Source organism: Variovorax boronicumulans (assembly GCF_019352895.1).
GTDB lineage: Bacteria > Pseudomonadota > Gammaproteobacteria > Burkholderiales > Burkholderiaceae_C > Variovorax > Variovorax boronicumulans_A.
Genome location: NZ_JAAAFX010000014.1, coordinates 546,062 through 603,732, shown reverse-complemented (window position 1 = coordinate 603,732; position 57,671 = coordinate 546,062). Strand labels below are relative to the sequence as shown.

The 57,671-nt window shown below is 68.6% G+C and carries 38 protein-coding genes and 2 pseudogenes (2 of these 40 running past the window's edge); 25 read left to right on the top strand and 15 right to left on the bottom strand.

Features of this window, described 5'->3' with window-relative positions; all coding sequences use genetic code 11:
- A protein-coding gene (locus K0H49_RS29155; RefSeq protein WP_219220192.1) for an ABC transporter substrate-binding protein crosses the window boundary here: on the top strand, nt 1-1,037 show its 3' portion. The gene continues 169 nt to the left of window position 1, outside the view; the window shows 1,037 of its 1,206 coding nt (coding positions 170-1,206); the start codon falls outside the window, past its left edge; it ends in the stop codon at nt 1,035-1,037.
- Nucleotides 1,038-1,092: 55 nt separating this feature from the next.
- Nucleotides 1,093-1,356, top strand: coding sequence for a DUF1272 domain-containing protein (locus K0H49_RS29150; RefSeq protein WP_219220190.1), 264 nt, complete (start codon nt 1,093-1,095; stop codon nt 1,354-1,356).
- On the opposite strand, the gene K0H49_RS29145 is transcribed toward K0H49_RS29150, so the two are convergent.
- Nucleotides 1,340-2,194, bottom strand: coding sequence for an SDR family oxidoreductase (locus tag K0H49_RS29145; protein WP_219220188.1), 855 nt, complete (start codon nt 2,192-2,194; stop codon nt 1,340-1,342). The two genes, K0H49_RS29150 and K0H49_RS29145, sit on opposite strands and share 17 nt — an antisense overlap.
- A 93-nt stretch (nt 2,195-2,287) precedes the next feature.
- Between K0H49_RS29145 and K0H49_RS29140 the strand changes: the two genes are divergently transcribed.
- From K0H49_RS29140 to K0H49_RS29115, 6 genes and pseudogenes are all read left to right on the top strand, one after another.
- The gene (locus K0H49_RS29140) at nt 2,288-3,211 is read left to right on the top strand and encodes a LysR family transcriptional regulator (RefSeq protein ID WP_219220184.1); all 924 of its coding nucleotides are present in this window, start codon (nt 2,288-2,290) and stop codon (nt 3,209-3,211) included.
- A gap of 67 nt (nt 3,212-3,278) precedes the next feature.
- On the top strand, nt 3,279-3,602 hold the full coding sequence (locus tag K0H49_RS29135) for an ArsR/SmtB family transcription factor (protein WP_219220182.1): 324 nt from the start codon (nt 3,279-3,281) through the stop codon (nt 3,600-3,602).
- Nucleotides 3,596-4,879, top strand: a complete 1,284-nt coding sequence (locus K0H49_RS29130) for an arsenic transporter (RefSeq protein WP_219220180.1) — start codon at nt 3,596-3,598, stop codon at nt 4,877-4,879. Before K0H49_RS29135 ends, K0H49_RS29130 begins: the two co-directional genes overlap by 7 nt.
- A 41-nt stretch (nt 4,880-4,920) precedes the next feature.
- Entirely contained in the window at nt 4,921-5,352 is a 432-nt protein-coding gene (gene arsC / locus K0H49_RS29125) for an arsenate reductase (glutaredoxin) (RefSeq protein ID WP_219220178.1), read from the top strand.
- Nucleotides 5,336-5,791, top strand: a pseudogene (locus tag K0H49_RS29120) (NAD(P)H-dependent oxidoreductase); the annotation flags it as partial. The gene arsC and the pseudogene K0H49_RS29120, both read left to right, overlap by 17 nt.
- Nucleotides 5,792-6,053: 262 nt before the next feature.
- Nucleotides 6,054-6,302, top strand: a pseudogene (locus K0H49_RS29115) (arsenical resistance protein ArsH); the annotation flags it as partial.
- Between the two features lie 9 nt (nt 6,303-6,311).
- Here K0H49_RS29115 and K0H49_RS29110 read toward each other — a convergent pair.
- Complete coding sequence (locus K0H49_RS29110; protein WP_219220176.1) at nt 6,312-7,400, bottom strand: PA0069 family radical SAM protein; 1,089 nt, start codon at nt 7,398-7,400, stop codon at nt 6,312-6,314.
- A 155-nt stretch (nt 7,401-7,555) separates the two neighbouring features.
- On the opposite strand from K0H49_RS29110, the gene K0H49_RS29105 reads away from it, so the two are divergent.
- The 9 genes from K0H49_RS29105 (at nt 7,556) to K0H49_RS29065 (ending at nt 27,097) form a co-directional block, all read left to right on the top strand.
- On the top strand, nt 7,556-8,542 hold the full coding sequence (locus K0H49_RS29105; RefSeq protein ID WP_219220174.1) for a DUF3829 domain-containing protein: 987 nt from the start codon (nt 7,556-7,558) through the stop codon (nt 8,540-8,542).
- A gap of 218 nt (nt 8,543-8,760) precedes the next feature.
- The gene (glgB, locus tag K0H49_RS29100) at nt 8,761-10,647 is read left to right on the top strand and encodes a 1,4-alpha-glucan branching protein GlgB (protein ID WP_219220418.1); all 1,887 of its coding nucleotides are present in this window, start codon (nt 8,761-8,763) and stop codon (nt 10,645-10,647) included.
- Between the two features lie 94 nt (nt 10,648-10,741).
- A complete protein-coding gene (locus tag K0H49_RS29095) occupies nt 10,742-12,787 on the top strand; it encodes an alpha-1,4-glucan--maltose-1-phosphate maltosyltransferase (RefSeq protein WP_219220416.1) in 2,046 nt (681 codons plus the stop codon).
- Between the two features lie 31 nt (nt 12,788-12,818).
- Nucleotides 12,819-16,163: a maltose alpha-D-glucosyltransferase gene (gene treS / locus K0H49_RS29090; RefSeq protein ID WP_257625276.1), complete on the top strand. Its 3,345-nt coding sequence runs from the start codon at nt 12,819-12,821 to the stop codon at nt 16,161-16,163.
- Between the two features lie 37 nt (nt 16,164-16,200).
- Entirely contained in the window at nt 16,201-16,923 is a 723-nt protein-coding gene (locus K0H49_RS29085) for a mechanosensitive ion channel family protein (protein ID WP_219220173.1), read from the top strand.
- A 58-nt stretch (nt 16,924-16,981) separates the two neighbouring features.
- Complete coding sequence (glgX, locus tag K0H49_RS29080; protein WP_219220171.1) at nt 16,982-19,120, top strand: glycogen debranching protein GlgX; 2,139 nt, start codon at nt 16,982-16,984, stop codon at nt 19,118-19,120.
- The gene (gene treZ / locus K0H49_RS29075; RefSeq protein WP_219220169.1) at nt 19,117-20,946 is read left to right on the top strand and encodes a malto-oligosyltrehalose trehalohydrolase; all 1,830 of its coding nucleotides are present in this window, start codon (nt 19,117-19,119) and stop codon (nt 20,944-20,946) included. The genes glgX and treZ overlap by 4 nt, the downstream gene beginning before the upstream one ends.
- Complete coding sequence (locus tag K0H49_RS29070) at nt 20,939-26,080, top strand: malto-oligosyltrehalose synthase (protein ID WP_219220167.1); 5,142 nt, start codon at nt 20,939-20,941, stop codon at nt 26,078-26,080. The genes treZ and K0H49_RS29070 overlap by 8 nt, the downstream gene beginning before the upstream one ends.
- Nucleotides 26,081-26,218: 138 nt before the next feature.
- Nucleotides 26,219-27,097, top strand: a complete 879-nt coding sequence (locus K0H49_RS29065; RefSeq protein WP_219220165.1) for an MBL fold metallo-hydrolase — start codon at nt 26,219-26,221, stop codon at nt 27,095-27,097.
- A 23-nt stretch (nt 27,098-27,120) separates the two neighbouring features.
- On the opposite strand, the gene K0H49_RS29060 is transcribed toward K0H49_RS29065, so the two are convergent.
- Both K0H49_RS29060 and K0H49_RS29055 read right to left on the bottom strand, forming a co-directional pair.
- On the bottom strand, nt 27,121-28,326 hold the full coding sequence (locus K0H49_RS29060) for a GAF domain-containing sensor histidine kinase (RefSeq protein ID WP_219220163.1): 1,206 nt from the start codon (nt 28,324-28,326) through the stop codon (nt 27,121-27,123).
- Between the two features lie 8 nt (nt 28,327-28,334).
- Nucleotides 28,335-28,790 (bottom strand): CBS domain-containing protein, encoded by a 456-nt coding sequence (locus tag K0H49_RS29055; protein ID WP_219220161.1) that lies wholly within the window; start codon nt 28,788-28,790, stop codon nt 28,335-28,337.
- A 167-nt stretch (nt 28,791-28,957) separates the two neighbouring features.
- Between K0H49_RS29055 and K0H49_RS29050 the strand changes: the two genes are divergently transcribed.
- Nucleotides 28,958-30,268 carry an O-acetylhomoserine aminocarboxypropyltransferase gene (locus tag K0H49_RS29050; protein ID WP_219220159.1) on the top strand — a complete coding sequence of 437 codons (1,311 nt, stop codon included), beginning with the start codon at nt 28,958-28,960 and terminating at the stop codon, nt 30,266-30,268.
- A gap of 1 nt (nt 30,269) precedes the next feature.
- The gene (locus K0H49_RS29045) at nt 30,270-31,076 is read left to right on the top strand and encodes an alpha/beta fold hydrolase (RefSeq protein ID WP_219220157.1); all 807 of its coding nucleotides are present in this window, start codon (nt 30,270-30,272) and stop codon (nt 31,074-31,076) included.
- A 15-nt stretch (nt 31,077-31,091) separates the two neighbouring features.
- Here K0H49_RS29045 and K0H49_RS29040 read toward each other — a convergent pair whose 3' ends face one another.
- Both K0H49_RS29040 and K0H49_RS29035 read right to left on the bottom strand, forming a co-directional pair.
- Nucleotides 31,092-32,078 carry a Bug family tripartite tricarboxylate transporter substrate binding protein gene (locus K0H49_RS29040; protein WP_219220155.1) on the bottom strand — a complete coding sequence of 329 codons (987 nt, stop codon included), beginning with the start codon at nt 32,076-32,078 and terminating at the stop codon, nt 31,092-31,094.
- A gap of 24 nt (nt 32,079-32,102) precedes the next feature.
- On the bottom strand, nt 32,103-33,521 hold the full coding sequence (locus K0H49_RS29035; RefSeq protein WP_219220154.1) for a M20 family metallopeptidase: 1,419 nt from the start codon (nt 33,519-33,521) through the stop codon (nt 32,103-32,105).
- A 110-nt stretch (nt 33,522-33,631) separates the two neighbouring features.
- Here K0H49_RS29035 and K0H49_RS29030 point away from each other — a divergent pair, with 110 nt between their 5' ends.
- Entirely contained in the window at nt 33,632-34,564 is a 933-nt protein-coding gene (locus K0H49_RS29030) for a LysR family transcriptional regulator (protein ID WP_219220152.1), read from the top strand.
- Nucleotides 34,565-34,567: 3 nt separating this feature from the next.
- On the opposite strand, the gene K0H49_RS29025 is transcribed toward K0H49_RS29030, so the two are convergent.
- Together K0H49_RS29025 and K0H49_RS29020 are read right to left on the bottom strand one after the other, a co-directional pair.
- The gene (locus tag K0H49_RS29025) at nt 34,568-35,230 is read right to left on the bottom strand and encodes an NAD-dependent epimerase/dehydratase family protein (RefSeq protein WP_219220150.1); all 663 of its coding nucleotides are present in this window, start codon (nt 35,228-35,230) and stop codon (nt 34,568-34,570) included.
- 13 nt (nt 35,231-35,243) lie between these two features.
- Complete coding sequence (locus K0H49_RS29020) at nt 35,244-35,633, bottom strand: thioredoxin family protein (protein ID WP_219220148.1); 390 nt, start codon at nt 35,631-35,633, stop codon at nt 35,244-35,246.
- Between the two features lie 109 nt (nt 35,634-35,742).
- Here K0H49_RS29020 and K0H49_RS29015 point away from each other — a divergent pair, with 109 nt between their 5' ends.
- Nucleotides 35,743-36,081 (top strand): Mpo1-like protein, encoded by a 339-nt coding sequence (locus tag K0H49_RS29015; protein ID WP_219220147.1) that lies wholly within the window; start codon nt 35,743-35,745, stop codon nt 36,079-36,081.
- Here the strand turns inward: K0H49_RS29015 and K0H49_RS29010 are convergent.
- Nucleotides 36,071-37,288, bottom strand: coding sequence for a YihY family inner membrane protein (locus tag K0H49_RS29010; protein WP_219220411.1), 1,218 nt, complete (start codon nt 37,286-37,288; stop codon nt 36,071-36,073). The two genes, K0H49_RS29015 and K0H49_RS29010, sit on opposite strands and share 11 nt — an antisense overlap.
- 104 nt (nt 37,289-37,392) lie before the next feature.
- Here K0H49_RS29010 and K0H49_RS29005 point away from each other — a divergent pair, with 104 nt between their 5' ends.
- From K0H49_RS29005 to K0H49_RS28995, 3 genes are read left to right on the top strand one after another with little or no spacing between them, the layout of a single operon-like run.
- On the top strand, nt 37,393-37,824 hold the full coding sequence (locus K0H49_RS29005; protein WP_219220145.1) for a DUF2069 domain-containing protein: 432 nt from the start codon (nt 37,393-37,395) through the stop codon (nt 37,822-37,824).
- Nucleotides 37,821-39,242, top strand: coding sequence for an FAD-binding oxidoreductase (locus tag K0H49_RS29000; RefSeq protein ID WP_219220143.1), 1,422 nt, complete (start codon nt 37,821-37,823; stop codon nt 39,240-39,242). Before K0H49_RS29005 ends, K0H49_RS29000 begins: the two co-directional genes overlap by 4 nt.
- 36 nt (nt 39,243-39,278) lie before the next feature.
- Complete coding sequence (locus K0H49_RS28995) at nt 39,279-40,253, top strand: thymidylate synthase (RefSeq protein WP_219220139.1); 975 nt, start codon at nt 39,279-39,281, stop codon at nt 40,251-40,253.
- Between the two features lie 36 nt (nt 40,254-40,289).
- On the opposite strand, the gene K0H49_RS28990 is transcribed toward K0H49_RS28995, so the two are convergent.
- Nucleotides 40,290-41,282, bottom strand: a complete 993-nt coding sequence (locus K0H49_RS28990; RefSeq protein ID WP_219220137.1) for an AraC family transcriptional regulator — start codon at nt 41,280-41,282, stop codon at nt 40,290-40,292.
- 262 nt (nt 41,283-41,544) lie between these two features.
- Entirely contained in the window at nt 41,545-42,576 is a 1,032-nt protein-coding gene (locus K0H49_RS28985; protein WP_219220135.1) for an AraC family transcriptional regulator, read from the bottom strand.
- Between the two features lie 612 nt (nt 42,577-43,188).
- Between K0H49_RS28985 and K0H49_RS28980 the strand changes: the two genes are divergently transcribed.
- Nucleotides 43,189-43,728, top strand: a complete 540-nt coding sequence (locus K0H49_RS28980; protein ID WP_219220134.1) for a hypothetical protein — start codon at nt 43,189-43,191, stop codon at nt 43,726-43,728.
- A gap of 125 nt (nt 43,729-43,853) precedes the next feature.
- Here K0H49_RS28980 and K0H49_RS28975 read toward each other — a convergent pair whose 3' ends face one another.
- The 4 genes from K0H49_RS28975 to K0H49_RS28960 all read right to left on the bottom strand — a co-directional run.
- Nucleotides 43,854-44,099 carry a hypothetical protein gene (locus tag K0H49_RS28975; protein WP_219220132.1) on the bottom strand — a complete coding sequence of 82 codons (246 nt, stop codon included), beginning with the start codon at nt 44,097-44,099 and terminating at the stop codon, nt 43,854-43,856.
- A gap of 167 nt (nt 44,100-44,266) precedes the next feature.
- Nucleotides 44,267-45,043, bottom strand: coding sequence for a winged helix-turn-helix domain-containing protein (locus tag K0H49_RS31010; RefSeq protein WP_219220130.1), 777 nt, complete (start codon nt 45,041-45,043; stop codon nt 44,267-44,269).
- A complete protein-coding gene (locus K0H49_RS28965) occupies nt 45,040-45,933 on the bottom strand; it encodes an OmpA family protein (protein WP_219220127.1) in 894 nt (297 codons plus the stop codon). The genes K0H49_RS31010 and K0H49_RS28965 overlap by 4 nt, the downstream gene beginning before the upstream one ends.
- 32 nt (nt 45,934-45,965) lie before the next feature.
- Nucleotides 45,966-57,671: the 3' portion of a hypothetical protein gene (locus tag K0H49_RS28960; RefSeq protein WP_257625275.1), read on the bottom strand. The gene runs 2,991 nt beyond the window's last position; the window shows 11,706 of its 14,697 coding nt (coding positions 2,992-14,697); its start codon lies off the right edge, out of view; it ends in the stop codon at nt 45,966-45,968.

Here is a 57,671-nt window from a genome sequence, read left to right as displayed (position 1 = left end):
CCGACATGGGCGGTGCGATCGACGGCAAGCGGATCGAGCTGCTGACGATGGACCACCAGAACAAGCCCGACATCGCCGCGGCCAAGGCGCGCGAATGGTTCGACGTCAACAAGCTCGACATGCTGATCGGCGGCGTGAACTCCGGCGCGGCGATCGCGATGGCCGGCGTGGCCGCGGACAAGAAGAAGCCCTATTTCGTCGTCGGCTCGGGCGCCTCCAGCCTGACCAACGAGTTCTGCTCGCCCTACACCGTCCAGTACGCCTACGACACCGTGGCCATGGCGCGCGGCACGGCCAATGCCGTGGTCAAGGGCGGCGGCAAGTCCTGGTTCTTCGTGGCGGCCGACTACGCCTTCGGCGCCTCGCTGCAGAACGACGCCACCAAGGTGATCCTCGACAACGGCGGCACGGTCGTGGGCTCGGTCAAGCATCCGCTGGGCGCGAGCGACTTCTCGTCCTTCATGCTGCAGGCGCAGAGCTCCAAGGCTCAAGTGCTGGCATTGGCCAATGCGGGCGGCGACACGGTCAACGCGCTGAAGTCGGCCGCGGAATTCGGCATCAGCAGGAACATGAAGCTCGCCGGCATGATCATCACGATCAACGACGTGCATGCGCTGGGCCTGAAGACCGCGCAGAACATGTACCTCACCGACAGCTGGTACTGGAACCAGAGCGCGGAATCGCGGGAGTGGGCTCGGCGCTTCTTCGACAAGCAGAAGCGCATGCCCTCGTCCTTCCAGGCCGGCAACTATTCGGCCACGCTGCAGTACCTGAAGACCGTCAAGGCCGCGGGCACCGACGAAGGCGACAAGGTCATGGCGCAGCTGCGCAAGGCGAAGTTCGACGACATGTTCGTCAAGGGCGGCTGGCTGCGCGGCGACGGCCTGATGGTGCACGACATGCACCTGCTGCAGGTCAAGACCCCCGCCGAATCGAAGGAACCCTGGGACTACTACAAGGTCGTCGAATCGATCAAGGGCGAGGTGCCATGGACCACCAAGGCCGAATCGCGCTGCGCACGCTGGAAGGCCAGCTGAGGCGCCGTGCCGTCTCGTTTAAGCTCGAAGCACCGCTTTCCGAGGTCTTCTTTCCATGCTCCAAATGCGCCCAGGTTGCGAATGCTGCGACCGCGACCTGCCCGCCGAATCGGCGGACGCCCGGATCTGTTCCTTCGAGTGCACCTTCTGCAGCGACTGCGCGGAACGCCACCTCGCCGGCGCCTGCCCCAACTGTGGCGGCGAACTGATCCGCCGTCCGCGCCGGCCGGCGGCCAAGCTGGCGAAGTCGCCGGCCTCGACCGAGCGGGTGTTCAAGCCGGCCGGCTGCGCGCCCGCGGTGATCACGCCGTCGGCGTGAAGGTGGTGCGCATCAGCGCGATGTAGTCGTCTTCCGAGCTCTCGCGCCGCGCGCGCACCAAGGGCGCGATGTCCTCGGTCGCCACGTAGCGCAGCCGGTCCGTGCCGTCGCTGGTGGCTTCGTAGATCACGCCGGCCACGTCTTCCGAGGTGGCCAGCCGGGCCGAGCGCAGGCCCGCGAACACTTTCTGCGCCCCCGCGACGAAACCGTCGTAGTCGGCCGGCGCGGCCAGCGCCTGCGAGGCCTCGGCCGCAGCGCGGGCGCCGAAGCCGGTGCTGACCACGCCGCCGGGTTCGACGATCTTCACCACGATGTTCTGCGACTGGAGTTCGTAGGACAGCGATTCCGAGAAGCCTTCGAGCGCGAACTTGCTGGCCGTGTAGAGCGAGATCATCGGCAGCCCGAACACGCCGGCCCCCGAGCTCACGTTGACGATCACGCCCAAACGCTGGGCGCGGAAGTGCGGCAGCAGCGCGCGGGTCACGTCCATCACGCCGAACACGTTCACGTCGAACTGCGTCTGGATGCTTTCCCTGGAGGCAGATTCGAACAGGCCGAACAGGCCGAAGCCCGCGTTGTTCACCAGCGCATCGATGCGGCCGAAGCGCGCGATGCCGGCCGCGATGGCTTCGTCGATGCTGGCGCGGTCCTGCACATCGAGCCGCGTGACCCACACGTTGTCGAGCGCCGCGAGTTCGGCGCCGGCGGCCGGCGTGCGCATGGTGGCGACGACGTTCCAGCCGTGCTGCGCGAAGAGACGGGTGGCCGACTGGCCGAAGCCGGTCGAGGCGCCGGTGATCAGGACGGTCTTGCGGCCGTCGGCGGAAGCGGATGTCATGTGATTTCCTTTCGAAGAGCAGCGAAGATAGGCCGCGCCGATCGATGAAACAATCGGCCCAATGACGCATGAAGTCATGCAGGAAATCGCACAATGCAGAAAACCGGATTGGCCGAACTCAACGCCGTGGTCGCGGTATCGACGCACCGCAGCTTCCGCCGTGCCGCGGCCGAACTCGGCCTGTCGCCCTCGGCGCTGAGCCATGCGATCGCGGCGCTGGAGCAGCGCATGGGCGTGCGCCTGTTCAACCGCACCACGCGCAGCGTGGCGCTCTCCGCCGCGGGCGAGCAGTTCCTGGCGCGCGTGCAGCCGGCGCTGCGCGAGATCTCGGCCGCCATGGCCGCGGCCAACGAACTGCGCGACACGCCCGCGGGCACGCTGCGCCTCAACGCCTCGGAGGCGGCGGCCTCGATGATCCTGGCGCCCGTGGTGCTGGAGTTCCTGCGCCGCCACCCGGCCATGGAGGTGGACATCGTGACCGAAGGCCGGCTGGTCGATATCGTGGGCCAGGGCTTCGACGCCGGCATCCGCATCGCCGAGAGCGTGCCCGAGGACATGATCGCCGTGCCCTGCACGCCGCCCGTGCGCTTCGCCGTGGTCGGCGCGCCCGCCTACTTCGCGACGCGCAGCAAGCCGCGCACGCCCCAGGACCTGGCCGGGCACGTGTGCGTGCGCACGCGTTTCCCCAGCGGCCCGCTCTACAAGTGGGACTTCGAGAAGCGCGGCCAGCGCGTGTCGGTCGACGTGGCCGGGCCGTTGACGCTCGACGACCATCACCTGATGGTCGAGGCCGCGCTGGGCGGGGCAGGCCTGGTCTGGACCAGCGAGTACGCGGTCGCGCCGCATGTCGCGGCCGGCCGCCTGCTGCGGGTGCTGGACGACTGGTCGCCCCCGATCCCCGGCCTGTGCGTCTACTACCCCGGCCACCGCCACGTACCGGCGGGCCTGCGGGCCTTCCTCGAGGTGGTGCGCGAGGTCGCACCCACGCTGTTCGACCGCGACGGCATGCGGCGCTGAACAGCGTCATGGCCCGACAAACCAGCCGGCCTTGTCACCAATTCCATAATTCAACTATCATTGAATCATGGAAGCCAATGAAGTCGTCCGCGCCCTCGCCGCCCTCGCCCAACCCGTGCGCCTGCAGGTCTTTCGCTGCCTGGTGGTCGCCGGCCCCGAGGGCCTGACCCCCGGTGCGCTGGTCGAGGCCATCGGCGTGCCCGCCACCAGCCTCTCCTTCCACCTCAAGGAGCTGACGCACGCGGGCCTGGTGTCGCAGGAGCGCCAGGGCCGCAACCTGATCTACCGCGCCGCCTTCGACCGGATGAACGCGCTGCTCGGCTACCTGACCGAGAACTGCTGCCAGGGCGCGCCCTGCCTCGCCGACGGCAGCGCCGCCTGCGCATGCTGACGGCACTGGCGATCTTCGCCTTCACGCTGGTGTTGGTGATCTGGCAGCCGCGCGGGCTAGGCATTGGCTGGAGCGCCTCGCTGGGCGCCGGGCTCGCGCTGCTGTCCGGCGCGGTGCATTGGGCCGACGTGGCGACCGTGTGGGGCATCGTGTGGAACGCCACCGGCGCCTTCATCGCGGTGATCGTGATCAGCCTGCTGCTCGACGAGGCCGGCTTCTTCGAATGGGCCGCGCTGCATGTGGCGCGCTGGGGCGGCGGGCGCGGCGCACGGCTGTTCGCCCTGATGGTGCTGCTGGGCGCGGTGGTGTCGGCGCTGTTCGCCAACGACGGCGCGGCGCTGATCCTCACGCCGATCGTGATGGCCATGCTGGCCGCGCTGGGCTTCGGGCCGGCCGCGACCCTGGCCTTCGTGATGGCGGCCGGCTTCATCGCCGACACCGCGAGCCTGCCGCTGGTCGTCTCCAACCTGGTCAACATCGTCTCGGCCGACTTCTTCGGCATCGGCTTCCACCGCTACGCCGCGGTGATGGTGCCAGTCAATCTCGCGGCCGTGCTCGCCAGTCTGGGCATGCTGATGCTGTACTTCCACCGCGACATTCCCGCGCGCTATGCGGTGGCGCGGCTGCGGGCGCCGGCCGAGGCGGTCCGCGACCCCGCGACCTTTCGCGCGGGCTGGGTCGTGCTGACCCTGCTGCTGGTCGGCTTCTTCGCGCTCGAGCCGCTGGGCGTGCCGGTGAGCGCGGTGGCCGCGGCGGCGGCGGCGGTGCTTCTGGCCGTCGCCGCGCGCAGCCCGGTGATCGACACGCGCCGGGTGCTGCGCGGCGCGCCCTGGCAGATCGTGGTCTTCTCGCTGGGCATGTACCTGGTGGTCTACGGGCTGCGCAACGCCGGCCTGACGGGCCAGCTCGCCGCGCTGCTGAACGTGTTCGCGCAGGGCGGCGTCTGGGGCGCGGCGCTGGGCACCGGCCTGCTCACGGCCCTGCTGTCCTCGGTGATGAACAACATGCCCACTGTGCTGATCGGTGCGCTGTCCATCGAGGCCTCGAACGCCAGCGGCGTGGTCAGGGAAGCCATGGTCTATGCCAACGTGATCGGCTGCGACCTGGGCCCGAAGATCACGCCGATCGGCAGCCTGGCGACGCTGCTCTGGCTGCACGTGCTGGCGAAGAAGGGCACCACCATCGCTTGGGGCCAGTACTTCCGCATCGGCATCGTGCTGACCCTGCCGGTGCTGCTCGTCACGCTGGCCGCGCTGGCGCTGCGGCTCGGCGGCTGAAACATCCACTTTTTACGCTTCAACCACTCCTGTCACGCACCATGAGCGACATCACGATCTATCACAACCCGTCCTGCGGCACCTCGCGCAACGTGCTCGCGCTGATCCGCAATTCCGGCGAGGAACCCACGGTCATCGCGTACCTGAAGAACCCGCCCGACCGCGCCACGCTCGAAGGCCTGATCGCGGCCATGGGCATCACGGCACGCGAGCTGCTGCGCCAGAAGGAGAAGCCTTTTGCCGAACTCGGCCTGGCCGACCCGACCTGGACCGACGCGCAGATCGTCGGCTTCATGCTGGAGCACCCGATCCTGATCCAGCGCCCGATCGTGGTGACGCCGAAGGCCACCCGCCTCTGCCGCCCGTCCGAAGCGGTGCTCGACATCCTGCCGCAGCCCCAGAAAGGCGCGTTCTCCAAGGAAGACGGCGAGGCCGTGGTCGACGCGAAGGGCCAGCGTGTCGCCAAGCCTTGAGTTCCTGCAGCGGCCCGATCCGCAGCGCTTGCCGCCGCCGGCGCGCGCCACGCATGCGCCGCGCATCCTGCTGCTCTACGGTTCGCTGCGCGAGCGTTCGTACAGCCGGCTCGTGACCGAGGAGGCGGCGTGCCTGCTGCAGGCCATGGGGGCCGAGACGCGCACCTACGACCCGCACGGCCTGCCGCTGCCCGACGGCGCGCCCGAGGACCATCCCAAGGTGCGGGAACTGCGCGAGCTGGTGCAGTGGAGCGAGGGCATGGTCTGGTGCTCGCCCGAACGGCACGGCGCGATGACCGGGCTGATGAAGGCGCAGATCGACTGGATCCCGCTGTCCATCGGCGCGGTGCGGCCCACGCAGGGCAAGACGCTCGCGGTGATGCAGGTGTCGGGCGGCTCGCAGTCCTTCAACGCCGTGAACCAGCTGCGGGTGCCAGGGCCTGTGAATGCTATTTCCGGGGTCGCGAAGGCCTGCCACGGCGGGCCAATCAAGGCGCGTGACGCTGCGCGTGCTGAAGCACGCGCAAGGAGCGCAACGCCGAGTGGCCCGTCGTGGCAGGCCTTCCCGGAGGGTTGGCTGAATCAGGGGCCGTCTGCGGCGTTGCCCGCGCTTGCAAGGCTTCAGCCTTGCTGCGCACGGGCGCCTTGCATCCGGCCCCTGATTCAACCAACGCGATCCCCGGAAATAGCATTCACAGGCCCTGGGGCGCTGGATGCGCATGATCACCATCCCCAACCAGTCCTCGGTGCCCAAGGCCCATCTGGAATTCGAGGCCGACGGTCGCATGAAGCCCTCGCCCTACCACGACCGCGTGGTCGACGTGATGGAGGAGCTGCTCAAGTTCACGCTGCTCACGCGCGACTGCGCGGACTACCTGGTTGATCGCTACAGCGAACGGCGCGAGAGCGCGGCGGCGCTGACGCAGCGGGTCAATCTGCGCAGCATCTGATCCTTTTCTTCAGAACAGGCTGCCCTGCCCCGCCGCGCCCGGCGGCCGGAAGGCGCCCAGGTCCAGCGGGATGCGCTGGCGGTTGAAGCCGATGCGATTCGTCGCTTTCTCGAAGCGCTGGCGGATCAGGTCGGCCCACAGGCCGCTGCCCTTCATGCGGGTGGCGAAGTCGGCGTCGTAGTCCTTGCCGCCGCGCATCTCGCGGATGCGCGCCATCACGCGCGCCGCGCGGTCGGGGTAGTGCAGTTCGAGCCACTGCTTGAACAGCGGCGCCACCTCCCAGGGCAGCCGCACCACAGTGTAGAAGGCGCAGCGCGCGCCCGCCTCCCAGGCGGCCTCGAGCACCTTCTCCATGTCGTCGGTGATGAAGGGGATCTGCGGCGCCACGCTCACGCCCACGGGCACGCCGGCCTCGGCCAGGGTGCGGATGGTGCGCAGCCGCCGCTGCGGCGAGGCGGCGCGCGGCTCCAGCTTGCGGGCCAGCTCGCCGTCGAGCGTGGTGACGGTTACGTAGACCGCGGCCAGGTGCTGGGCCGCCATCGGCGCGATCAGGTCGAGGTCGTGCTCGACCGCACTGGACTTGGTGACCAGGCCGAAGGGATGGCGGGTTTCCCGCAGCACCTCGATCACCGCGCGGGTCAGGCGGAGCTCGCGCTCGATCGGCTGGTAGCAGTCGGTCGCGGTGCCGATCGCGATCTGGCTGGGCCGGTAGTTCTTGCGACCCAGCTCGGCGCGCAGCACCTCGGCCACATTGCGCTTGGCGATCAGCTTGGTCTCGAAGTCCAGGCCGGGCGAGAGGTTGAGGTAGCTGTGGGTGGGCCGGGCGAAGCAGTAGATGCAGCCGTGCTCGCAGCCGCGGTAGGGGTTGAGCGAGCGGTCGAAGGGGATGTCGGGCGAATCGTTTTCGCTCAGCACCGACTTCACGTCCTCGAAGCGCACCTCGGTCTGCAACGGCAGCAGTGCATCGGCCGCGGTTTCGTCGAGCGTGCCCCAGCCGTCGTCGTAGGCGTCGCGCACGTCGCGCTCGAAGCGATGGGCCAGTCGAGTGGCCGCGCCGCGGCCCTTGAGGGCGTGCAGGGGGATGAAGGCGTCGGACATGATGAATACTGTATTTTCATACAGTATCGCCATTCGAAGCGTCCAGGTAAAGCCCGCGTCACCTCGCTTTACATCTGCGGTCCTGTCCTGCAAGGCGGGGCCCGGTGATGCATTAAGTTACCAAGCCTTCTCCCTACCTCTTTGGACATACAACAATGCACAGCAAGACAAAGACCCGCACGCACAGCCAGAAGCTCTGGATCGCCGCCGCCGCCACCTGCGCGGTGCTCGCGCTGAGCGCTTGCGGCAAGGCCGGCGACGCCGCCTCGAGCGTGAGTGCGGCGGCCTCGGCGGTCGGGGACAAGGTCAAGTCGGCGGCCAGCAACGTGGACACCGGCCAGGCGACCAGCGCCAAGCTCAACGGCTACACCCAGGGCTACAACAAGCTCATCGGCACCTTCGGCCTGCCCGAAACCCACGAGCGCTACCTCAAGCTCAACATCCCCAAGCGCAAGGCCACCGACAACCTGTCGATCAGCGCGGGCTGGGTCGACATCTCGCTCGAGCAACTGAAGAAGGCACGCGCGCTCCCCGCCTCCGAGCTCGGCGCGCTCGACCAGAGCGCCGACGCCCTGATCACGGAACTCGGCACGCTCGTGACCCAGCTCAAGGCGCTGGAGGTCTACTACAGCGCCAAGGCCTACCAGGAAGACGACCTGGCCAAGGGCAAGGCCCAGGATGCCGACGTGCGCGCCGCCTTCGACAAGAGCACGGCCAGCATGAAGCGCTTCAGTGCCGTGCTGGGCACCGAAGAGAAGAAGCGCAGCGCGGCCATGCTGGCCAAGCTCAAGGCCTCGGGCGACATGCTGGGCTACAACACCAAGCTGGGCCTGCAGCAGGCCGAGGAGGTGGTGTCGCTGTTCGACAGCGAATCCGACATCCGCGACCCGGCCAAGTACCAGGCGGCCGATGCGATCGTGTCCTCGCTCGACAAGACGCTGGCCGAACAGCGCGAGCTCTACGCCGCGGCCAAGGACAAGGAACCCCGCCCCGATTCGGCGCACGAGAGCACCGGCTCGTCGCTGGTGTCATTCATCGGGACCTACCGCACGATGAAGCAGGCCAAGACCGCCAAGTCCTTCAACGACATGGTCAAGAAGTACAACGACGCGGTGACCAGCGCCAACCGCCTGCGCGGCTGATCCCGCCCCTTCGCTCGTCCGCGCCGCCGGGCGCGCGACGGGATTCTTGCAGGCGCAGTTAACAATGGCATGAAAGGTGCAACATAGCTCCTGTCCGACAAGGCAAAGGGCGCTCGGCGGCCCAATCCGGGTCGGGCATACGGTTCAATGAACGTTGTCGCAAGGGCGCCGCCGGAATTCGCCGGACCCGCCCGCGCAGGAGGATTCCACCCGTGCACATCCCATCCCCACGCCTGAGTGATCAGGACGTCTGGCTTTTCCGTGAGGGCACGCATGCCGAGATGCACCGTGCCATGGGCTGCCAGATGCAGCCCGAGGGCGGCGCGACCTTCGCGGTCTGGGCGCCGAACGCGCGCGCCGTCTCGGTGGTGGCCGACTGGAACGGATGGAACGACACCGCGCTGCGGCTCGAAGCACGGCCCGACGGCAGCGGCATCTGGGAGGGCTTCTCGCCCGATGCCACGCGCGGCGCGGTCTACAAATACCGGGTGTTCGACCGCCACGGCCACTCGGTCGACAAGGCCGATCCCTTCGCCTTCTACGCAGAGCACCCGCCGGCCACCGGCTCGCGCGTCTGGTCGATCGACGACTACACATGGAACGACGCCGACTGGATGCAGCAGCGCGGCCCGAAGAACGCGCTCGATGCGCCGATGTCGGTCTACGAACTGCACCCCGGCTCCTGGCAGCGCGAGGGCGGCGAAATGCTGGGCTGGCGCGAACTCGCCGAGCGCCTGGCGGCCTACGTGGTCGACATGGGCTTCACGCACGTCGAGCTCATGCCCGTGACCGAGCACCCCTTCTACGGTTCGTGGGGCTACCAGACCACCGGCTACTTCGCGCCGACGGCGCGCTACGGCACGCCGCAGGATTTCATGGCCTTCGTCGACCACCTGCACAGCCGGGGTATCGGCGTGCTGCTCGACTGGGTGCCTTCGCACTTCCCGACCGATGCGCACGGCTTGTCGGTGTTCGACGGCACGCACCTGTTCGAGCATGAAGACCCGCGCCAGGGCTTCCATCCGGAATGGAACTCGAGCATCTTCAACTACGGCCGCAACGAGGTGCGCAGCTTCCTCATCTCGTCGGCCCTGTTCTGGCTCGAGCGCTACCACCTCGACGGCCTGCGCGTCGACGCCGTGGCCTCGATGCTCTACCTCGACTACGCGCGCCAGCCCGGCGAATGGATCCCCAACCGGAACGGCGGCCGCGAGAACCTCGAGGCGGTCGAGTTCCTGCGCGACCTGAACCGCGCCGTGTACCGCGCACACCCCGACACGGTCTCGGTGGCCGAGGAGTCGACCGCCTGGCCGATGGTCTCGCGGCCCACGGAGATGGGCGGCCTGGGCTTCGGCATGAAGTGGAACATGGGCTGGATGCACGACACCCTGGCCTACTTCGCCAAGGACCCGGTGCACCGCCGGCACCACCACCACCAGCTGACCTTCTCGCTGGTCTATGCCTTCAACGAGAACTTCGTGCTGCCGCTCTCGCACGACGAGGTGGTGCACGGCAAGGGCTCGCTGATCAACAAGATGCCCGGCGACAGCTGGCAGCAGTTCGCCAACCTGCGCGCGCTGTTCGGCCTGATGTGGGCCCACCCGGGCAAGAAGCTGCTCTTCATGGGCGGCGAGTTCGGCCAGCGCCGCGAGTGGACGCACGACGGCGAGCTCGAATGGTGGGTCACGGGCACCGAAGGCCATGGCGGCCTGCAGCATTTCGTGCGCGAACTCAACCGCGTCTACAAGGCCGAGCCCGCGCTGTACGAGGTCGATTTCTCGCCTGATGGCTTCGAATGGATCGAGGCCGACGACGCCCAACGCAGCGTGTTCGCCTTCCTGCGCAAGGCAAAGGACGGCGCGCCGGTGCTGGTGCTGTGCAACCTCACGCCGCTGCCGCGCACCAACTACACGGTCGGCGTGCCGCTGGCCGGCGAATGGCAAGAGCTGCTCAACAGCGATGCCCGCGACTACGGCGGCGCGGGCTGGGGCAACCTGGGCGGCGCCCAGACCTCGCCCCTGCCCGCGCACGGCCGCCGCCAGTCGCTCAACCTCACGCTGCCGCCCCTGTCCACCCTGATCCTCAAGCACGTGCCCCATGCCTAAGAGTTCCCAGCCCCCCAAGACGCCGAAGTCCCTCCACCCCGCGGCACCGGCCGCGCCCACCGCGGCCGACACCGCCATCCCGGCCGCGCCGCCGATGCCGCAGACCCAGGTCGCGGCCCTGCTGTCGCTGCCGCACGGGATGCCCAAGGAGGGCCGCGTGCGCGCCGTGGTCGACGCGGTGTTGCCGGCCGTCGACGGCGGCCGCTTCGCGGTCAAGCGCATCGCGGGCGAGGCCTTCGAGGTCACGGCGCACTGCTTCACCGACGGCCACGACGTGCTGCGCGTGCTGCTGCAATGGTGGCGCGAAGGCGAGACCACGGTGCACGAGACGCCGATGACGCTGAGCAACAACGACGTGTGGCACGCCGCCTTCGTGCCGCCGGTGCCGGGGCGCTACGTCTACACCGTGCTGGCCTGGGTCGACGGCTTCGCATCGTGGCACCACGAACTCACGCGACGCGTGGACGAGGCCGACATTCGCATCGCGGCGCAGGTCGGTGCGCTGGAGATCGCCGCGGCGGGCGCACGCGCGACCGGCGAAGACGCGCAGGCGCTGGCCCGCGCCGCTGCCGAACTGGCCAAGGCCGCGACCGACCGCGCCATCGATGGCCCGCGCCTCAAGGCGCTGGCGCTCGACCCCGCGCTCGAGACGCTGGCCGGCAAGTACCCCGACCGCCGCTTCGAAGCGCGCTACGGCGCCGAGCTGTCGCTGGTGGTCGACCGCGAGCGGGCCCGCTTCAGCAGCTGGTACGAACTGTTCCCGCGCTCGGCCGGCACCGAACTCGGCCAGCACGGCACCTTCGCCGATGTCGAGGCCCGCCTGCCCGCCATTGCGCGCATGGGCTTCGACGTGCTGTACTTCCCGCCCATCCACCCCATCGGCCGGATCGACCGCAAGGGCAAGAACAACGCGCTCGTGACCGAGCCCGACGACGTCGGCAGTCCCTGGGCCATCGGCTCGGAGGAAGGCGGCCACAAGCACATACTGCCCGCGCTCGGTACGCCCGAGGACTTCCGCCACCTGGTGGCCGAGGCCGGCAGGCACGGCCTGGAGATCGCGCTCGACATCGCCTTCCAGTGCGCGCCCGACCATCCCTACGTCAAGCAGCATCCGGGCTGGTTCCGCTGGCGGCCCGACGGCACGGTGCAGTACGCGGAAAATCCGCCGAAGAAGTACCAGGACATCTATCCCTTCAACTTCGAGTGCGACGACTGGCAGGGGCTGTGGACCGAGCTCAAGAGCGTGATCGACCACTGGATCGGCGAAGGCGTCTCGATCTTCCGCGTCGACAACCCGCACACCAAGGCCTTCCCGTTCTGGGAATGGGCGATCTCGGAGATCAAGCGCGAGCACCCCGAGGTGCTGTTCCTGGCCGAGGCCTTCACCCGGCCCAAGGTGATGCACCGGCTGGCCAAGCTGGGCTTCTCGCAGTCCTACACCTACTTCACCTGGCGCAACAGCAAGGAAGAACTCACGGCCTACTTCACCGAGCTGTCGAGCTCGCCGGGCCACGAATATTTCAGGCCCAACGCCTGGCCCAACACGCCCGACATCCTGCACGAGCAATTGCAGAGCGGCGAGGCGCCGATGTTCCGGCTGCGGCTCACATTGGCCGCGACGCTGGCCGCCAACTACGGCATCTACGGCCCGGCCTACGAGCTGCTCGAGCACCTGCCGCGCAACCCCGGCAGCGAGGAGTACCTCGACTCCGAGAAGTACCAGCTGCGCCACTGGCGCACCGAGATGCCGCACAGCCTGGCGCCCTTCATCGCGCGGCTCAACCGCATCCGGCGCGACAACCCGGCGCTGCAGACCAACGCCACGCTGCGTTTCCTGCCGGTGGAGAACAACCAGCTGCTGGCCTATGCCAAGTCCTCGGACGACGGCAGCAACGTGGTGGTCACGGTGGTCAACCTCGATCCGCACCAGACGCAGTCGGGCTGGATCGGCCTCACGCCCGAATCCATCGGCGTGCCGGCCGGCCAGTCCTTTCAGGTGCACGACCTGCTGAGCGACCAGCGTTTCCTCTGGCAGGGCGAGTGGCACTACGTGCAGCTCGACCCCCAGCACACGCCGGCCCACGTGCTGCGCGTGCGCCGTCGCACCCGCGACGAGAACGATTTCGAGTACTTCCTTTGACCCTCCCGAAGAAGAAGCAGAAAGACGCGCCATGGCACTGAACGCACCCTCGCCCACCCTGCCCGCCCTCACGCTGGAAACCCCGGAGATCGACACCAGCGACGATCCGCAGTGGTACCGCGATGCGGTCATCTACCAGCTCAACGTCAAGGCCTTCTTCGACAGCAACAACGACGGCATGGGCGACTTCAAGGGCGTGACCGCGAAGCTCGACTACGTCAAGGAGCTGGGCGTCAACACCATCTGGCTGATGCCCTTCTACCCCTCGCCGCTGCGCGACGACGGCTACGACATCTCCGAATACGAGAACGTGCATCCGCAGTACGGCACGCTGGCCGACTTCAAGGAGATGCTCGACGCGGCCCATGCGCGCGGCCTGCGCGTGATCACCGAGCTGGTGATCAACCACACCTCCAGCGAGCACCCGTGGTTCAAGGCCGCCCGGCTCGCGCCACCCGGCTCGCCCGAGCGCAACTTCTACGTGTGGAGCGACACCGACCAGATCTACCAGGGCACGCGGATCATCTTCACCGACACCGAGACCTCGAACTGGACCTGGGACCCGGTGGCCAAGCAGTACTTCTGGCACCGCTTCTTCAGCCACCAGCCCGACCTCAACTTCGACAACCCGGCGGTGATGGAGGCCATCCTCAAGACGATGCGCTTCTGGCTGGACATGGGCGTCGACGGCTTCCGTCTCGATGCCATTCCCTACCTGGTCGAGCGCGACGGCACCAGCAACGAGAACCTGCCCGAGACGCACGCGGTGATCAAGCAGCTGCGCGCCGCGATCGACGCCGAATACACCAACCGCTTCCTGCTGGCCGAGGCCAACATGTGGCCCGAGGACGTGCGCGAGTACTTCGGCAATGGCGACGAGTGCCACATGGCCTACCACTTCCCGCTGATGCCGCGCATGTACATGGCGATCGCGCAGGAAGACCGCGACCCGATCATCGAGATCCTGCAGCAGACGCCCGACATCCCCGACGGCTGCCAGTGGGCCATCTTCCTGCGCAACCACGACGAGCTCACGCTCGAGATGGTGACCAGCAAGGAGCGCGACTACATGTACCGGATGTACGCCGCAGATCCGCGCGCGCGCATCAACCTGGGCATCCGGCGCCGGCTCGCGCCGCTGATGGAAAACGACAACGACCGCATCAAGCTGATGAACAGCATGCTGCTGTCGATGCCGGGCTCGCCCATCATCTACTACGGCGACGAGATCGGCATGGGCGACAACGTGTTCGTGGGCGACCGCAACGGCGTGCGCACGCCGATGCAGTGGAGTCCCGACCGCAACGCCGGCTTCTCGCGCGCCGACCCGCAGAGCCTGTACCTGCAGCCCATCATGGACGCGATGTACGGCTACGAGGCGCTCAACGTCGAGACGCAGTCGCGCGAAGCCAGCTCGCTGCTCAACTGGACCAAGCGCATGCTCGCCGTGCGCAAGACCAGCCGCGCCTTCGGCCGCGGCCAGCGGCGCTTCCTCAAGCCCGGCAACCGCAAGATCCTGGCCTACCTCAGCGAGCACGAGGACGACATCATCCTCACCGTGTTCAACCTGTCGCGCACAGCCCAGCCGGTGGAACTCGACCTGTCGATGTTCAAGGGCCGGGTGCCGGTCGAGATGCTGGGCAAGACCCCCTTCCCGCCGATCGGCGAGCTGCCCTACCTGCTCACGCTGCCTTCGCACGGCTTCTACTGGTTCCGGCTCTCGGCCGAGGCGCCGATGCCCAGCTGGCACCAGGAAGGCACGCCGCTGCAGGACCGCGCGGTGCTGGTGCTGTTCGACGGCTGGACCAGCTTCTTCCGCGACCGCGTGATGCCCTGGCGCATCGGCATGGCCGAACGCATGCGGCTGCAGCTCGAGACCGAGACGCTGCCGCGCCATGTCGAGACACAGCGCTGGTACGCCTCCAAGGGCACGAGCATCCTGCGGGCCCGGCTGCGCGACCAGGCGGTGTGGGAAGTCGACGGCCGCAGTTGGATGCTGCCGCTGCTCGAGCTCGACGGTCCGGTCGAGGCCGCCACCTATTTCATGCCGCTGGCCCTGGCCTGGGAAGACAGCGAGGAAGAACGCCTCAAGGCCCTGATGGCCTGCCCGGTTGCCAAGGTGCGCCAGCAGGCCAACGTGGGCGTGATGGCCGACGCCTTCTTCGACGAGAGCTTCTGCCGTTCGCTGGTCGAGGCCATGGGCCGCGGCACCGAGCTGGCGACCGCCGGCGGCCGGCTGCGCTTCAGCCACACCGCGGCCTTCGCGAGCCTGGCCGGTGACGACGTGGCGTCGTTGCCCGTCACCGCACCGACCGCGCAGAGCAGCAACACCGTGGTCACGCTGGGCGAGAGCCTGTTCCTCAAGGGCTACCGCCGGCTGCGCGCGGGCATCAATCCCGAGCTCGAGATGGGCCGCTTCCTGACCGAGGTCGCGAAGTACCCGAACTGCGTGCCGGTGGCCGGCGCACTGGAGTACATGGCCGACGACGGCAGCACCATGACGCTGGCGATGGTCCAGGCCTTCGTGCCCAACCAAGGCGACGGCTGGGACTACACGCTGAGCTACCTCGAGCGCTACCTCGAGGCCCTGCGCACCATGGACGCGCCGCAACCGGCCGACGTGCACGGCGGCTTCCTCTCGCTGATGCACACGCTGGGCGAGCGCACGGCCGAGCTGCACCTGGCGTTGTCCAAACGCACCGGCAACCCGGCCTTCGACCCCGAGCCGATGACCACCGAAGACGTGATCGGCTGGCGCGAACGCGCCGCCGACGGCGCAGGCCGCACGCTCGACCGGCTGGCCGAGCGCCTGACCGACCTGCCGCCCGAACTGCAGGACGAGGCCAAGCGCCTGCTGGCGCGCGCCTCGGAAGTGCGGGCCCGCGTGGCCGACTTCCCGCTCGACGGGCAGACCGGCGTCAAGACCCGCTACCACGGCGACTACCACCTGGGCCAGGTACTGGTCTCGCGCAACGACTTCCTGATCATCGACTTCGAGGGCGAACCGGCCCGCAGCTTCGAGGAGCGCCGCCAGCGCAGCTCGGCACTGCGCGACGTGGCCGGCATGGTGCGTTCGTTCAACTATGCGCGCTGGTCGGCCCTGCGCCGCGTGGCGCAGAGCGCCGACGAACTGGCGCGGCTCGAACCCGCGGCACGCGACTGGGAGGCGGAAACGCGCGAAGCCTTCCTCGCGGCCTACACCGCCCGCATGGCGCAAGGCGGATCCACGCAGACGGCCGAATCGGCCGCGCGATTGCTCGCACTCTTCGAGTTCGAGAAGGCGATGTACGAGTTGCGCTACGAACTCGACAACCGCCTCGACTGGGTGCAGGTGCCGTTGCAGGGCATCCTGGCGCTGGTCGAACGCAAGCATTGAACTGAACATCCACGCCCCGGCACCGGAGAGACACACCATGGACAATTTCAGCATTCACCTGGAGCCCGTCAGGGCCATCCTGTTCCAGATCGGCGCCTTCCTGCCCCGGCTCCTGATCGCCGTGGTGGTGGTCATCGGGGGCTGGCTGCTGGCCAAGGTGGCGCGCTTCGCGGTCGTGAAGGCGCTGCGCGCGATCAACTTCAACGTGCTGACCGAACGCTCGGGCCTCGACGGCTTCCTGCGCCAGGGCGGCATGGCCGGCGACACCACCTCCGTCTTCGGCGTGCTGGTCTACTGGCTGGTGATCCTGGCCGCGCTGCTGATCGCCTTCAACGGCCTGGGCCTGACCTACATCACCGACCTGCTGGGGCGCGTGGTCTGGTTCGTGCCCAACGTGTTCGTGGCGCTGCTGGTCCTGGCCTTCGGTTCGTACTTCGCACGCTTCATCGGCGACACCGTGACCACCTACTGCCGCAACGTGAAGATGCAGGACGCACTGCTGCTGGGCAAGCTCGCGCAGTACGCGGTGCTGGCCTTCGTGGTGCTGATCGCGCTCGACCAGATCAAGGTCGGCGGCGACATCATCCGCGAGAGCTTCCTGATCCTGCTGGGCGGCGTGGTGTTCGCCATCGCGCTGGCCTTCGGCCTGGGTGGCAAGGACTGGGCGGCCGAGCGCATCGAGGAGTGGTGGCCGCGCCGCGGCCAATCGCTCAAGGACCGCGCCGACCGGCTGGGCGACAAGCGCGACAAGCTGCCTTGAGCCGCGCGCGCGGCGCCCGCGTTTCTTCCGTCTTTCCCTTTCGCCAGGCACCGCTTCCATGAAATCAGCAAACCCGATCCACGTCGTGTGGCCCGGCACCGCCTACCCGCGCGGTGCCACCTGGGACGGCGAAGGCGTGAACTTCGCCCTCTTCTCCCAGCATGCGCAGAAGGTCGAGCTCTGCCTGTTCGACGACACCGGCCGCCACGAGTTGCAGCGCATCGTGATGCGCGAGCGCACCGACGACGTCTGGCACTGTTACCTGCCCGAGGCGCGCCCCGGCATGGCCTACGGCTACCGCGTGCACGGCCCCTACAAGCCCGAGGAAGGGCATCGCTTCAACCCCCACAAGCTGCTGATCGACCCCTACGCCAAGGACCTGGTCGGCAAGCTGCGCTGGGGCGATGCGCTCTACGGCTACACCATCGGCAGCAAGCGCGAGGACCTGTCCTTCGACCGCCGCGACAGCGCCGCGCTGATGCCCAAGGGCCGCGTGCTCGAGACCGCCTTCACCTGGGGCGAGGACCGCCGCCCGAAGATCGCGCGCCAGGACATGGTGATCTACGAGATGCACGTGCGCGGCTTCACCATGCAGCACCCCGCGGTGCCGCCCGAGTTGCGCGGCACCTACGCGGCGCTGGCCACCGCCCCGGTGATCGACTACCTGCAGCGCCTGGGCATCACCACCGTCGAGCTGCTGCCGGTGCACAGCTACCTCAACGACCGCCACCTGGTCGAGAACGGACTGCAGAACTACTGGGGCTACAACACGCTGGGCTTCTTCGCGCCCGAGATGCGCTACAGCGCGTCGCGCAAGGTCAAGGAATTCAAGACCATGGTGAAGACGCTGCACTCCGCGGGCATCGAGGTGATCCTCGACGTGGTCTACAACCACAGCTGCGAAGGCAACCAGCTGGGCCCCACGCTGTCGCTGCGCGGCGTGGACAACGCGTCCTACTACATCGTCAATGCGGAGAACCGGCGCTACTACGACGACTTCACCGGCTGCGGCAACACGGTCAACCTCGAGCACCCGCGCGCGCTGCAGCTGGTGATGGACTCGCTGCGCTACTGGGTCGAGGAGATGCACGTCGACGGCTTCCGCTTCGACCTGGCCTCGGCGCTGGCGCGCGAGGCGGGCAAGGTCGAGAACCTGGGCGGCTTCTTCGACGCGATCCGCCAGGACCCGGTGCTCAACCGCGTCAAGCTGATTGCCGAGCCCTGGGACCTGGGCCACGGCGGCTACCAGGTGGGCAACTTCCCGCTGGGCTGGGCCGAATGGAACGACCAGTACCGCGACAGCATGCGCGGCTACTGGAAGGGCGACGGCGGCCTGCTGGGCGAAGTGGCCAAGCGCCTGACCGGCTCGCAGGACCTGTACGGCTGGTCGGGCAAGCAGCCGCACGCGAGCATCAACTTCATCACCGCGCACGACGGCTTCACGCTGCACGACCTGGTGTCGTACAACGACAAGCACAACGAGGCCAACGGCGAGGGCAACCGCGACGGCAACAGCAACAACGTGTCGTGGAACTGCGGCGTCGAGGGCCCCACCGACGATCCCGAGATCCGCACCCTGCGCGCGCGCCAGAAGCGCAACATGCTGGCCACGCTGCTGCTGTCGCAGGGCGTGCCGATGCTGCTGGCCGGCGACGAGTCGGGCCACACGCAGGACGGCAACAACAACGTCTACTGCCAGGACAACGCGCTGGGCTGGATCGACTGGAAGCTCGACGCCGAGCGCGAGGCGCTGCGCGACTTCACCCGCCACCTGGTGCACTTCCGGCGCCGCCATCCGTCCTTCGGCCGGCGCAGCTTCTTCCGCGGCGCGCCGCTCGACGGCGCCGAGGCCAAGGACCTGGTCTGGTACCGGCCCGACGGCCAGGAAATGAACGCCGACGACTGGAACGACGGCAACGCGCGCTGCATCGGCATGTTCATGTCGGGCCGCGGCATCGCCGACATGGGCGCGCGCGGCGAGACGCTGGAAGACGACGACTTCTTCCTGCTTTTCAACGCCCACCATGAGCACCTCGACTTCGTGCTGCCCGTCGACGGCGGCGGCCCCTGGCAGGTCGTGCTCGACACCACCCACGACGCGCTCACCGAAGCGCACCCTCCGCTCGACACGCCGAGCCTCACCCTGCACTGCCGATCGCTGGTGCTGTTGAGCCGGCCCCTCAGGAAGACCCCATGAAACACCGCCATGCCATGCCCTTCGGCGCCGCCCTCCTCGACGGCGGCGGCGTGCGCTTCTGCTACTGGGCGCCGGGCCATGAGCGCGTTGCGCTCGAACGCGGCAAAGAGGTGCTGCCGATGGCGCGCAAGGACGGCGGCTGGCACGTGCTCGACGTGGCCGCGGCCGCAGCCGGCGACCGCTACCGCTTCCGCCTGCCCGACGGCACGGCCGTGCCCGACCCGGCCTCGCGCCGCAACCCGGACGACGTGCATGAAGCCAGCGAAGTGGTGGACCCGTCCACCTACGCATGGCGCGACGACGCCTGGCGCGGCCGGCCCTGGACCGAGGCCGCGATCTACGAACTGCACATCGGCACCTTCACGCCCGAAGGCACGTTTGCCGCCGCGCAGAAGCGCCTGCCCGAGCTCGCCGCGCTGGGCTTCACCGTCATCGAACTCATGCCGGTGGCCGACTTCCCGGGCGCGCGCGGCTGGGGCTACGACGGCGTGCTGCTGTTCGCGCCCGATGCGGCCTACGGCACGCCCGACGAGCTCAAGGCCTTGGTCGACGCGGCCCATGCGCTTGAACTGATGGTGCTGATCGACGTGGTCTACAACCACTTTGGCCCCGAAGGCAACTACCTGCACGCGGGCAGCCCGGCCTTCTTCAACCCCGCGCACCAGACGCCCTGGGGCGCGGCCATCAACTACGACGGCGAGCAGGCGCGCACCGTGCGCGACTTCTTCGTGCACAACGCGCTCTACTGGGTCGAGGAGTTCCGCTTCGACGGCCTGCGCATGGACGCCGTGCATGCGATCCGCGACGACTCCACGCCGGACATCGTGAGCGAGATCTGCGCCGCGCTGCGCGACGGACCGGGCCGCGAACGCCAGGTGCACGTGGTGTTGGAGAACGATGCCAACGGCGCCCACTACCTCGAACGCGGCGCCGACCATGCGCCGCTGTGCGCCACCGCGCAGTGGAACGACGACCTGCACCATGCGGCCCATGTGCTGGCCACCGGCGAGCGCGACGGCTACTACGCCGACTATGCGGACGACGCGGTCGGGAGCTTCGGCCTCGCGCTGGCGCAGGGCTTCGTCTACCAGGGCCAGCCCTCGCGCTTCCGCAACGGCGAACGCCGCGGCGAACCGAGCGACCAGCTGCCGCTGGCGGCCTTCGTGTCCTTCCTGCAGACGCACGACCAGGTGGGCAATCGCGCCTTCGGCGACCGCATCGCGATGCTGGCCGACCCGGTGCTGCTGCGCGCCGCCTACGCCTGCCTGCTGCTGTCGCCGCACACGCCGATGCTCTTCATGGGCGAGGAATACGCGGCGTCGACGCCCTTCCTCTACTTCTGCGACTTCGGCCCCGAGCTTGCGGCCGCGGTGTCCGAAGGCCGGCGCGCCGAGTTCGGCGGTTTTGCAGCCTTCAAGGACGAGGCCGCGCGGGCGCGCATTCCCGATCCGAACGCGGCATCGAGCTTCCTCGCGTCGAAACTGAAATGGGAGGAGCGCGAGACCGGCCCCCACGCCGCGATGCTCGCCCACGTGCGCGCCCTGCTGGCGCTGCGCCGCGACCGCCTGGTGCCGCGGCTGGCCGGCCAGCACCATGGCGGACGCTTCTGGCGCGACGGCGCAGCGCTGCGCGTCGAATGGACGGTCGGGGGCGCCGTGCCGGGCACGACCGCCCGGCTCCAGCTGCTGGCCCATTTCGGCCCCCAGCCTGCCGAAGCTGCGCCGCTGGCCGGAGACTTGCTATATGCCTGGGGCATAGATGCCGGCTCGGGCCAGCTGAAGCCCGGCGCCGTGTGCGTGACCCTCGAGGAGACCCCGCTTGTCTGACGCCCCGCACCTCCCTCACTCGGCCCCGCATGGCGAGCACGACGCGCTGCAGCGCCTGTGCGCCCATTTCGGCATCGCGACCGACTACCACGACATCTTCGGCCATCGCCATGTCATCGCGCCGGCCAACCTGGTCGCACTGCTCGGCAGCTTCGGCGTCGATGCGAGCGCGCTGCCCCACGAGACCCTGGCGCAGGTGCAATCGCAGTCCTGGCGCGAGGCGCTGCCGCCGGCCGTGGCGATCGACGCCGGGCAGGCCGGCTGGTCGCTCGCCGTGCGCCTGCCCGCCGATGCCACCGAAGCCGCCTGGACCGTGCATGCCGAGGACGGCACGCCGCACCATGGCCGCGTCGACCTGCAGCACGCCCCCGAGATCGCGCGCACCGAAGTCGACGGCGCCGTGCGCAGCGAGCGGCGCCTGAGCATCGGCCTCGCGCTGCCCGTGGGCTACCACCGGCTGCGCCTCGACGGCCTGCCCGGCGAGACCCTGGTGCTGGCCGCACCGCCGCACTGCTACCGGCCGCCGGCGCTCGACGGCGACGGCCGCGTCTGGGGCCCGGCCGTGCAGCTCTATGCACTGCGCTCGGCGCGCAACTGGGGCATCGGCGATTTCAGCGACCTGGCGCAGCTCGCGCAGCAGATCGCGCCGCGCGGCGCCGGCATCATCGGCCTGAACCCGCTGCACGCACTGTTCCCGCACAACCCGGCGCACGCCAGCCCCTACAGCCCCTCGTCGCGGCTGATGCTCGACGTGCTCTACATCGACGTCGAGGCGGTGGAGGAATTCCGCGACTGCGAGCCCGCGCAGCGCCTGGTGCAATCACCCGACTTCCAGGCCCGACTGGTGGCGTTGCGCGAGGCGCCGCTGGTCGACTACCCCGGTGTCGCCGCCGCCAAGTTCGAGGTGCTCGAACTGCTGCACGCGCACTTCCGCGCGCAGCAGCGCAGCGGCCGCAGCGCCACCGCGGCGGCCTTCGAAGCCTTCCGCGCCGAGCGCGGCGAGGCCCTGCGCCGCCATGCACTGTTCGAGGCGCTGCAGGCCCACTTCTTCGAGACCGATGCCTCGGTCTGGGGCTGGCCCGTGTGGCCCGAGGCCTACCGCGACCCGGCCTCGGCCGAGGTCGCGCGCTTCGCCGAGACCCAGCCCGGGCGCGTCGGCTTCTTCGAGTACCTGCAATGGCAGGCCGCACGCCAGCTCCAGCGTGCCAGCGACCAGTGCGCGGCACTGGGCATGGCCGTGGGCCTCTACCTGGACCTCGCGGTGTCGGTCGACCGTGCCGGCTCCGACGCCTGGTGCCAGGGCGACAGCTTCGCGCACGGCGCGAGCGTGGGCGCGCCGCCCGACGAGTTCAACCCCAACGGCCAGGGCTGGGGCCTGCCGCCGCTGCGGCCCGACAAGCTGCGCGCCAGCGGCTACCGCTTCTTCATCGAGACGCTGCGCGCCAACATGCGCGGCGTGGGCGCGCTGCGCATCGACCATGTGATGGGACTGATGCGCCTGTTCTGGATTCCGCCGGGCCAGACGCCGCACGACGGTGCCTACGTGCACTACGCGCTGCACGAGATGCTGGCCGTGGTCGCGATCGAAAGCCAGCGCGCGCAGTGCATGGTGATCGGCGAGGACCTGGGCACGGTGGCCGACGAGATGCGCGGCGCGCTGGCGCGCTTCGAAGTGCTGTCGTACCGGCTGATGTATTTCGAGCGCGGCCACGACGGCGAATTCAAGGCGCCGGCCGACTACCCGCGCCATGCGCTGGTGGCGATCAGCACGCACGACCTGGCCACGCTCACCGGCTGGTGGGCCGGCCACGACCTGCGGCTGCGGCTGGCGCTGGGCCTGTTCCCGAACCAGGCGCTGTTCGAGCAGCAGCTGTTCGACCGTGCCCAGGAGCGCGTGCGCCTGCTGCTCGCGGTGCAGCGCGCCGGCCTGCTCTCCAGCGACGCCATGGCCGAAGCCATCGGCGCGCAGGTGCTGGCACCCGAGACCGTGACCGCACTGCACGCCTTTCTGGCCAGCACGCCGTCGCAAGTCATGATGGTGCAGCTCGAGGATGCGATCGGCCAGATCGAGCAGGCCAACATGCCCGGCACCACCGACGCCCATCCCAACTGGCAGCGCAAGCTCACGCTCGACCTGCAGCAGCTGGCCACCGACGAGCCCACGCTGCAACTGTTCAGGACGCTCGAAACGGTGCGCCCGCACCCGGCCCGCACACCGGCGGCAGGCCGCGGCATCGAGACGCTGGTGCCGCGCGCGACCTACCGGCTGCAGTTCCACAAGGACTTCACCTTCGACCATGCGATCGCGGTGCTGCCCTATCTCGCGCGGCTGGGCGTGAGCCATGTCTACTGCTCGCCGATCCAGCGCGCGCGGCCGGGCAGCATGCACGGCTACGACGTGGTGGCGCACGACCAGATCAACCCCGAGCTCGGCGGGCCCGAGGGCTTCGAACGCTTCACGGCCGCGCTGCGTGCGCAGGGCATGGGCCAGCTGCTCGACCTGGTCCCCAACCACATGGGGGTGCTGGGTGCCGACAACGCCTGGTGGATGGACGTGCTCGAGAACGGCCCGGCATCGCTCTACGCGCAGCACTTCGACATCGACTGGCAGCCGCTCAATGCCGAGCTGCACGGCAAGGTGCTGGTGCCGGTGCTGGGCGACCACTACGGCGACGTGCTGGCGCGCGGTGAACTGGTGCTGGCCTTCGACGCCGACAACGGCAGCCTGGCGCTGCGCTACCACGAACACCGGTTGCCGCTCGCGCCCGAGACCTACCCGCGCGTGCTGGAGCGGGCCCAGGCCCGGCTCGCCGACCCCGAGCTGGCCGACAGCCTGGCCAGCATCGCGACCTCCTTCGGCCACCTGCCCGCGCGCGAGGCGCCCGAACCCGAGGCAGTCGCCGAACGGGCGCGCGACAAGGAACTGCTCAAGAGCCGGCTGGCCCGGCTGGTGATGCGCCAGCTCGACGTGGCGCAGGCCATCGCCGCCGCGGTGGCCGACCTCAACGCGCCGGCCGAACGCGACGCGCTGCATGCGCTGCTCGACGCGCAGGCCTACCGCGTCGCGTACTGGCGCGTGGCGGCCGACGAGATCAACTACCGGCGCTTCTTCGACATCAACGAACTCGCGGCCCTGCGCATCGAGCGCGAGCCCGTCTTCGAGGCCACGCAGGGCATGGCGCTGGACCTGGCGGCCGCGGGCGCGGTCGACGGGCTGCGCATCGACCACCCTGACGGCCTGTACGACCCGGCCCAGTACTTCGACCGACTGCAGCAGGGCTACGCGCGCCGTGCCGGCCTGGTGCTGCCGGGGCCCGACGCCCAGGGCCGGCCCGCGCGGCCGCTCTATGTGGTGGCCGAGAAGATCGCGGCCTCGCAGGAAGAGGTGCCGGTGCAGTGGGCGATCCACGGCACCACGGGCTACCGCTTCGCGACCGTGGTCAACGGCGTGCTGGTCGATACCGCCGCCGCCGAGCGCTTCGCGCGCATCTGGCGCAGCTTCACCGGCGTGCTGCAGCCCTTCGAGGAGCTGGCCTACGAGGGCAAGCGCGCCATCATGCGCAACGCGCTGTCGTCGGAGCTCAACGTGCTGTCGAGCGAGCTGCTGCGCATCGCGCGCGCCGACCGCCGCACCCGCGACTACACGCTCAACACGCTGCGCCGCGCGCTGTCGGAAGTGGCGGCCTGCCTGCCGGTCTACCGCAGCTACATCCTGGAGGCGCCCTCCGCGCAGGACCGCCACTACATCGACCGCGCGGTCGACGAGGCGCGCCGGCGCAGCCGCGACGCCGACGGCTCGGTGTTCGACTTCCTGCGGCTCACGCTGCTGGGCGAAACCGTGCCCGATGCGCACGACTCGCTGCGTGCCCGCGCGCTGCGGCTGGCCATCCGCTTCCAGCAGTTCAGCGCGCCGGTCACGGCCAAGGGCGTGGAGGACACCGCCTTCTACCGTTATTTCCCGCTGAGTTCGCTCAACGAGGTGGGCGGCGAGCCCGCACATTTCGGCATGACGGTGGCCGACTTCCACGCCGCCAGCGCCGACCGCGCCGCGCGCTGGCCGCACACCATGCTGGCCACCTCCACGCACGACAACAAACGCTCGGAAGACGTCCGCACGCGCATCGACGTGCTCTCGGAGATCCCGGCCACCTGGCGGCTCGCGCTGCGGCGCTGGCGCGCGATGAACCGCATCAACGAGGCGCGGCCCGGCCCGTCAGCGGCGGACGAGTACCTGCTCTACCAGACACTGTTGGGCACGCTGCCCGCGGGCGGGCTCACGACCGATGCGCGCGCCGGCTACGTCGAGCGCATCCAGACCTACATGCTCAAGGCCGCGCGCGAGTCCAAGGTCCACACCAGCTGGGTCTTCACCGACCAGCCCTACGAAGACGCGCTGACCGGCTTCGTGCAGCGCATCCTCGCGCGCACCGACGGCAACCCCTTCCTCGACGACCTGCAGGCGCTGGGCCGCACGCTGGCCTGGTTCGGCGCGCTCAACAGCCTGTCGATGACGCTGGTCAAGTACGGCTCGCCGGGCGTGCCCGATCTGTACCAGGGCAACGAGCTCACCGACCTGAGCCTGGTCGACCCCGACAACCGGCGCCCGGTCGACTACCCCGCGCGCGCGGGCTGGCTGGACCGGCTGGCGGCGCTGACCCAGTCGCCGGAAAAGGCCGAGGGCGCCCAAGCGCTGGCGGCCGCACCGCACGACGGCGGCGCCAAGCTCTGGGTGCTGTGGCGCCTGCTGGCGCTGCGCCGCGCCGACCCCGCCCTGTTCCGTGACGGCGACTACACCGCGCTGGCGGCCGAGGGCGCGCGCGCCGACCATGTGCTGGCCTTCACGCGCCGGCACGAGGGCCGGGCGCTGGTGGTGGTGGCGGGGCGGCTGTTCGCCAGACTGTCGAGCGATGTCGAGTGGGCCGCGCCCGAACACGCGGCGGCGCGCTGGCTGCCGCTGGGCGAGGCGGTCTGGGCCGACACGGTGTTGCGGCTGCCGGGCTGGCCCGACGGTACGCGCCTGCGCAATGTGCTCACCGGCGAGGTGCTGACCGTGCGCGATGGCGCGCTGCCGATGGGCGCACTCTTCGCGCACTTCCCGGGCGCGGCGCTGGTCGCGGTGGACACCCCGGCTTGAGCGGCATGGCGGGTGGATCGCATGCGGTCCACCCCTTGATTCGACCGGTTTCAGAAACAGACCGAACGTGATTCCGCCATTTTTCATTGGATCTCGGACAACTACGCTCGGATTTCCTGTCACTTGTCGGAAATCCAGATGCTTCGCCTTCCTTTCGCCCGCCCCCTTTTCGCACTGCTCGCCGCGCTGAGCCTCGCCGCTCCCGCGCTCGCGGCCGACCTCCGTCTCGAGGTCTACAACCCCGGCGAGAAAGCCATCTTCCCGGTCTCCTCGGTGCTGGTCACCGGCCGGTCCGAGGCCGTGCTGGTCGATGCGCAGTTCGGCGCCGCCCAGGCGCAGGCAGTGGTCGAGAAGATCCGCGCCAGCGGCAAGAAGCTCACGACCATCTACATCAGCCACGGCGACCCCGACTACTACTTCGGCCTCGAAACGGTCAAGGCCGCCTTCCCCGACGCCCGCGTGGTGGCCACGCCGCAGACGGTGGCCCACATCCGCGAGACCGCCGCCGGCAAGCTCGCGTTCTGGGGCCCGAAGCTGGGCGCCGAGGCGCCGAAAGCCACGCTGGTGCCTGAGGTGCTCGAAGGCGACCGCCTGACGCTCGAGGGCCACACGCTGCAGGTCATGGGCCTGAAGGGGCCGCAACCCGAGCGCAGCTTCGTCTGGATTCCGTCGCTCAAGGCCGTGGTCGGCGGCGTCGTGCTGACCAACAACCGGCATGTGTGGACGGCCGACACGCAGACACCGAAATCGCACACCGACTGGCTGTCCACGTTGAAGACCATCGACGGCCTCCACCCCAAGACTGTGGTGCCGGGCCACTTCGTGCCTGGCCCTTCGACGCCGCTGCAGGCGGCTCGTTTCACCGCCGACTACATCCGTGCCTTCGACACCGAGGCGGCGAAGGCCAAGGATTCGGGTGCGCTGATCGAGGCGATGAAGAAGCGCTACCCCGCGTTCGTCGACACCTCGGCGCTCGAGCTCAGTGCCAAGGTCGCCAAGGGCGAAATGAAGTGGTGAGTGCCGGCTGAGCGCGCCGGCGCTCAGGCGAGCGCGGCCGGGCCGGCCACCGGCAGCCGCGCGGTGAAGCAGGTGCCATGCTCGGCCGAGGACGCCACCTGCAGCTCGCCGCCGTGCGCCAGCACGATCTGCGCGCAGATGTAGAGGCCCAGCCCGAGACCGCCGCCCGGCACGCTGCTGCGCGGACGCCAGTAGGGCTCGAACACGCGCGGCAGGTCGTCGGCCCGGATCGGCTCGCCGTGGTTCGACACGGCCAGCACCAGCGCGTCTTCCTCGACCGCGACGCGCACGCTCACCGGCCGATCGACTGCGCCGTAGGTCAGCGCATTGCCCAGCAGGTTCGACAGCAGCTGCTGCAGCCGCCCGCGGTCGCAGCGCACCGCCGTGTCGACGGCGATGTGCTCGGTCACGGCGCGGTGCGGATTGGCCTCGCGCAGTTCGGCCACGACATCGCCCAGCGCGGCGCCGAGGTCGTTCACCGGCTCGAAATGCAGGCCCATCCCCGAGCCGAGCCGGCCACGCGCGAAATCGAGCACGTCGTCGATCAGCCTGGACATGCGCCGGGTGGTCGCGCGCAGGCGTTCGCCGATGCGCACCACGTCGGTTTCGGGCTTGCTGCGTATCAGCACCTCCGCGGCCGCACCGACCGCGGCCAGCGGATTGCGCAGGTCATGGCCCAGCACCGCGATGAACTGCTCGCGCAGCTCGGCCGTGGCGCGCGCATCGACCAGCGCGGATTCGGTGGCCTCCTGACGGTCTTCGTTCTCCAGCTGCAGCGCGATCAGGTCGGCGAACACCGTGAACATGGTGACCGTGCGCGGGTCCGACACCACGGCCGGGCGCGGATCGATGGCGCACAGGTTGCCGAAGTAGGTGCCGTCGGGCCGGATGATGGGCACCGAGATGTAGCTCTGGATCTGATAGATGCGCGGCGTGTGGTGGTCGCGGTAGAGCGGGTCGAGGCTGGCGTTGTCGATCACCACCGGGCGGCGGGCCGCGCGCGACTCGCTGCACAGCGTGGTTTTCACGTCGAGCTGGCCGCCAGGCAGGAGTCCAAAGCGGATGTCGTCCTGCACCGCGCAGGCGGTCCAGGTGCCGTCGGTCACGCGCGCGACCGCGGCGAAGCCCATGCCGGTGTTCTGGCAGATCAGGCGCAGCAGCGAAGGAACGGCGCTGATGCGCGCCACGGCAGCGATGTCGCGGGCGATGGCTTCCGCGCTGTCGCTCATGGTCCTGGTCAGCTCGCGCTGCCTTCGTCCTCGGCCGGCCAGTCCCGGATGTAGGCCTTGAGCATCTTGTTCTCGAAGTTCTGGCTGTCGACCACGGCCTTGGCCACGTCGTAGAAGCTGATCACGCCCATCAGCATGCGCTGGTCCATGACCGGCATGTAGCGCGCGTGGCGGTCCAGCATGATGCGGCGGATCTCGTCGAGGTCGGTCTCGGCGGTGCAGGTGACGGGGGCGTCGTCCATGGCCTTGCGCACCAGCGAGCCGCCGATCTGGCCGCCGTTGCGCACGATGGCGGCGATGACTTCGCGAAAGGTGAGCATGCCCACCAGGTCGCCGTGTTCCATCACGACCAGCGAGCCGATGTCCTTGTCGGCCATCGTGGTCACGGCATCGGCCAGGGGTTCGTCGGGGGTCACGGTGTACAGCGTGTTGCCCTTCACACGCAGGATGTCGCTGACTTTCATCTTTTTTACCTCGGGGTCATCCTCTTCTGACAGGGGCCGGTTTGCGTTTTGAATATAGCCCATCTGGCTCACAATAGCCGCCCATCGCACCACACGGTGCGCGCCCTTCCGCGCCGCAGGCGTGACCGGGCGTTACAGGCTTCCAAGACCGACTTCCCAGGAGACCCATGCCAGGCTATTCCGACCCCGGATTCGACACGCTCGCGCTGCACGCCGGCGCCTCGCCCGACCCGACCACCGGCGCGCGCGCCGTGCCGATCCACCTCACGACCTCCTTCGTCTTCGAGTCGAGCGACCACGCGGCCGCGCTGTTCAACCTCGAGCGCGCCGGCCACGTCTACAGCCGGATCAGCAACCCCACCAACGCGGTGCTCGAGCAGCGCGTGTCGGCGCTCGAAGGCGGCATCGGCGCCATCGCCACCGCCAGCGGCCAGGCCGCGCTGCACCTGAGCGTGGCCACGCTGATGGGCGCCGGCTCGCACATCGTGGCCAGCACGGCGCTGTACGGCGGCTCGCAGAACCTGCTGCACTACACGATGCGCCGCTTCGGCATCGAGACCACCTTCGTCAAGCCCAACGACCTCGACGGCTGGCGCGCCGCCATCCGCCCTGAGACCAAGCTGCTGTTCGGCGAGACCGTGGGCAACCCGGGCCTGGACGTGCTCGACATCCCGGCCGTGAGCGACATCGCCCATGCGGCCGGCGTGCCGCTGCTGGTCGACTCGACGCTGACCTCGCCCTACCTGATCAAGCCCTTCGACCACGGCGCCGACCTGGTCTACCACTCGGCGACCAAGTTCCTGTCGGGCCACGGCACCGTGATCGGCGGCGTGGTGGTCGACGGCGGCAGCTTCGACTGGGAGAAGTCGGGCAAGTTCGCCGAGCTGAGCCAGGCCTACGACGGCTTCCACAACATGGTGTTCAGCGAGGAAAGCACGGTCGGCGCCTTCCTGCTGCGCGCGCGCCGCGAGGGCCTGCGCGACTTCGGCGCCTCGATGAGCCCGCACACCGCCTGGCTGATCCTGCAGGGCATCGAAACGCTGCCGCTGCGCATGGAGCGCCACATCGACAACACGCAGAAGGTGGTCGAGTTCCTGGCCGAGCACGCCTTCGTCTCGCGCGTGGGCCATCCGCTGATCCCTTCCCATCCCAGCCACGAACTGGCCAAGAAGCTGCTGCGCCACGGCGCGCGCGGCGCGGGCGCGGTGTTCAGCTTCGACATCAAGGGCAGCCGCGCGCAGGGCAAGGCCTTCATCGAAGCGTTGAAACTGTTCAGCCACCTGGCCAACGTGGGCGACTGCCGCAGCCTGGTGATCCACCCGGCCAGCACCACGCACTTCCGCATGAGCGACGAAGCGCTGGCCGGCGCCGGCATCGGCCAGGGCACGATCCGGCTGTCGATCGGCCTGGAAGACCCGGCCGACCTGATCGACGACCTCAAGCGCGCGCTCAAGGCCGCGGAAAAGGCGGGGGCCTGAGATGGAACTCCTCGTCAACGGCCACCGCACCTACGCCTACACCGGCGGCAAGTCCCTCGACGCCGCCAAGCCCACGGTGGTGTTCATCCACGGCGTGCTCAACGACCACAGCGTGTGGATCCTGCAGAGCCGCTGGTTCGCCAACCACGGCTGGAACGTGCTGGCGATCGACCTGCCCGGCCACTGCAAGAGCGAAGGCCCGCCGCCGGCCAGCGTGGAGGACGCAGCGCAGTTCGTGATCGCGCTGCTCGATGCCGCCGGCGTCGACAAGGCAGCGCTGATCGGCCACAGCTTCGGCTCGCTGATCGCGCTCGAGACCGCGGCCCGCGCGCCCGAGCGCGTGACGCACCTGGCGATGGTCGGCACGGCCTATCCGATGGTGGTGTCGCCGGCGCTGCTCGACGGCGCGCTCAACGACCCGCAGCGCGCGATCGCCATGGTCAACACCTTCTCGCACTCGATGATGGCGCCGCCGCCCTCCTCGCTGGGCCCGGGCACCTGGCTGCACGGCAGCTCGCGCGCGCTGATGCGCCGCGTGCTGGCGAGCAACCGCGACGCCAACGTGTTCCACATCGGCTTCAAGGCCTGCAACGACTACGCCAACGGCGAAGCCGCGATCGCGAAGCTGCAGTGCCCGGTGCTGTTCCTGCTCGGCGAAGCCGACCAGATGACGCCGCCGCGCGCCGCCAAGGCGCTGATCGGCAAGGCGCCCCAGGCCCGGGTGGTGACGGTGCAGGCCGGCCACGCGCTGATGAGCGAGGCGCCCGACGCGGTGCTGTTCGCGCTGCGCGACTTCGTGGCCGGCTGATCCAGCCCACCGCCGCTACTCCGCCGCGATGCCCGCGCGGTGGGCCAGCGCGCGGTAGCGCGCGATCTCGCCTTCCATCTGCTGGCGGAAGGCGGCCGCGCCGATGAACACCGGCTCCATGCCCTGCGCGCGCAGCTGCGCCTGCAGGGCCGGGCTGGCCATGGTCGCGCCGACGGCCTGCGCCAGCCTGTCGATCACCGGGACCGGCGTGCGGGCCGGCGCCGCGAAGCCGTACCAGGCGTCGAAAGTGGCTTCGGGCAGGCCCTGCTCGGCCAGCGTGCGCACCTCCGGCAGCAGGCTCGCACGCGTCGCGCCCACGATGCCCAGCGCGCGCAGCTTGCCCGAGCGCACATGCGGCGCCACCGAAGCCACGGTGTCGATGCCGATCTCGATCTCGCCGCCGATCACCGCCATCGCGCCCTGCGCGCTGCCCTTGTACGGGATGTCCTGCAGCTGGATGCCGGCCGCCAGCGCCAGCAATTCGCCCGCCAGGTGCGGGCCCGAGCCGGCGCCGAAGGTGGCGTAGCGCAGGCCCTTCGGCTTGGCCTTGGCCGCGGCGATCAGCTCGTTGAGCGAGCGGTACGGCGTGCCCTGGCCCACCACCAGCACCAGCGGTGTGCGCGCGACGATCGCGATCGGTGCCAGGTCGCGCACCGGGTCGTAGGGCAACCTCGCCCGCAGGGCCGGATTCACGCTGTAGCTGGTCGAACCGGAAAGCAGCAGCGTGTAGCCGTCAGGCGCGGCCTTGGCGACCGCATCGGTGCCGATGATGGTCGAGGCGCCAGGCCGGTTGTCGATCACGACCGGCTGGCCCAGCCGCTCCGCCAGCGCCTGCCCCATGCCGCGCGCCACGATGTCGGTGCCGCCGCCCGGCGGGAAGGGGACGACCAGCTTGATCGGGCGTTCGGGCCAGGCGCTCGGCTGCGCCAGTGCGGGCATGGCGGCAAGCCACAGGGAAGAGGCGCCAAGCAGCAGGCGGCGACGGGTGCGGAGGTGGGTCATGGTGCGTACGAAGAAAAGAATCGATCAGGCGGTGTGGGAGGAGAGCCGGCCCGCGGCCCAGGGCGCGAGGCCGGGCTCGCCCAAGTCCCAGTAGAGGCCGGCCATGATCTGCAGCCCCTCGCGCGCCAAGGGCGCCAGCAGGTGCTCGTTGGGCGCGTGCTGCGCGCAGGCCGGGTAGGAATGCGGCACCCACAGCGTGGGCAGGCCCAGCAGGCTGGCGAACACGTCGTTGGGCAGCGAGCCCGCAAGATTGGGCAGCAGGTCGACCGGCCGGCCGCTGCTGCGCGCGATCGACTCGCGGGCCCAGTCGACCCAGGGGTTGGCCAGGTCCAGCCGCGTGGCCGCGCCGCTCAGCGTGACCTGCACCTCGACCTGCGCGAAACCGTGGGCATCGAGGTGTGCGCGCACGATCTGTTCCAGCTCCTGCCAGGGCGTGCCGACCACGAAGCGCAATTGGCAGTGCGCCACCGCCTCCGCCGGGATCGCGTTGACCGGCCGCTGGGCCGAGCCCGCACCCAACGCCAGCACTTCGATGGTGTTCCAGCCCACCAGCCGCTCGGCGGGCGTGAGGCCCGGCTCGCCCCAGCTGTCGTCGACCGCCGGATCGTCGGCGCCGCCCCCTATCGCGATCCCGGCCAGCGCCTCGCGCAGCGCCGGCGTGAGCGGCGGCGGGCGCAGTGCCTCGACCCGGATGCGGCCGTGCGCGTCGACCAGCGAGGCCACCGCATGGCTCAGCACCGTGCCCGGATTCACCAGCACGCCGCCCCAGTTGCCCGAGTGGTAGCCGCGGGGCCGCGCGCGCAGCCGCAGGCTGAAGTTGACCGCCCCGCGCGAGCCCAGGAACAGCGTGGGCCGCTCGGCGCTGACGCGCGGGCCGTCGCTGGCCAGGAACAGGTCGGCGCGCAGCTGGTCGCGCTGCTGCACGCACACCGCGTGCAGGCCGGGCGAGGCAGCCTCCTCGCCCATCTCGATGAGCCAGGTCAGGTTGTAGCCCAGGCGGCCGCCGCGCGCCTGCAGCACGGCCGCCAGCGCGCCGAGCGCGATGCTGTGCTGGCCCTTGTTGTCGGCCGTGCCGCGGCCGTACCAGCGCTCGCCGCGCGCGGTGAGCGCCCAGGGTCCCAGGCCCGCGTCCCACTGCGCGTCCTGGCCGCTCACCACGTCGCCGTGGCCGTAGCTCAGCACGGTGGGCAGGGCCGGGTCCTCGATGCGCCGCGCGATCAGGAAGGGGCCGCCGCCGGGCACCGGGTTGGCGACGACCTCGGCCTCGAAGCCCAGCGCGGCCAGCGGCGGCATCAGCGCCTCGCGCAGGTAGGCCTCGAGCGCGGGCGTGGCTGCGCCGGTGTCGCTCTCGGTACGGAAGGCGATGCGGCGTTGCAGGTCGGCGAAGAAGCGGCCGTCGTCGAAGTAGGCGGCGGCGGCGGCGAGGCTGTCGGTGCGTTGCATGGGCGATTTCCTGTGGATGCGTGGGATACAGCAAGTACAAGGCCTGGACGCCGATGCTTCCAGCACCGTTTTCGCAAGCTACCATTGCCTTGAAGGCAACACGTACCGCCATGTCCCTCCCCCTGCTCAGCATCCCGATGCGCCATTTCCTCGAAGTGGCCCGCAGCGGCTCGGTCAACCAGGCCGCGGCGCGGCTGTTCGTGGCCTCGTCGGCTGTGAGCCGCCAGATCGCGAAGCTGGAGGACAGCCTGGGCACGCCGCTGTTCGAGCGGCATGCGCGCGGCATGGCACTGACCGCGGCCGGCGAGCGGCTGGCCGCGCACCTGCGCAATGCGCAGCGCGACATCGAGCAGGTGGTGGAGGAAGTGCGCGACCTCGGCGGCCAGGGCGCGCGCCGCATCCGCATGGCCTGCACCGAGGGCTTCGCAGGCCATTTCATGCCGCTGGTGATGCGCGGCTTCGAGGCCGCGCACCCGGGCTGCCAGCTCGAGCTGCACGTGGGCTCGCCCGACGGCGTGAGCGCGCTGCTGGCCCGCGGCGAGACCGACATCGCGCTCAAGTACGTGGTCGCGCCCGAGCCCGGCCTGCGCATCGCGCATGCGGCCAACGCGCCGGTGTTCGCGGTGCTGCGGCCCGACCATCCGCTGGCGCGCCAGCGCGTGGTGTCGGTGGCCGATGCGGTGCGCTACCCGCCGGCCGTGGGCGACAAGGGCGTCACGGCACGCCAGCTCTTCGACCAGGCCTGCAGCCTGCAGGGCCTGCAGTACCGCGCGCTGTTCGTGAGCAATTTCTCGTCGGTGCTGCTGCCGCTGCTGCGCACGCCCGACGTGATGCTGTCGGGGCACCTGACGGTGGTGCACCTGATCGAGGCCGGCGAGGTGGTGGCGCGGCCCTTCGCCGAGGCGCCGCTGCAGCAGCGCCAGCTGCAGGTGCTGGCGCTCGAGGGCCGCACGCTGCCGCCGCTGGTCGAGGCCTTCGTGCAGCACCTGGTGCAGGCCATCGCCAGCGCCGGGCGGCGCAAGCGCGGCCGCGCGCGGCGCTGAGGCTCAGGCCAGCGCGTTGATGTCCTTGGGCTCGAGCCAGACCTTGGGCGCGCCGTTCCGGGCCACGGCCAGCATCGCGCGGCCCACGCGCTCGGTGGTCGTGAGCTGGTCGGGCCAGATCCGGCCGGCCAGGCTCAGCAGGGGCGAGAGCACGACGTAGAGCGCGTGGTACAGCGGCGTCTTGGAACGCGCGCCGTGCAGCGGCTGGATGATGCCGGGGCGGAACATGTAGGCCGCCTTGAAGGGCAGGCGCAACAGCGCGTTCTCGGTCGCGCCCTTGACCCGCGCCCACATGCTGGCGCCGTGCTCGCTGCTGTCGGTGCCGGTGCCCGAGACGTAGGTGAAGGTCATGCCCGGGTTGAGCCGGGCCAGCACCGTGGCCGCGGCCAGCGTGAGGTCGTAGGTGATGCGGCGGTAGGCGTCTTCTTTCATGCCGGCCGACGACACGCCCAGGCAGAAGAAGCAGGCGTCGAAGCCCTGCAGTTGCGATTCGATGGCGCCGTAGTCGTACAGGTCCTTGTGCACCAGTTCGCGCAGCTTGGGATGCTGCTGGCCGGTGGCGCTGCGGCCGATCGTGACCACGCTGTCGACATCGGGCGCGAGCAGGCATTCGCGCAGCACGCCCTGCCCCACCATGCCGGTGGCGCCGAAGATCAGGATGTTCATGGGAGGGCTCCGGTCAGACCGCGAAGGTGTCTGGCTGCTGGTTCAGCACCGCGAGCAGCGACCTGACGTCGGCGCTCGAGGGCTTGGGCGACTGCAGCGCGTCGAGCATGCGCGAGAGCGTCTCGGCGTGCGGCAGCAAGGGGCCGAGGAAGCGCGTGCCGTCGGCCCCGGCCACCAGCAGGGTCGGGAAGGTCTCGACGTCGAAGACATCGGCGATCTCCGAATGGTCCTCGATGTCGACCCAGGCGAAGCGGAACTGCGGATGGGCGCGCGCCACCTGCGCGAGCAGCGGCCGGTAGTCGCGGCAGGTGCCGCACCATTCGGCGCACAGGCACACGACCCAGGGCGCGTCGCTGGCGGGCGCGGCGGAAGCGGTGGTGGCGGTGGCTGGCAGGGCGCTCAAGACGGATGCATCGATGAGGTGATCGGAAGGCCGGATGGTGCGGCCGGGAGGTCGTGGCTATTATGGACAAGGCCTTCGCGCCCTGCGCGGCGGCCTCCAGGAGACGCACATGAACACCACGACTGGCAAGGCATCTGCCGCCGATCCCCGCCGTTTCAAGAGCTTCGCCGAGTTCTATCCCTTCTACCTGAGCGAGCATGCCGACCGCAGCTGCCGGCGGCTGCATTTCGCGGGCTCGACGATCTCCCTGCTCTGCGTGGCCGCCGCCGTGGCCACGCTGAACCCCTGGTGGCTGCTGGCCGGCCTGCTCGCCGGCTACGCGTTCGCCTGGGTGGGCCATTTCGGCTTCGAGAAGAACAAGCCGGCCTCCTTCAAGCGGCCACTCTATTCCTTCATGGGCGACTGGGCGATGTACCGCGACATCTGGCGCGGCAAGGTCAGCCTCTGACCACCAGCACGTCGCCCAACCGCAGGCTGTGCAACGGGCCCTGCTGCCAAAGTCCTGCCAGCGGCTCGGCCCGGGGGATCAGCAAGGCCTCGAGCAGCGGTGCCATGGGCGTGGCCGGATCGGCCAGCAGCACGTAGCGCGGATCGTCGTCCGCCGGCTCCTCGGCCAGCGGCGCGATCCAGTCGAGCGCCACCAGCGTCTCGAGCACCGGCGCCAGTTGCAGCGCGTCGACGCGCATGCGCGTCACCAGCTCGGTCGCCCCCCTGCCCTTGGCAGGCTCGGCCTGGGCGCGCGCCAGATGCTGCAGCACCTCCATTGCGAGCTGCATCGGCCAGCCGGCCGTGCCGCCGCGGCGCGCCACGCCGGTCAGCAGGCTGGGCAGGTAGGCCGCGATGACCGCGCCCAGCAACACGATGACCCAGGCGACGTAGATCCAGACCAGCAGGATCGGGAAGGTGGCGAAGGCGCCATAGAGCACCGAATAGGTCGGCACCAGGCTCAGGTAGTAGCCCAGCACGCGCTTGGCGATCTCGATGGCCGCGGCCACGAACAGGCCGCCGGCCCAGGCATGCGCCCAGCGCACGTGGGTGTTGGGCACGTAGTGGTAGAGCGAGGCCATGCCGGCCGCGAGCAGCAGGAACTCGAAGCCGTCGAACACCAGCTTGACCATCGCGCCGCCCACCACGTCGCGCGAGGCCGAGAACACATAGGAAGTGGTCGACAGGCTGACCGCCAGGATCAGCGGCCCGAGCGTGATCGCGGCCCAGTAGATCAGCACCCGCTGCGCGAAGGGCCGGGGTGTTCGCACGCGCCAGATGTTGTTGAGCGTCTTGTCGATGGTCAGGATCAGCGCGATGGCGGTGATCAGCAGCACGATCAGGCCGGCGATGCCCAGCCCGCTGGCCTTGCTGGCGAACTGGTTGAGGTAGCCCAGCACCTGGCGCGCGATGTTGTCGGGGATCAGGCTCTCGATCAGCCAGCGCTGCAGCCGACCCTGCATCTTGGCGAACATCGGAAACACCGTGAACAGCGCCAGCGCCACCGTGAAGAAGGGCACCATCGCGATGGTGGTGGTGAAGGTCAAGCTGCTGGCCGTGAGGCCGAGCCGGTCTTCACGGAAACGCTCGCCCAGCACGGCCGCGGTGTTGCGCCACGGGAAATGCGAAAGGTCCCTCCACCATTGCCGACGATTCATGGCCGGTATCATATGGAACTCCCCCATGTCTTCGCGCATTTCGTGTCGCGTGCGCCCGCCCCTTCGAGGGCGCGACGCCAGCGGCCCGGCCCAGCCGGTTCCGCGGCGCCTACCCAATGAAATCCACTCCGCCGCCCCCCGTCTCTTCTTCCTCCGTCGCTGCCACCCGCTGGCTGGCCGTGGGCAGCCTCGTCGGCCTGATCGTGCTCGGACTGGCCTGGGAGATGTGGCTCGCGCCGCTGCGCCCGGGCGGCTCGTGGCTCGCGCTCAAGGTGCTGCCGCTGGTGGTGCCGCTCGCGGGGCTGATGAAGAACCGCATGTACACCTACCGCTGGGTCAGCCTGATGATCTGGCTGTACTTCACCGAGGGCGTGGTGCGCGCCTGGAGCGACGCCCTGCCCACCGGCCGCGTACTGGCCGGCATCGAGATCCTGTTGTGCCTGGCGCTGTTCGTCGCATGCGCCTTGCACGTGCGGCTGCGGCTGCGCAACGCCCATGCGACCCAGGCAGCGCAAGCAGCCGCCCTGCCGGAGACTTCCATCCCATGACCACTGCCCTGATCGACCAACTGCGCGCCATCCTCGGCGCCCCCCATGTGCTCACCGACGGCGACCTCGCCGCCTACGAACAGGACTGGCGCAAACGCGCGCGCGGCAAGGCGCTGGCCGTGGTGCGGCCTGCCAACGTGCAGCAGGTGGCCGAGGTGGTCAAGGCCTGCGCGGCGGCCGGCAGCTCGCTGGTGCCGCAAGGCGGCAACACCGGCCTGGCCGTGGGCGGCATTCCCGATGCCAGCGGCACGCAGGTCGTGCTGAGCCTGCAGCGCATGAACGCCATCCGCGGCATCGACGAAGCCAACCTCACGATGACGGTCGAGGCCGGCTGCATCCTGCAGACCCTGCAGGAAACTGCCGAGAAGGCCGGCTTCCTGTTTCCGCTGAGCCTGGCGGCCGAGGGCAGCTGCACCATCGGCGGCAACCTCGCGACCAACGCTGGCGGCACACAGGTGGTGCGCTACGGCAACACACGCGACCTGTGCCTGGGCCTGGAAATCGTCACGGCACAAGGCGAGATCTGGGACGGCACCAGCGGCCTGCGCAAGGACAACACCGGCTACGACCTGCGCGACCTGCTGATCGGCAGCGAAGGCACGCTGGGCATCATCACCGCCGCGAGCATGAAGCTCTACCCGCTGCCTGCGGCCCAGCTCACGGCCTGGGCCGCCGTGCCCTCGCTCGACCATGCGGTCACGCTGCTGGGCCTGGCGCACAAGCAGCTCGGTGCGGGCCTGACCGGCTTCGAGGTGATGGGCAAGTTCGCGCTGAGCCTGGTCGACAAGCACATGCCGCAGCTGCGCGTGCCCTTCGTCGACGACGAGGCCGTGCCCTACTGCGTGCTACTGGAAAATTCGGACAGCGAATCGGAGGACCATGCGCGCGCGCGCTTCGAGGCGCTGCTCGAGACGGCTTTCGAAGACGGCTGCGTGACCGACGCGGTGGTGGCCGAGAACCTCTCGCAGGCGCACCAGCTCTGGCACATCCGCGAGAGCATTCCGCTGGCGCAGGCCGAGGAAGGCCTGAACATCAAGCACGACATCTCGATCGCGGTGTCGCGCATCCCGGCCTTCGTGCAGGAGACCGACGCGCTGCTGCAGCGCGAAATCCCGGGCGTGCGGCTGGTCAACTTCGGCCACCTGGGCGACGGCAACCTGCACTACAACGTGCAGGCGCCGGCCGAGGGCGATGCCCGCGCCTTCCTGCGCGACGAGGAAGAACGCGTCAACACGCTGGTCTACGACGCGGTCGAAAAATTCGGCGGCTCCTTCTCGGCCGAGCATGGCATCGGCGAACTCAAGGTGCACAAGCTCGAGAAGCACAAGTCGCCGGTGGCGCTGGGCATGATGCGGGCCATCAAGCTGGGGCTCGATCCGAAAAACATCCTGAACCCGGGGCGCGTGCTGCGCGCCTGAGCGCGAAAACCGCCCTCGCTGCAGAATAGCCAAGCCATGAAACAGTACCTCGACCTCGTCCAAGACATCTTCGACAACGGCAGCTGGCAGGAGAACCGCACCGGCATCCGCACCCTGAGCCTGCCGGGCGCGATGATGCGCTTCGATCTCACGCAAGGCTTCCCGGCCGTCACGACCAAGAAGCTGGCCTTCAAGACGGCCATCGGCGAACTCGTGGGCTTTCTGCGCGCGTCCCGCAACGCGGCTGAGTTCCGCGAACTGGGCTGCAAGGTCTGGGACCAGAACGCCAACGAGAACGCCCGCTGGCTGGAGAACCCCTACCGCCTGGGCACCGACGACCTGGGCCCGGTGTACGGCGTGCAGTGGCGCGACTGGCCGGCCTACAAGGCGCTGCCCGCGCACCAGACCCGCCAGATCGACGATGCCAATTCCCGCGGCTACCGCCAGCTCGCCACCTTCGACGATGGCGACGAGGGCACCAAGGTGCTGCTGTACAAGGCCGTCGACCAGCTGCGACTGTGCCTCGACACGATCATCGAGAACCCCTCCGACCGCCGGATCCTGTTCCACGGCTGGAACTGGGCACAGATCGAGGAGATGGCGCTGCCCCCCTGCCACCTGCTCTACCAGTTCCTGCCGAACAAGGCCAAGGGCGAGATCTCGCTGTGCCTCTACATCCGCAGCAACGACGTGGGCCTGGGCACGCCCTTCAACCTGACCGAGGGCGCGGCGCTGCTGCACCTGGTGGGCCGGCTCACGGGCTACACGCCCAAGTGGTTCACCTACTTCATCGGCGACGTGCACATCTACGAGAACCACGTCGACATGCTGCAGGAGCAGCTCAAGCGCGAACCCTTTGCCGCGCCCCAATTGAAGCTCTCGTCACGCGTGCCCTCGTACAAGGACACCGGCGTCTACGAACCCGAGTGGCTGGAGAAGGTGCTGCCCAGCGACTTCACGCTCGAGGGCTATGAGCACCATGCGCCGCTGACGGCGGCGATGGCGGTCTGAGCACCGCCGCTTCAGCGCGACGGTGCCGCCGCAGGCTCAGCGCGGCGCCTTGAAGTTTTTCTTGGCGAACTCGCTCGGCGAGTGGCCGTACTTCTTGCGGAACACACGGCCGAAATAGCCGGGATCGGAGAAGCCGCAGCGCGCGGCGATCTCGGCCACCGAGACCTGTTGCGCGCCGCCGTCCATGGGGGCACGCAACAGCCGTGCCGCGGCGTCGAGGCGGTCATGCCGGACGGCGTCGAGAAAGGACTCCCCGCCGCCGGCCCTGGAGAACACGCGGTGCACGTGGCGTGTGGACGCACCGAACCGGGCCGCCAGCGCGGCCACGCCGAACTCGGTGTCGGCATGGTTGTCGCGCACGCACTGGCGCATCCGCAGGTACATGTGTCGATCGCGCGCGGAAACGATGGGCGCGCCGTCCCGTCCTTGCGCCAGTGCCAGCGAAAGCAGGGACATCACATGCTCGCCGACGAGCTCCTTTTCGAAGGAACTGCTGAGCGCGCTCAGGGTCTCGAACGCCCAGTTGCGCAGGTAGGTGGAGAGCAAGCGGCCCCATCCGCTGTCGCCCGCGAGCCGAGACATGCCGGTCGGCACCGGATGCAGCCAGCGCGCGATCACGGCTTCCGACAGGTCGACGACCCAGGCATCCATGGGCTGCAGCGACAGCAGGCTCATGCCCTCGCCGGCCTCCAGCAGCGCCATGTCGCCGGCCGCCAGCGTGAGGCTGCGCCCCGAGGGCCCGACGGCCGTGAGTTCGCCGTGCACGACGGCCAGCAGCTGGAGCGAGAACCTTCGCTTCTTCTCGCGCAGCTCGATCAAGGCGTGCTGGCAAGCCTCGACGCTGCCGCCCCGAATGCGCATGAAGGACATGCCCCCCAGATCGACGGTGGGGCACCCGGATCGGGCCGCGCAGGCCTGCAGCGCCTCCTGCGCCACAAAGCCGGTGTCTGGTGGATCGGCGCGCCCTCGCGGAACAACGCCGTACGGTGCCGAAAAGATATCGGCGTCTGCTTCTCCTGCGATGGTCATCGCTTCTCTCCCTGAGTGACGGATCTCGTCTACCGACACTTCTGTGGCATCGGCTTTTCTGGCGTGCGCTGTCTTGATCGGACAGCGCCGAGCGCGAGATCATGAACGAAAACACCCCGACTGGGAACGGGAGTCGACCCAGGGCGCATGTCGCACATGCGCCACAGGGCACAGGGGGGCGCATCGCGGTGGCGGCCCCATGCGAGGAAGGCCGGCACGGTGCGGCGCAGCGCGTCCTCGGCCTGCCGAAGCAGGCCCTCGCTCAGGAAAGCTCTGCGGCGGACACCTCGTCGTCCGCCGGCCCCTCGCCCAGGAACTTCCGCCCGTAGGCGCGGGGCGTGCAGCCGAAGACCTTTCGGAACACCAGGCCGAAGTAGGCTGCGTCGGAGAAGCCGCAGCGGTAGGCGATCTGGGCCATGTAGGTGTTGGAATTGGCGGCCGTGCGCAGCATGCGCAACGCGGCGTCGAGGCGCTCGCACTGCAGCGCATCCCGGAAGGTCACGCCGCGACCCGCGATGGAGAACACCTTGTGCACATAGCGCACGGAGACGTTGAAATGGTCCGCCAGCATCGACGCGCTGACCGCGGGATTGCTGTAGTTGTCGCGGATCCAGTTGCGCATGCGGCCGTGCAGCAGGTGATCCCGCGACGACACCGTTTCTCCGCCGCTCATCAGCCCGCGCTGCTCCAGCGTGAACGAGAGCATCGACAGGATGTGCTCGCCGATCAGCGCGCGCTCGAGAGGCCGCTCGATGCCCTCGACCTGATGGAGGTCCAGCGATCGCAGGTAGGCCGACAGCACGCCCGCCCATCCCCTGGCGCCATCGAGGCGCAGCCCCACCGAGTCGCGGCCGCCGGGAATCCAGCGCTGCGTGAGCGGCGCCGACAGGCCGATCACCAGCGAGTTCACCGCCTGGTGCGCGCGCATCTGCATGCCCCTGCTGGCGTCGAGCAGCACCATGTCCCCGGTCTCGATGAGCGCCTCGCGCCCCTGTGCGATCGACGTGGCGCCGTTGCCCAGCTTGAGCATCAGGTAGAGGGGATAGGCCTCCACGCGCTCCACCTGCCCGGGCTCCGAGCGCACCGAGATCACGCTGCCCTGGTGCCGCTGGAAGCGGGCCACGCCAGGCACCTCCAGGATCGAGAGGCGTTGATGAAAGTCGTCTCGGCTGGGGCTCTCGAGACCCGCGTAGCCGACGCTGCCGGAGAAGGTATCGGCCCAGTAGGAGAACCTGTGCTTTCGTTCCAGGAAATCCGTATCGAACTGATGCACATGCAAAGGCGTGTCGGACATGAAAGCAAGCCTGGAAATTCGGTCTGAAGAACCCCTACGGCGACTTCCCTCGGGGTGTCCGCAAAGGGCATCCCCTGGGAAGATTTCACAGGCCAATGGCCGGGCCGTCTGGATGACGTCTCCCGGCGTTGTGGTCATCCGATGCCACTCTGTAGCGGGAGTTTGAGGAACGTTAGCGTTTGAGACAAATTCCTGAGTTGAAAAAAAGGAACCGGCTCTATGAAGTTCACGCACAGCTGTCTAGCAATGCACGAAAGCCGAGCCGCCGCGATCGACGGCAGATGTCCTCGCTGGACTTTTGCCGCCACGGCGCACGGCATGCAACGCAGGGACCCGCTCCGGGAGCCCATCAAATCACCGCGCAATGCCGCCGTCGATGTGGCGCGTGTTACCTGAAAGGGGCGTTACGTAGAGCGGGAACGGAACATGCCCCGCCACATCCGCGCGCGATGCGAGTGCCGCCGAGACAGTGCAATCCGGCAGCAGATTCCTCAATGAAATCAAGCAGCTTTCGCAGCCGCCTCGAAGCCTGGGCGTCAGCTCCGGCAACCGGCGACATCCGGGCACGCACCTTGCCTCAGGAAGATATCTGTCACACGAAGAAGGCCCAAGGTGAGCGCCCTCTCTGCCCATGAAGCCGATGCTGCGACCACCTCGTCGGCCCGCCGATCCGGCCTGTCGACGCCCGTGGTCTCGCGACCTGGCGAGCGTCAAGGCCCCGTCGACGAGGCGCGCGGCCCTGGCATTGCGCTGGGTGGCGTGCGCCTGTGGCGTCGGTACGCAACCTCGTCGGAGCGGCAGGGTCGCTGCGTCGGGACGGCCGAGGGAATCCGGCTGCTGCTCATCGATCCAGAACGCGAGACGAGTCCGCGCATGCATCCCCTTCCGACCGCCTGGACCCTCGGCCTGTCGGCGCGATGGGCCGCGCGCTGGTTCGGTCACACGCCCGCAGCGATCGCGCGCCGATTCGAAGCCGACGACCAATGGATGGCACCGCTGTCCGCCTACCTTCGCACCTGGGCATGGGAAGAACTCGAGACACTGAGCAGCGCCTTCGAGAAGGAGCTTGTGGGCGAACACCTCATGGGCCTGCTCGCGATGGCGATGGCGGCCGCAGCCGATGATCCGGCTGGCGGCCCGGACGCACGGTGATTCGCGCTCGCTCCCCTCAGGAACCAGCGCACCGACGCGACACGCAATAGCCTCCACGTCCCTGTCGGCCGTGGCCACGGTCCGCGGTGGTCACTGCCAACCCTGTCCACGAACGCGCCAGCGCGTCAACCGCCGTCGCCTCGCGGCTTCGCGGCCTTCTCCGCGCGCCGGACCCAGGCCGGCACGTCGTCGCCCAGCGCGCTGACGGGCGGCGGCTCGGTTCGCGCGGCATCTGCCATCGGCCGCGCTGCCCGGGACAGTGCGGGCCCGCGCAGAGGGTCCGAAGGCGTGCCCCGCGCCATCAGGAAGAGGCAGATGGCGCCCGGGGCAAACGCCGCGAGCACGATGAAAGTCAGGAGATAGCGCCCCATCGCCGCTCCACCCGCTGGGGGACAGCTTCCGGGCGGCATCGCGGGCGGGTTCGGCAATCCGTGTCGCACGAGGGCAAGCCGGGCGTGCAAGCTTTCCTGGCTCCGCTTTGTCCGCGGTTCTTTTTCTGGTTCATTTTCTGCGCGTCCCCTTCCTCTGTCGTTGTCGACTAGGACACTTCGAAATCCGGCACCTCCAAGGATCTCGTGGATCCTTGTGAAGGCCCGTCCAATCGATAGCCCGCACCCCAAACGGCCCGCAGTTTCCACCCATTCTCTTCAAGCTGCAAGGCCCGGCGCAGGCGCGATGCACAGGCATCCAGCGAGCGCGACTTGTCGTGGCCGTCGTGCCCCCAGATCGCCATGCAGAGCTGCTGGCGCGTGAGCGTGTGGCCCGTGTGGCGGAACAGTTCGGTCGCCAGATCGAACTCGTCGGTCCGCAACTCGACCGTGCAGTCGCCGAACGCCACCGCATTCATCATGGGCAGGAACCGGTAGCGCTCCCATTCCCAATCGACGTCGGGCACGCGCAGGTGCACGTTGCGCATGTACACCCGCAGGAGACTGGACAGCTCGCTGAAGGCGGTGAGGCGACCGAAGATCTCGTCCGGGGTCTGGTGGCACAGCGATGCCAGTTCGTGCAGCTGGTTCTTCGGCACCAGATGCAGCGTGGGCACCGAGGGGCCGAGGAGCGCACGCAGCTCCGCCATCTGTGCAGCGGAGGCCGCGCTGTCTTTCGCGCCGGCCAGCAAGGCCATGGCGAGCCGCGCTGGTCCCTGCATGCGACGCGCCATCTCCCCGACGCTCTCGTAGACCTCCGCTTCGTAGCCTAGTCGCCGCACCGCTCGCCGGGCATTGGCCCGCGAGCGCTCCCGCGCGTCCACGATGGCGATGCGCCCCAGCGGCGCGCCGCCTTCTGCGTGTGCTTGAACGCCGTACACGGTCACTGCGCACCGTCGACCTGGATCTCCACCCGCCGGTTGGGCTGCAGGCAACTGATCAAAGCGTCGTTCTTCCGGGTGCCGGCGCAATTCACCACGGGCTGCCGCTTGCCCATGCCCTGCGTGCGGATCAGCTGCGCCGGGATGCCTTCGCGCACGAACATCTCGCGCACCGTGTTCGCACGCGCCCGCGACAGCGTGTCGTTGTAGGCGTCGCCGCCCAGGCGGTCGGTGTGGCCGGTGATGCGAATCTCGCGCAGCGACCTGAAGTTCCTCTGAATGCTGGCCGCCAGCGCCGCGACCTGGCGCCGCCCCTCGGGCAGCATGTCTTCGGCCGCGCTCTTGTCGAAACGGAACAGGCTGTCGCCGTCGAGCGTCACCCTGCGCGGCATCGGGGCCGCGGGCACGGGGGCCGGCGGCGCCACCGGCAGCGCGGCCGGCACCACCGCGGCCACCGGCGCCTGCGCGGGCGCGGCCGCGGGCTTCAGCACATCGGCACAGCCGGCAGGCGACCAGAGGAAGCTCCGCGCCTCGAAGTTCTTGTCGAAGATCACCTTGTACTGGCAGGTCGCGACGCTGCCGTCGGGCCGGCGGAAGTGGAAGATGTAGTCCCACTCGCGCGGCCCCGCCAGGCCTTCACGGAAATGGGGCCTGCCCAGCAGGTCGTACAGCTGGTCCTTGGTCGCGCCGGGCCCTACCGCGCGCAGGTTGTCGAGGTTGGGGAATGTTCCCTCTTTGAGCCAGGCGTCCTTCTCTGGGCTCGGGAAGACCACCTCGGCGGCCGTACCGCCGTCGGTGATGCCGCGGCTGACCGACGAGGTGCCACAGGCCGGCAGGGCCAGCACAGCCGCCATGCCCAGCGCGACGAGGGAGAGACGATGCAGTTTGTTTTTCATGATGATGTCGTCCTTGCGTGGATGGAGTCGGCTTACCAGTGGAAGCCCGCGCCGACCGACACGCCGGTCTTGCCGCGCGAGTTGGCCGAGCCGCTGAACTTGATGACCCAGCGCCCGTTGTCCGCCAGCTTGGACACACCGATCGCGATCGCAGCCTGGCCGTCGTAGGCGGCAGCGCCTGCCGTCCACATGCTCTTGCCGGGAATCGACGCCTGAGGCATGCCCGCCATGGCCATCGCACCTGCGGTACCGGCGCTTGCATCCTTGGCTGTGGTCTGGATGTCGGCGCGCAGTTGGTTCGACCGCAGGTCGGTGTAGGCATTCGCCTCCTGGCCCATCTGCTTGACCTGGTCGACGTTGGCCGCATCGGTGCCGGCCACACCCGCCGCCACGTTGTGGATCGCGGTCGCGCTGCTGTTCGAGCCGCCCAGCGTGATGCTGTTCTGGTTGACCGAGCCGTCGGCGTTGGTGTCGTATTGCACGCTGCCCGCTTTCACGGACTGCAGCTGTCGCACGTTCACCGCATCGGTGGCCTCGGTGCCGCCGGCCACGTTGGTGATCTGGCGCTCGTTGCCCGCGCTGCCGACCGACACCGCGCCCTGCGTCGAGTTCACCACCGTGTTGGAGAACAGTTCCTTCTGGCCGGCCATGCCGGTCCGGTCGGCCGTGGAGCCTGCGCCCAATGCGACGCTGTTGGCGGCGTTCGACTTGGCACCGTTGCCCATGGCGACGGAACCGGCGCCCGTCGACACGGCCTGGGGTCCGACAGCCACGCTTTCCGCGCCATCGGCCTTCGAGTCGGCCGCTGCCGAGTTGGCATGGAAGTACTTGATGCCGGCGCCGCCCTGGATGTTGTTGAGCGCCGTGTTGGTCGCGTAGAGCTGGCTGCCGTTCACCGCATCCGTGCTGTTGGCGTTGAGTTGCCCCGCTGCCACGTTGGTGATCTGACGCTCTGCGCCCGCACTGCCGACACTGACCACGCCCACCGGCGCGCTGCCGGCAAAGGTGTAGGTGGTGCCCTGCAGGGTCACGCTGGTGCTGGCAACTGCGGCAGAGGTCTTCGAGTCGTTGCCCAGCGCCACGCTGTTGGCCGTCGAAGCCGTTGCGCCGTTGCCCAGCGCCACGCTCTTGTCCGCCGTCACCGACGCACCGGTGCCCATGGCGACGCCGTTGTCCGCCGTCACCGATGCACCCGAACCCACCGCCGTGCTGTCGGTTCCGACCGAGGTCGGTGCCTTGTAGCTCGTCGGCGAACCGACGATCCACTTGTCGCCGGCCGTCGCGACCGATTGGCTGATCGCCTTGAGCTGCGCCACGTTGACCGCATCGCTGTCGGCCGTGCCGGCGGCGACGCCATTGATCTGGCGGAAGATGCCGTTGGCCGCATCCCCTACCGAGACCGCCCCCTGCGTGCCGGTCGTCGCGTTGATCGCGTTCACCGCACTGGCGCTTGCCGATGGGGGAATGTAGCCAGCGACACCCGCGTTCGTGTTGGCGACGGAACCTGCACCCAAGGCCACGCCGCCGTTGCTGTTAGCCACCGCGTTCGGGCCGATGGCCACGCTGTCGCTGCCTGAGGCCTTGCTGTCGGCAGCGCTCGAGTTGGCGTGGAAGTACTTGATGCCTGCGCCGTTGTTGATGTTCTTCACCGTCGTGCCGATCAGGCCGACTTCGATGTTGGTCGCGAACAGCTGGCTGCCGTTGACTGCATCCGTGCTGCTGCCGCTCAGGCGGCCCGCCGCCACGTTGGTGATCGTGCGCTCCTCTCCAACATCACCCACGCTCACCGTACTGGTGGGCGCGTTGCCTGCGAAGGTATAGGCGTTGCCGTTGATGGTCGCGCCGGTCGTGCCCGTGGCCCCGTTCGCCTTCGAGCCGTTGCCCAGCGCCACATCGCCGGCACCGACGGCTACCGCATTCGGGCCGATCGCCACGCTCTCCTGGCCTTGGGCCAGGCTGTCGGCGCCGCTCGATTTGGCATGGAAGTACTTGATGCCACCACCGTTGCTGATGTTGGTCACCGTCGTCCCGACCTTGGTCAGCTCCTCGTTGGTCGCATACAGCTGGCTGCCGTTGACGGCATCGGTGCTGTTGGCGTTCAGGCGGCCCGCGGCGACGTTGGTGATGGTGCGTTCCGCACCGACGCTGCCCACGCTGACCGTGCTGGTCGGCGCCGCACCTGCGAAGGTGTAGGCGTTGCCGTTGATGGTCGCACCGGTTGTCTGGACCGCTGTGGTTGTGGTGGAAGCACTTCCCAGCGCCACATCACCCACGTTGTTGGCCACCGCGTTCGGCCCGATCGCCACGCTCTCCAGAGCCAGCGCCTGGCTGTCGTTGCCGCTCGAATTGGCTCGGAAGTACTTGATCCCGCCACCGTTGGTGATATTGGTCACCGTCGTACCCACGTTGCTCAGCTCGGTGTTGGTCTGGTACAGCTGGCTGCCATTGACGGCGTCCGTGCTGCTCGCGGTGAGTTGTCCTGCGGCCACGTTGGTGATCGTGCGTTCGGCACCAACACTTCCCACGCTGACCGTGCTGGTCGGCGCAGTGCCTGCGAAGGTCACGGCCTTGTCGTTGATCGTCGCGCCCGCCGTCTGGACTGCGGTGTCCGTAGTCGATCCAGCACCCAGTGCCACATCACCCACGTGGTTGGCCACTGCCTTCGGCCCGATCGCCACGCTCTCCAGAGCCAGCGCCTGGCTGTCGTTGTCACTTGAGTTGGCTCGGAAGTACTTGATCCCGCCACCGTTGGTGATGTTGGTCACCGTCGAGCCCACGTTGCTCAGCTCGTTGTTGGTCGCGTAGAGCTGGCTGCCGTTGACGGCATCCGTGCTCGTGGCGGTCAACTGACCTGCGGCCACATTGGTGATCGTGCGTTCCGCACCGGCGCTTCCCACACTGACTGTGCTGGTCGGCGCATTTCCTGCGAAGGTCACCGCCTTGCCGTTGATGGTCGCACCCGTGGTAGCCACCGCGGTGTCCGTGACAGAGCCATTGCCCAGGGCCACATCGTTCGCGTTCTTGGCCACCGCATTCGGCCCGATCGCCACACTGTCCAGGCCTTGCGCCTGGCTGTCAGGCAGCGTCGAGTTCGCCTTGAAGTACTTGATGCCACCACCGTTGGTGATGTTGGTCACCACCGAGCCCACGTTGCTCAGCTCCGTGTTGGTCGCGTACAGCTGGCTGCCGTTGACGGCATCCGTGCTGCTGGCGGTAAGGCGGCCTGCGGCCACGTTGGTGATGGTCCGCTCTGCACCCACCGAGCCCACGCTCACCGTGCTGGTCGGAACGTTGCCTGCGAAGGTCACGGCCTTGCCGTTGATCGTCGCGCCCGTGGTCGCCACTGCGGTGTCCGTGACCGAGCCATTGCCCAGCGCCACGTCGCTCGCATTCTTGGCCACCGCGTTCGGACCGATCGCCACGCTGTCCAGGCCCTGGGCCTGGCTGTCGGCCAGCGTCGAGTTGGCACGGAAGTACTTGATGCCACCGCCGTTGGTGATGGTCGTCACCGTCGAGCCCACATTCGACAGCTCGTTGTTGGTCGCATACAGCTGACTGCCATTGACCGCATCCGTGCTGCTGGCGGTCAGCTGGCCAGCGGCGACGTTGGTGATGGTGCGTTCTGCACCCACGCTGCCCACACTGATCGTGCTGGTCGGCGCATTGCCCGCGAAGGTCACCGCCTTGCCGTTGATCGTCGCGCCAGTCGTCGCCACCGCGGCGTCCGTGACCGAGCCGTTGCCCAGCGCCACATCGCTCGCATTCTTAGCCACCGCGTTCGGACCAATCGCCACGCTGTCCAGGCCCTGGGCCTGGCTGTCTGCCAGCGTCGAGTTGGCACGGAAGTACTTGATGCCGCCGCCATTGGTGATCGTAGTAACCGTGCTACCGACGTTGCTGAGCTCGTTGTTGGTCGCATACAGCTGGCTGCCATTGACCGCATCCGTGCTGCTGGCGGTCAGCTGGCCTGCTGCCACGTTGGTGATGGTGCGTTCCGAACCGACACTTCCCACGCTCACCGTGCTGGTCGGAGCACTGCCCGCGAAGGTCACGGCCTTGCCGTTGATCGTCGCACCCGCGGTCGCCACCGCGGTGTCTGTGACGGAGCCATTGCCCAGCGCCACATCGCTTGCGTTCTTGGCCACGGCGTTCGGGCCGATGGCCACGCTGTCGAGACCCTGGGCCTGGCTGTCAGCCAGCGTCGAGTTCGCGCGGAAGTACTTGATGCCGCCACCGTTGGTGATGGTCGTCACGGTGCTACCGACGTTCGACAACTCGTTGTTGGTCGCATACAGCTGGCTGCCGTTGACGGCGTCCGTGCTGGTACCACTCAGGCGGCCTGCTGCCACGTTGGTGATGGTGCGTTCCGCGCCCGCACTTCCCACACTGACTGTGCTGGTCGGAGCGCTCCCCGCGAAGGTCACAGCTTTGCCGTTAATCGTCGCGCCGGTCGTGGCCACTGCGATGTCCGTGACCGAGCCATTGCCCAAAGCCACGTCACTCGCGTTCTTGGCCACAGCGTTCGGCCCGATCGCCACACTGTCCAGACCCTGAGCCTGGCTGTCTGGCAGCGTCGAGTTCGCTCGGAAGTACTTGATTCCACCACCATTGGTGATGGTCGTCACCGTCGAGCCCACGTTGCTCAGCTCGTTGTTGGTCGCGTAGAGCTGGCTGCCATTGACCGCATCCGTGCTGCTGGCGGTCAGCTGGCCGGCGGCGACGTTGGTGATGGTCCGCTCTGCGCCGACGCTGCCGACGCTGACCGTGCTGGTCGGTGCGTTGCCGGCGAAGTTGTAGGTCGTTCCATTGACGACAGCATTCGTCGTCGCCACCGCGGTGTCCGTGACCGAGCCATTGCCCAGCGCCACATCGCTCGCGTTCTTGGCCACGGCGTTCGGGCCGATCGCCACGCTGTCCAGGCCCTGGGCCTGGCTGTCTGCCAAGGTCGAGTTGGCCTTGAAGTACTTGATGCCACCACCGTTGGTGATGTTGGTCACCACCGAGCCCACGTTGCTCAGCTCCGTGTTGGTCGCGTACAGCTGGCTGCCGTTGACGGCGTCCGTGCTGCTGGCGGTAAGGCGGCCTGCGGCCACGTTGGTGATGGTCCGCTCTGCGCCGACGCTGCCGACGCTGACCGTGCTGGTCGGCGCCGCACCTGCGAAGGTGTAGGCGTTGCCGTTGACGGTCGCACCCGCCGTCTGGATCGCGGCGGTTGTGGTGGAGCCACTGCCCAGCGCCACGTCACCCGCCTTGGTCGCCACCGCGTTTGGCCCGATCGCCACACTGTCCAGGCCTTGCGCCTGGCTGTCCGCCAGCGTCGAGTTCGCCTTGAAGTACTTGATGCCACCACCGTTGCTGATGTTGTTCACCACCGAGCCCACGTTGCTCAGCTCCGTGTTGGTCGCATACAACTGGCTGCCGTTGACGGCGTCCGTGCTGGTTCCACTCAGGCGGCCTGCGGCCACGTTGGTGATCGTGCGCTCTGCACCGACGCTGCCGACGCTGACCGTGCTGGTCGGCGCAGCACCGGCGAAGGTGTAGGTGTTGCCGTTGACGGTCGCACCCGCCGTCTGGACCGCGGCGGTCGTGGTGGAGCCATTGCCCAGCGCCACGTCGCTCGCGTTGGTCGCGACCGCGTTCGGGCCGATCGCCACGCTGTCCAGGCCCTGGGCCTGGCTGTCTGCCAAGGTCGAGTTGGCCTTGAAGTACTTGATGCCACCACCGTTGGTGATGTTGGTCACCACCGAGCCCACGTTGCCCAGCTCCGTGTTGGTCGCGTACAGCTGGCTGCCGTTGACGGCGTCCGTGCTGCTGGCGGTAAGGCGGCCTGCGGCCACGTTGGTGATGGTCCGCTCTGCACCTGCTGCACCGACGCTCACCGTGCTGGTTGGCGCGCTGCCCGCGAAAGTCACCGCCTTGTTGTTGATGGTCGCACCCGCGGTCGCCACCGCGGTGTCAGTGACCGAGCCACTGCCCAGGGCCACGTCGTTGGCGTTGGCCGCCACCGCGTTCGGCCCGATCGCCACGCTGTCCAGGCCCTGAGCCTGGCTGTCCGCCAAGGTCGAGTTGGCCTTGAAGTACTTGATGCCGCCGCCGTTGGTGATGTTCGTCACCACCGAGCCCACGTTGCTCAGCTCCGTGTTGGTCGCGTACAGCTGGCTGCCGTTGACGGCGTCCGTGCTGCTGGCGGTCAGCTGGCCGGCAGCGACGTTGGTGATGGTGCGTTCCGAACCGACACTTCCCACGCTCACCGTACTGGTTGGAGCGCTGCCTGCGAAGGTCACGGCCTTGCCGTTGATCGTCGCGCCCGTGGTCGCCACTGCGGTGTCCGTGACCGAGCCATTGCCCAGCGCCACGTCGCTCGCGTTCTTCGCCACCGCGTTCGGTCCGATCGCCACGCTGTCCAGGCCCTGGGCCTGGCTGTCCGCCAAGGTCGAGTTCGCCTTGAAGTACTTGATGCCACCACCATTGCTGATGTTGGTCACCACCGAGCCCACGTTGCTTAGCTCGGTGTTGGTCGCGTACAGCTGGCTGCCGTTGACGGCATCCGTGCTGGTGGCGCTCAGGCGGCCTGCAGCCACGTTCGTGATCTGGCGCTCTGCACCCGCCGCACCCACGCTGACCACAGCGCCCGCCGCGGGTGCAGAGCCAGCAAAGGTGTAGCTCTTTCCGTTGACCGTTGCATTGGCCGTCGGGTTCGAGGCCGTCACCGTGGAGTTGTTGCCCAGCACCACAGCGCCGTCCAGGCCGGTGCCGACCGTGACGTTGTTGCCCATCACGAAGGCGTTGGTGACCGCGACAGTGTTGTTGCTGCCGATCGCCCCCGAGTTGTTGCCGCTGACGTTGTTGCCGAGACCCACGCTCACCGCCTGCGTGCCTGCGGCTTGCGAGCCGTTGCCGATGGCGATCGACGAAGTGCCCGATGCCACCGCATTGCTGCCGAAGGCCAGCGCGCTGGTGTTGGACGCCTTCGAGTTGTTCCCCAGGGCGACGCTTTGTACGCCGGAGGCATTCGCGTTCGTACCGACTGCCAGCGCGTCGTCAACCGTCGCATTGGCGCTGAAGCCTAAGGCTGTTGACCTGATACCAGCTGCACCGGTGCTTTCGCCCATGGCGATCGAGGACTCCCCAGTGGCCTTGCTTTCGTAGCCAATGGCGGTGGCAGAGACGCCGTTGGCATTGGCATTGAAGCCCAGCGCCACCGCGACCTGCCCCCCGGATCGCGCGCCTGGTCCTGCCGCAATGGAGCTCGAGCCACCCGACACGGCATCCGGCCCGATGGCCACGCTGTTGGCGCCCGAGGCAATGCTGTCAGGGCGGGTCGAGTTCGCCTTGAAGTACTTGATGCCGCCACCGTTGGTGATGTTGGTCACCACCGCGCCCACGTTGCTCAGCTCGGTGTTGGTCGCGTACAGCTGGCTGCCGTTGACGGCATCCGTGCTGCCCGCGATCACGCGACCTGCGGCCACGTTGGTGATCTGGCGCTCCGCGCCCACCGCGCCCACGCTCACCACATCGCCCGCCGCCGGCGTCGTGCCCGCGAAGGTGTAGGCCTTGCCGTTGATCGTCGTGCCGGTGGTGGCCTGTGCGGCCGCCACCTTCGAGTTGTTGCCCAGCACCACCGCGCCGTCCAGGCCAGAGCCGACTGTGACGTTGTTGCCCAGCACGAAGGCGTTGGCAGCCGCAATGGTGTTGTTGCCGCCGATCGCCCCCGCGTTGTTGCCGCTGACGTTGTTGCCGAGGCCTACGCTCACCGCCTGCGTGCCTGCGGCCTGCGAGCCGTCGCCGATGGCGATCGACTGCGTGCCCGATGCCACGGCATTGCTGCCAAGGGCCAGCGCGCTGGTGTTGGACGCCTTCGAGTTGAAGCCCACGGCGACGCTCTGTTGACCCGAGGCCGTGGAACTGGTGCCGGCTGCCAGCGCGTTGTCGCCCGTTGCATTGGCGCTGAGGCCAAAGGCTGCCGACTTGCTACCGGATGCATTGGCGCTTTCACCCATGCCGATCGAAGACTCACCAGCGGCCTGGCTTTCGAAGCCAATGGCCATGGCACCGGCACCGCTGGCATTGGCCCTGACGCCCATGGCGCTGGAACCGAAGCCGCTGGCATTCGCATTGAAGCCAATCGCCACCGCAACGTTCCCTCCGGACCGCGCGCCAGGACCTGCCGCCATGGAGCTCGATCCACCCGACACGGCATCCGGTCCGATGGCGATGCTGTTGGCGCCCGTGGGGAGGCTGTCCGCACCGCTCGATTTGCCTACATGGAAGTACTTGATGCCGCCGCCATTGGTGATGTTCGTCACCACAGTGCCGACGTTGCTCAGTTCCGTATTGGTCGCATACAGCTGGCTGCCGTTGACCGCATCCGTGCTGCCCGCGATCACGCGACCTGCGGCCACGTTGGTGATCTGGCGCTCCGCGCCCACCGCGCCCACGCTCACCACATCGCCCGCAGCCGGCATCGTGCCCGCGAAGGTGTAGGCCTTGCCGTTGATCGTCGTGCCCGTGGCGGCCTGGGCGGCCGCCACCGTCGAGTTATTGCCCAGCACCACGGCACCATCCAGACCGGTGCCGACCGTGACGTTGTTGCCTAGCACGAGGGCATTGTTGGAGACCACCGCGTTCTTGTAACCCACCGCAGAGGAGAAGTCGCCCGAGACGTTGTTCAAGACACCGACCGCGGTGGCGGCGACCCCACTGACAGCGCTATTTGCCCCGATGACCGCGGACCCAGAGGCACTTGCCTTCGCGTTGACACCGAGGGCGATGGCGAGAGCACCAGACGTCGTACTCGAATCCCCCATGGCCACGCTTTGACCGCCTGAAGCGTTGGCACCCGCGCCTGCAGCGAACGAGTGAAGGCCCGTTGCTCGGGTCGGACTTTCCGCGACCGACCCCAGCGCGATCCCGCCATTCGCCGCCACGGTCCCATTGCCGAGCGCGGTGCCGCCCAAGGTCGATGTGGCTTTCTCGCCCACAGCCACACCGCCACTTGCACTGCTGTTTTCACCGATGGCAAGACCACGGAGCTCTTGACCCGTGATCGTACTGAGCGAGTTGCTGGCTACGCTGTTGCCCCCAATGGCAATCGCTCCGACGCCGTTGGCATTGGCGTTGTTGCCCATGGCCACCGAATTCGCTCCCACCGCCACAGTCTTCGGCCCGATCGCGATACTTTCCGCGCCATAGGCAACGCTGTCGGCCTCCGCCGAGTTGGCATGGAAATACTTGGTGGGCGCACCGTTGATCACAAGCTTGCTCACCGCCTGGTTGGTCGCGAACAACTGGCTCCCGTTGACCGCATCGGTGCTGGTGTTGCTCAGGCGGCCCGCAGCCACGTTGGTGATCTGGCGCTCCGCACCGGCAGCTCCCACGCTCACCGTGCTGGTGGGCGTGGTGCCGGCGAAGGCGTAGCCGCTGCCATTGATCGTGACGCCGGTCACGGGCGTCGCGGCCACGGCCGCCGAGCCGTCGCCCAGCACCACGGCGCCGGTCAGGCTGGAGCCGACCGAGACGTTGTTGCCCATCACGAAGGCCCTGTCGGCCGCGACGGTGTTGTTGTTGCCGAAGGCGTACGAGCCCGCGCCAGTCACGGTGTTCGGGTCGCCGAAGGCACCCGAGTTGTTGCCGCTGACAACGTTCCCCGTGCCCACGCTCAACGACTGCGTGCCCGTGGCCTGCGATCCATTGCCGATGGCGATCGACTGCGTGCCCGATGCCATGGCATTGTTGCCGAAGGCCAGCGCGCTGGCGTTGGACGCCTTCGAGTTGAAGCCCACGGCGACGCTCTTTTCGCCCGAGGCCACGGAGCTGGAGCCGGCTGCCAGTGCATCGTCAGCCAGCGCCCTGGCGCTATTGCCCAAGGCCGCTGCCCTGAGACCGGTTGAATTGCTGCTTTCGCCCAAAGCCGTTGAGCTGTTACCGGATGCATTGGCGTTGGTGCCCATGGCCATGGCGCTGTTGTTGGACGCATTCGCGCCGTTTCCCATGGCGATCGAAGACCCACCAGAAGCCTTGGCATTGACACCCACGGCGCTGGCACCGAAAGCACTGGCATTGGCATTGGCGCCGAGCGCCACGCTCTGGTCGCCCTCAGCCGCGCTGTTGCCCCCGAACGCAGCGCTGGTGGCGCCGGAGGCGTTGGCCCCCCTACCCACCGCCACCGCATTGGTATTGGAAGCCTTGCTCAGGTAACCGACCGCCACGCTCTGCTGGCCCGATGCATTGGCCGAGGCGCCGGCCGCCAGCGCGAAGTTGCTGCTCGCCTTGGCGTTTTCACCCACGGCCACTGTGCTGCTGGCACTGGCCGTGGCGCTGTTGCCCAGCGCGGTGGCACTGCCGCCGGTGGCGTTGCTGTTGACGCCCAGAGCGGTGGTACCGAAGGCACTGGCATTGGCATTGGTGCCCATGGCGATCGAATCCGTCCCGCTGGCCACAGACCGCGGCCCGACCGCCACGCTGTCCGTGCCCAACGCCAGGCTGTCCGCCGCGGTCGATTGCGCACGGAAGTACTTGATGCCGCCACCATTGGTGATGTTGGTCACCACCGCGCCGACGTTGCTCAGCTCGGTGTTGGTTGCGTACAGCTGGCTGCCGTTGACCGCATCCGTGCTGCCCGCGGTCACGCGGCCTGCGGCCACGTTGGTGATCTGGCGCTCCGCACCCACTGCACCCACGCTGACCACATCGCCCGCGGCGGGCGTCGTACCCGCAAAGGTGTAGGCCTTGCCGTTGATCGTCGTGCCCGTGGTGGCCTGCGCCGCCGCCACCTTCGAGTTGTTGCCCAGCACCACGGCGCCGTCCAGGCCGGTGCCGACCGTGACGTTGTTGCCCAGCACGAAGGCGTTGTTCGATGCCACGTTGTTCTGGTAGCCCAGCGCAGCAGCGTTGTTGCCCGAAACGTTGTTCAGGTTCCCGACGGCGCTGGAGCTTTCTCCGCTGACGGCGTTGACTGCCCCAAGAGCCACGGATCCTTCGGCGCTGGCATTCGAAAGAAAACCGACCGCAACGGCACCGACACCGGATGCACTGGCCCGATCACCCGCCGCAAGGCCACTGAGACCAGAGGCATTGGCGTTCACGCCAACAGCGGCTGATCGGTTACCAGAAGCTATGGAACCGGAGCCGGCAGCGAGCGAAAAGTCGCCCGAAGCCACACTCGCGGCGCCGACCGCCATACTTTGATCGCCGCTTGCATTGGCGAGTATGCCCACAGCGACCGAGTAGGTCCCCATAGCGCTGGTTGGCGCATCCGTCCTTACCCCCAGCGCAATCCCGCCGTTCGCTGCCACAGAACCATTGCCGAGCGCAGTGGAACCCAGCCCCGCATTGGCTTTCTCGCCCACGGCCACACCGCCGGCTGCGCTGCTGTTTTCACCAATGGCCACACCTCGAAGCAACTGCCCCGTTCCAGAGATCACCCCATTGGCCGCAGTGCTGTTGGCCCCGATGGCCACATCCCCGATGCCGTTGGCATTGGCGTTGTTGCCCATCGCGATGGAATTTTGGCTACCGGCCACAGCCTTCGGCCCGATGGCCACGCTCTCCGCACCCGCCGCAACGCTGTCGGCCTCCACCGAATTAACCTTGAAGTACTTGGTCGGCGCGCCGTTGGTCACGAGCTTGTTCACCGCCTGGTTGGTCGCGAACAGCTGGCTGCCGTTGACCGCATCGGTGCTGGTGCCGCTCAGCCGGCCCGCGGCCACGTTGGTGATCTGGCGTTCCGCATTGGCAGC

What these genes read in the sequence shown, in the direction of transcription:
- K0H49_RS29150 (WP_219220190.1), top strand. Translation starts at nt 1,093, where the DNA reads ATGCTCCAAATGCGCCCAGGTTGCGAATGCTGCGACCGCGACCTGCCC.
- K0H49_RS29145 (WP_219220188.1), bottom strand. Translation starts at nt 2,194, where the DNA reads ATGACATCCGCTTCCGCCGACGGCCGCAAGACCGTCCTGATCACCGGC.
- K0H49_RS29140 (WP_219220184.1), top strand. Translation starts at nt 2,288, where the DNA reads ATGCAGAAAACCGGATTGGCCGAACTCAACGCCGTGGTCGCGGTATCG.
- K0H49_RS29135 (WP_219220182.1), top strand. Translation starts at nt 3,279, where the DNA reads ATGGAAGCCAATGAAGTCGTCCGCGCCCTCGCCGCCCTCGCCCAACCC.
- K0H49_RS29130 (WP_219220180.1), top strand. Translation starts at nt 3,596, where the DNA reads ATGCTGACGGCACTGGCGATCTTCGCCTTCACGCTGGTGTTGGTGATC.
- arsC (WP_219220178.1), top strand. Translation starts at nt 4,921, where the DNA reads ATGAGCGACATCACGATCTATCACAACCCGTCCTGCGGCACCTCGCGC.
- K0H49_RS29110 (WP_219220176.1), bottom strand. Translation starts at nt 7,400, where the DNA reads ATGTCCGACGCCTTCATCCCCCTGCACGCCCTCAAGGGCCGCGGCGCG.
- K0H49_RS29105 (WP_219220174.1), top strand. Translation starts at nt 7,556, where the DNA reads ATGCACAGCAAGACAAAGACCCGCACGCACAGCCAGAAGCTCTGGATC.
- K0H49_RS29095 (WP_219220416.1), top strand. Translation starts at nt 10,742, where the DNA reads ATGCCGCAGACCCAGGTCGCGGCCCTGCTGTCGCTGCCGCACGGGATG.
- treS (WP_257625276.1), top strand. Translation starts at nt 12,819, where the DNA reads ATGGCACTGAACGCACCCTCGCCCACCCTGCCCGCCCTCACGCTGGAA.
- K0H49_RS29085 (WP_219220173.1), top strand. Translation starts at nt 16,201, where the DNA reads ATGGACAATTTCAGCATTCACCTGGAGCCCGTCAGGGCCATCCTGTTC.
- glgX (WP_219220171.1), top strand. Translation starts at nt 16,982, where the DNA reads ATGAAATCAGCAAACCCGATCCACGTCGTGTGGCCCGGCACCGCCTAC.
- treZ (WP_219220169.1), top strand. Translation starts at nt 19,117, where the DNA reads ATGAAACACCGCCATGCCATGCCCTTCGGCGCCGCCCTCCTCGACGGC.
- K0H49_RS29065 (WP_219220165.1), top strand. Translation starts at nt 26,219, where the DNA reads ATGCTTCGCCTTCCTTTCGCCCGCCCCCTTTTCGCACTGCTCGCCGCG.
- K0H49_RS29060 (WP_219220163.1), bottom strand. Translation starts at nt 28,326, where the DNA reads ATGAGCGACAGCGCGGAAGCCATCGCCCGCGACATCGCTGCCGTGGCG.
- K0H49_RS29055 (WP_219220161.1), bottom strand. Translation starts at nt 28,790, where the DNA reads ATGAAAGTCAGCGACATCCTGCGTGTGAAGGGCAACACGCTGTACACC.
- K0H49_RS29050 (WP_219220159.1), top strand. Translation starts at nt 28,958, where the DNA reads ATGCCAGGCTATTCCGACCCCGGATTCGACACGCTCGCGCTGCACGCC.
- K0H49_RS29045 (WP_219220157.1), top strand. Translation starts at nt 30,270, where the DNA reads ATGGAACTCCTCGTCAACGGCCACCGCACCTACGCCTACACCGGCGGC.
- K0H49_RS29040 (WP_219220155.1), bottom strand. Translation starts at nt 32,078, where the DNA reads ATGACCCACCTCCGCACCCGTCGCCGCCTGCTGCTTGGCGCCTCTTCC.
- K0H49_RS29035 (WP_219220154.1), bottom strand. Translation starts at nt 33,521, where the DNA reads ATGCAACGCACCGACAGCCTCGCCGCCGCCGCCGCCTACTTCGACGAC.
- K0H49_RS29030 (WP_219220152.1), top strand. Translation starts at nt 33,632, where the DNA reads ATGTCCCTCCCCCTGCTCAGCATCCCGATGCGCCATTTCCTCGAAGTG.
- K0H49_RS29025 (WP_219220150.1), bottom strand. Translation starts at nt 35,230, where the DNA reads ATGAACATCCTGATCTTCGGCGCCACCGGCATGGTGGGGCAGGGCGTG.
- K0H49_RS29015 (WP_219220147.1), top strand. Translation starts at nt 35,743, where the DNA reads ATGAACACCACGACTGGCAAGGCATCTGCCGCCGATCCCCGCCGTTTC.
- K0H49_RS29010 (WP_219220411.1), bottom strand. Translation starts at nt 37,288, where the DNA reads ATGATACCGGCCATGAATCGTCGGCAATGGTGGAGGGACCTTTCGCAT.
- K0H49_RS29005 (WP_219220145.1), top strand. Translation starts at nt 37,393, where the DNA reads ATGAAATCCACTCCGCCGCCCCCCGTCTCTTCTTCCTCCGTCGCTGCC.
- K0H49_RS29000 (WP_219220143.1), top strand. Translation starts at nt 37,821, where the DNA reads ATGACCACTGCCCTGATCGACCAACTGCGCGCCATCCTCGGCGCCCCC.
- K0H49_RS28995 (WP_219220139.1), top strand. Translation starts at nt 39,279, where the DNA reads ATGAAACAGTACCTCGACCTCGTCCAAGACATCTTCGACAACGGCAGC.
- K0H49_RS28990 (WP_219220137.1), bottom strand. Translation starts at nt 41,282, where the DNA reads ATGACCATCGCAGGAGAAGCAGACGCCGATATCTTTTCGGCACCGTAC.
- K0H49_RS28985 (WP_219220135.1), bottom strand. Translation starts at nt 42,576, where the DNA reads ATGTCCGACACGCCTTTGCATGTGCATCAGTTCGATACGGATTTCCTG.
- K0H49_RS28975 (WP_219220132.1), bottom strand. Translation starts at nt 44,099, where the DNA reads ATGGGGCGCTATCTCCTGACTTTCATCGTGCTCGCGGCGTTTGCCCCG.
- K0H49_RS28965 (WP_219220127.1), bottom strand. Translation starts at nt 45,933, where the DNA reads ATGAAAAACAAACTGCATCGTCTCTCCCTCGTCGCGCTGGGCATGGCG.